This is a genomic window from Caldimonas mangrovi, assembly GCF_023721835.1.
Classification (GTDB): Bacteria; Pseudomonadota; Gammaproteobacteria; order Burkholderiales; family Burkholderiaceae_C; genus Caldimonas; species Caldimonas mangrovi.
This window is the reverse complement of sequence record NZ_JAMKFE010000008.1, coordinates 167,368-222,668: the sequence shown is the minus strand read 5'-3', so window position 1 is coordinate 222,668 and position 55,301 is coordinate 167,368. Positions and strand designations below refer to the sequence as shown.

At 67.6% G+C, this 55,301-nt stretch carries 54 protein-coding genes (2 of these 54 only partly in view); 20 read left to right on the top strand and 34 right to left on the bottom strand.

The window, feature by feature from the left end; translation table 11 throughout:
* The 18 genes from era to M8A51_RS15085 all read right to left on the bottom strand — a co-directional run.
* A protein-coding gene (era, locus tag M8A51_RS15170; protein WP_251779307.1) for a GTPase Era crosses the window boundary here: on the bottom strand, positions 1 to 759 show its 5' portion. The gene continues 186 nt to the left of window position 1, outside the view; only the first 759 of its 945 coding nucleotides appear in the window; the start codon lies at positions 757 to 759; the stop codon falls past the left edge of the window.
* A gap of 35 nt (positions 760 to 794) precedes the next feature.
* Positions 795 to 1,478 (bottom strand): ribonuclease III, encoded by a 684-nt coding sequence (gene rnc / locus M8A51_RS15165; protein WP_251779306.1) that lies wholly within the window; start codon positions 1,476 to 1,478, stop codon positions 795 to 797.
* A 44-nt stretch (positions 1,479 to 1,522) separates the two neighbouring features.
* Positions 1,523 to 1,888, bottom strand: coding sequence for a DUF4845 domain-containing protein (locus M8A51_RS15160; RefSeq protein WP_251779305.1), 366 nt, complete (start codon positions 1,886 to 1,888; stop codon positions 1,523 to 1,525).
* Positions 1,889 to 1,933: 45 nt separating this feature from the next.
* Positions 1,934 to 2,899 (bottom strand): signal peptidase I, encoded by a 966-nt coding sequence (gene lepB, locus M8A51_RS15155; protein ID WP_251779304.1) that lies wholly within the window; start codon positions 2,897 to 2,899, stop codon positions 1,934 to 1,936.
* Between the two features lie 21 nt (positions 2,900 to 2,920).
* Positions 2,921 to 4,729, bottom strand: a complete 1,809-nt coding sequence (lepA, locus tag M8A51_RS15150; protein ID WP_251779303.1) for a translation elongation factor 4 — start codon at positions 4,727 to 4,729, stop codon at positions 2,921 to 2,923.
* A gap of 565 nt (positions 4,730 to 5,294) precedes the next feature.
* Positions 5,295 to 6,722, bottom strand: coding sequence for a DegQ family serine endoprotease (locus M8A51_RS15145; protein WP_251779342.1), 1,428 nt, complete (start codon positions 6,720 to 6,722; stop codon positions 5,295 to 5,297).
* 101 nt (positions 6,723 to 6,823) lie between these two features.
* On the bottom strand, positions 6,824 to 7,855 hold the full coding sequence (locus tag M8A51_RS15140; protein ID WP_251779302.1) for a MucB/RseB C-terminal domain-containing protein: 1,032 nt from the start codon (positions 7,853 to 7,855) through the stop codon (positions 6,824 to 6,826).
* Between the two features lie 4 nt (positions 7,856 to 7,859).
* Positions 7,860 to 8,549 carry a sigma-E factor negative regulatory protein gene (locus tag M8A51_RS15135; protein WP_251779301.1) on the bottom strand — a complete coding sequence of 230 codons (690 nt, stop codon included), beginning with the start codon at positions 8,547 to 8,549 and terminating at the stop codon, positions 7,860 to 7,862.
* 14 nt (positions 8,550 to 8,563) lie between these two features.
* Entirely contained in the window at positions 8,564 to 9,169 is a 606-nt protein-coding gene (rpoE, locus tag M8A51_RS15130) for an RNA polymerase sigma factor RpoE (RefSeq protein ID WP_251779300.1), read from the bottom strand.
* Positions 9,166 to 9,645 carry a hypothetical protein gene (locus M8A51_RS15125; RefSeq protein ID WP_251779299.1) on the bottom strand — a complete coding sequence of 160 codons (480 nt, stop codon included), beginning with the start codon at positions 9,643 to 9,645 and terminating at the stop codon, positions 9,166 to 9,168. Before M8A51_RS15125 ends, rpoE begins: the two co-directional genes overlap by 4 nt.
* A gap of 17 nt (positions 9,646 to 9,662) precedes the next feature.
* Positions 9,663 to 10,907 carry a beta-ketoacyl-ACP synthase II gene (gene fabF, locus M8A51_RS15120; protein WP_251779298.1) on the bottom strand — a complete coding sequence of 415 codons (1,245 nt, stop codon included), beginning with the start codon at positions 10,905 to 10,907 and terminating at the stop codon, positions 9,663 to 9,665.
* Positions 10,908 to 10,948: 41 nt separating this feature from the next.
* Positions 10,949 to 11,188: an acyl carrier protein gene (gene acpP, locus M8A51_RS15115; RefSeq protein WP_104299861.1), complete on the bottom strand. Its 240-nt coding sequence runs from the start codon at positions 11,186 to 11,188 to the stop codon at positions 10,949 to 10,951.
* A 128-nt stretch (positions 11,189 to 11,316) separates the two neighbouring features.
* Positions 11,317 to 12,066 (bottom strand): 3-oxoacyl-ACP reductase FabG, encoded by a 750-nt coding sequence (fabG, locus tag M8A51_RS15110; protein ID WP_251779297.1) that lies wholly within the window; start codon positions 12,064 to 12,066, stop codon positions 11,317 to 11,319.
* Entirely contained in the window at positions 12,063 to 13,001 is a 939-nt protein-coding gene (gene fabD, locus M8A51_RS15105) for an ACP S-malonyltransferase (protein ID WP_251779296.1), read from the bottom strand. Before fabD ends, fabG begins: the two co-directional genes overlap by 4 nt.
* A gap of 57 nt (positions 13,002 to 13,058) precedes the next feature.
* Positions 13,059 to 14,048 (bottom strand): beta-ketoacyl-ACP synthase III, encoded by a 990-nt coding sequence (locus M8A51_RS15100; RefSeq protein WP_251779295.1) that lies wholly within the window; start codon positions 14,046 to 14,048, stop codon positions 13,059 to 13,061.
* Positions 14,045 to 15,166 carry a phosphate acyltransferase PlsX gene (plsX, locus tag M8A51_RS15095; RefSeq protein WP_251779294.1) on the bottom strand — a complete coding sequence of 374 codons (1,122 nt, stop codon included), beginning with the start codon at positions 15,164 to 15,166 and terminating at the stop codon, positions 14,045 to 14,047. The genes M8A51_RS15100 and plsX overlap by 4 nt, the downstream gene beginning before the upstream one ends.
* 163 nt (positions 15,167 to 15,329) lie before the next feature.
* The gene (rpmF, locus tag M8A51_RS15090; RefSeq protein WP_251779293.1) at positions 15,330 to 15,512 is read right to left on the bottom strand and encodes a 50S ribosomal protein L32; all 183 of its coding nucleotides are present in this window, start codon (positions 15,510 to 15,512) and stop codon (positions 15,330 to 15,332) included.
* Between the two features lie 126 nt (positions 15,513 to 15,638).
* Positions 15,639 to 16,196 carry a YceD family protein gene (locus M8A51_RS15085; RefSeq protein ID WP_251779292.1) on the bottom strand — a complete coding sequence of 186 codons (558 nt, stop codon included), beginning with the start codon at positions 16,194 to 16,196 and terminating at the stop codon, positions 15,639 to 15,641.
* A 56-nt stretch (positions 16,197 to 16,252) separates the two neighbouring features.
* On the opposite strand from M8A51_RS15085, the gene M8A51_RS15080 reads away from it, so the two are divergent.
* Complete coding sequence (locus tag M8A51_RS15080) at positions 16,253 to 16,879, top strand: Maf family nucleotide pyrophosphatase (protein WP_251779291.1); 627 nt, start codon at positions 16,253 to 16,255, stop codon at positions 16,877 to 16,879.
* Positions 16,876 to 17,652 (top strand): SAM-dependent methyltransferase, encoded by a 777-nt coding sequence (locus M8A51_RS15075; RefSeq protein ID WP_251779290.1) that lies wholly within the window; start codon positions 16,876 to 16,878, stop codon positions 17,650 to 17,652. Before M8A51_RS15080 ends, M8A51_RS15075 begins: the two co-directional genes overlap by 4 nt.
* A gap of 12 nt (positions 17,653 to 17,664) precedes the next feature.
* Here M8A51_RS15075 and M8A51_RS15070 read toward each other — a convergent pair whose 3' ends face one another.
* From M8A51_RS15070 to M8A51_RS15030, 9 genes are all read right to left on the bottom strand, one after another.
* Positions 17,665 to 19,116 carry a DEAD/DEAH box helicase gene (locus M8A51_RS15070; RefSeq protein ID WP_251779289.1) on the bottom strand — a complete coding sequence of 484 codons (1,452 nt, stop codon included), beginning with the start codon at positions 19,114 to 19,116 and terminating at the stop codon, positions 17,665 to 17,667.
* 64 nt (positions 19,117 to 19,180) lie between these two features.
* Complete coding sequence (locus M8A51_RS15065) at positions 19,181 to 21,037, bottom strand: polysaccharide biosynthesis protein (protein ID WP_251779288.1); 1,857 nt, start codon at positions 21,035 to 21,037, stop codon at positions 19,181 to 19,183.
* 4 nt (positions 21,038 to 21,041) lie between these two features.
* Positions 21,042 to 21,638: a sugar transferase gene (locus M8A51_RS15060; RefSeq protein ID WP_251779287.1), complete on the bottom strand. Its 597-nt coding sequence runs from the start codon at positions 21,636 to 21,638 to the stop codon at positions 21,042 to 21,044.
* 6 nt (positions 21,639 to 21,644) lie between these two features.
* Positions 21,645 to 22,811: a DegT/DnrJ/EryC1/StrS family aminotransferase gene (locus tag M8A51_RS15055; RefSeq protein ID WP_251779286.1), complete on the bottom strand. Its 1,167-nt coding sequence runs from the start codon at positions 22,809 to 22,811 to the stop codon at positions 21,645 to 21,647.
* Positions 22,808 to 23,527, bottom strand: coding sequence for a class I SAM-dependent methyltransferase (locus M8A51_RS15050; RefSeq protein ID WP_251779285.1), 720 nt, complete (start codon positions 23,525 to 23,527; stop codon positions 22,808 to 22,810). Before M8A51_RS15050 ends, M8A51_RS15055 begins: the two co-directional genes overlap by 4 nt.
* Before the next feature lie 16 nt (positions 23,528 to 23,543).
* Complete coding sequence (locus M8A51_RS15045) at positions 23,544 to 24,563, bottom strand: glycosyltransferase family 2 protein (RefSeq protein ID WP_251779284.1); 1,020 nt, start codon at positions 24,561 to 24,563, stop codon at positions 23,544 to 23,546.
* Positions 24,560 to 25,630 carry a glycosyltransferase gene (locus M8A51_RS15040; protein ID WP_251779283.1) on the bottom strand — a complete coding sequence of 357 codons (1,071 nt, stop codon included), beginning with the start codon at positions 25,628 to 25,630 and terminating at the stop codon, positions 24,560 to 24,562. Before M8A51_RS15040 ends, M8A51_RS15045 begins: the two co-directional genes overlap by 4 nt.
* The gene (locus tag M8A51_RS15035; RefSeq protein ID WP_251779282.1) at positions 25,627 to 26,205 is read right to left on the bottom strand and encodes an acyltransferase; all 579 of its coding nucleotides are present in this window, start codon (positions 26,203 to 26,205) and stop codon (positions 25,627 to 25,629) included. The genes M8A51_RS15040 and M8A51_RS15035 overlap by 4 nt, the downstream gene beginning before the upstream one ends.
* A gap of 24 nt (positions 26,206 to 26,229) precedes the next feature.
* Entirely contained in the window at positions 26,230 to 27,516 is a 1,287-nt protein-coding gene (locus M8A51_RS15030) for a lipopolysaccharide biosynthesis protein (RefSeq protein ID WP_251779281.1), read from the bottom strand.
* A gap of 130 nt (positions 27,517 to 27,646) precedes the next feature.
* Between M8A51_RS15030 and lysS the strand changes: the two genes are divergently transcribed.
* Together lysS and M8A51_RS15020 are read left to right on the top strand one after the other, a co-directional pair.
* Positions 27,647 to 29,170, top strand: coding sequence for a lysine--tRNA ligase (gene lysS, locus M8A51_RS15025; protein ID WP_251779280.1), 1,524 nt, complete (start codon positions 27,647 to 27,649; stop codon positions 29,168 to 29,170).
* Positions 29,167 to 29,721: a pyridoxamine 5'-phosphate oxidase gene (locus M8A51_RS15020; RefSeq protein ID WP_251779279.1), complete on the top strand. Its 555-nt coding sequence runs from the start codon at positions 29,167 to 29,169 to the stop codon at positions 29,719 to 29,721. The genes lysS and M8A51_RS15020 overlap by 4 nt, the downstream gene beginning before the upstream one ends.
* Positions 29,722 to 29,730: 9 nt before the next feature.
* Here the strand turns inward: M8A51_RS15020 and M8A51_RS15015 are convergent, their stop codons facing one another.
* Positions 29,731 to 30,519 (bottom strand): enoyl-CoA hydratase, encoded by a 789-nt coding sequence (locus M8A51_RS15015; protein WP_251779278.1) that lies wholly within the window; start codon positions 30,517 to 30,519, stop codon positions 29,731 to 29,733.
* A 163-nt stretch (positions 30,520 to 30,682) separates the two neighbouring features.
* On the opposite strand from M8A51_RS15015, the gene M8A51_RS15010 reads away from it, so the two are divergent.
* Positions 30,683 to 31,162, top strand: a complete 480-nt coding sequence (locus tag M8A51_RS15010) for a hypothetical protein (RefSeq protein WP_251779277.1) — start codon at positions 30,683 to 30,685, stop codon at positions 31,160 to 31,162.
* On the opposite strand, the gene M8A51_RS15005 is transcribed toward M8A51_RS15010, so the two are convergent.
* Both M8A51_RS15005 and M8A51_RS15000 read right to left on the bottom strand, forming a co-directional pair.
* A complete protein-coding gene (locus M8A51_RS15005; protein ID WP_251779276.1) occupies positions 31,140 to 32,285 on the bottom strand; it encodes a DUF3108 domain-containing protein in 1,146 nt (381 codons plus the stop codon). The two genes, M8A51_RS15010 and M8A51_RS15005, sit on opposite strands and share 23 nt — an antisense overlap.
* Positions 32,267 to 34,009, bottom strand: coding sequence for a M61 family metallopeptidase (locus M8A51_RS15000; RefSeq protein WP_251779275.1), 1,743 nt, complete (start codon positions 34,007 to 34,009; stop codon positions 32,267 to 32,269). The genes M8A51_RS15005 and M8A51_RS15000 overlap by 19 nt, the downstream gene beginning before the upstream one ends.
* A 450-nt stretch (positions 34,010 to 34,459) precedes the next feature.
* On the opposite strand from M8A51_RS15000, the gene M8A51_RS14995 reads away from it, so the two are divergent.
* Complete coding sequence (locus tag M8A51_RS14995; RefSeq protein WP_251779274.1) at positions 34,460 to 34,834, top strand: DUF4148 domain-containing protein; 375 nt, start codon at positions 34,460 to 34,462, stop codon at positions 34,832 to 34,834.
* Positions 34,835 to 34,902: 68 nt separating this feature from the next.
* Here the strand turns inward: M8A51_RS14995 and M8A51_RS14990 are convergent, their stop codons facing one another.
* The gene (locus tag M8A51_RS14990; RefSeq protein ID WP_251779273.1) at positions 34,903 to 35,619 is read right to left on the bottom strand and encodes a DsbC family protein; all 717 of its coding nucleotides are present in this window, start codon (positions 35,617 to 35,619) and stop codon (positions 34,903 to 34,905) included.
* A gap of 20 nt (positions 35,620 to 35,639) precedes the next feature.
* Positions 35,640 to 36,761: an FAD-dependent monooxygenase gene (locus M8A51_RS14985; RefSeq protein ID WP_251779272.1), complete on the bottom strand. Its 1,122-nt coding sequence runs from the start codon at positions 36,759 to 36,761 to the stop codon at positions 35,640 to 35,642.
* Between the two features lie 56 nt (positions 36,762 to 36,817).
* On the opposite strand from M8A51_RS14985, the gene M8A51_RS14980 reads away from it, so the two are divergent.
* The 8 genes from M8A51_RS14980 (at position 36,818) to M8A51_RS14945 (ending at position 47,510) form a co-directional block, all read left to right on the top strand.
* A complete protein-coding gene (locus tag M8A51_RS14980) occupies positions 36,818 to 39,244 on the top strand; it encodes an AsmA family protein (protein WP_251779271.1) in 2,427 nt (808 codons plus the stop codon).
* Positions 39,245 to 39,311: 67 nt separating this feature from the next.
* Positions 39,312 to 40,175 (top strand): MOSC domain-containing protein, encoded by an 864-nt coding sequence (locus M8A51_RS14975; protein WP_251779270.1) that lies wholly within the window; start codon positions 39,312 to 39,314, stop codon positions 40,173 to 40,175.
* Positions 40,175 to 41,194: a glycerophosphodiester phosphodiesterase family protein gene (locus tag M8A51_RS14970; RefSeq protein ID WP_251779269.1), complete on the top strand. Its 1,020-nt coding sequence runs from the start codon at positions 40,175 to 40,177 to the stop codon at positions 41,192 to 41,194. Before M8A51_RS14975 ends, M8A51_RS14970 begins: the two co-directional genes overlap by 1 nt.
* A gap of 36 nt (positions 41,195 to 41,230) precedes the next feature.
* Entirely contained in the window at positions 41,231 to 42,325 is a 1,095-nt protein-coding gene (gene ychF / locus M8A51_RS14965; protein ID WP_251779268.1) for a redox-regulated ATPase YchF, read from the top strand.
* On the top strand, positions 42,325 to 43,230 hold the full coding sequence (locus M8A51_RS14960; RefSeq protein WP_251779267.1) for an aldo/keto reductase: 906 nt from the start codon (positions 42,325 to 42,327) through the stop codon (positions 43,228 to 43,230). The genes ychF and M8A51_RS14960 overlap by 1 nt, the downstream gene beginning before the upstream one ends.
* Before the next feature lie 196 nt (positions 43,231 to 43,426).
* On the top strand, positions 43,427 to 43,717 hold the full coding sequence (gene groES, locus M8A51_RS14955) for a co-chaperone GroES (protein ID WP_047196392.1): 291 nt from the start codon (positions 43,427 to 43,429) through the stop codon (positions 43,715 to 43,717).
* Positions 43,718 to 43,774: 57 nt separating this feature from the next.
* Complete coding sequence (gene groL / locus M8A51_RS14950; RefSeq protein WP_251779266.1) at positions 43,775 to 45,415, top strand: chaperonin GroEL; 1,641 nt, start codon at positions 43,775 to 43,777, stop codon at positions 45,413 to 45,415.
* 94 nt (positions 45,416 to 45,509) lie between these two features.
* A complete protein-coding gene (locus M8A51_RS14945; protein WP_251779265.1) occupies positions 45,510 to 47,510 on the top strand; it encodes a DUF1631 family protein in 2,001 nt (666 codons plus the stop codon).
* Positions 47,511 to 47,516: 6 nt separating this feature from the next.
* On the opposite strand, the gene M8A51_RS14940 is transcribed toward M8A51_RS14945, so the two are convergent.
* A complete protein-coding gene (locus tag M8A51_RS14940; RefSeq protein WP_251779264.1) occupies positions 47,517 to 48,407 on the bottom strand; it encodes an alpha/beta fold hydrolase in 891 nt (296 codons plus the stop codon).
* 234 nt (positions 48,408 to 48,641) lie between these two features.
* On the opposite strand from M8A51_RS14940, the gene M8A51_RS14935 reads away from it, so the two are divergent.
* Positions 48,642 to 49,181, top strand: a complete 540-nt coding sequence (locus tag M8A51_RS14935) for a hypothetical protein (RefSeq protein ID WP_251779263.1) — start codon at positions 48,642 to 48,644, stop codon at positions 49,179 to 49,181.
* 8 nt (positions 49,182 to 49,189) lie between these two features.
* On the opposite strand, the gene yihA is transcribed toward M8A51_RS14935, so the two are convergent.
* Positions 49,190 to 49,912, bottom strand: a complete 723-nt coding sequence (gene yihA / locus M8A51_RS14930) for a ribosome biogenesis GTP-binding protein YihA/YsxC (protein ID WP_251779262.1) — start codon at positions 49,910 to 49,912, stop codon at positions 49,190 to 49,192.
* A 61-nt stretch (positions 49,913 to 49,973) separates the two neighbouring features.
* On the opposite strand from yihA, the gene M8A51_RS14925 reads away from it, so the two are divergent.
* The 5 genes from M8A51_RS14925 to msrP form a co-directional block, all read left to right on the top strand.
* Complete coding sequence (locus M8A51_RS14925) at positions 49,974 to 50,591, top strand: c-type cytochrome (protein ID WP_251779261.1); 618 nt, start codon at positions 49,974 to 49,976, stop codon at positions 50,589 to 50,591.
* 105 nt (positions 50,592 to 50,696) lie between these two features.
* A complete protein-coding gene (locus tag M8A51_RS14920) occupies positions 50,697 to 52,823 on the top strand; it encodes a cytochrome c biogenesis protein ResB (protein ID WP_251779260.1) in 2,127 nt (708 codons plus the stop codon).
* On the top strand, positions 52,820 to 54,160 hold the full coding sequence (gene ccsB, locus M8A51_RS14915; RefSeq protein ID WP_251779259.1) for a c-type cytochrome biogenesis protein CcsB: 1,341 nt from the start codon (positions 52,820 to 52,822) through the stop codon (positions 54,158 to 54,160). Before M8A51_RS14920 ends, ccsB begins: the two co-directional genes overlap by 4 nt.
* A gap of 57 nt (positions 54,161 to 54,217) precedes the next feature.
* Positions 54,218 to 54,643, top strand: coding sequence for a hypothetical protein (locus M8A51_RS14910; RefSeq protein ID WP_251779258.1), 426 nt, complete (start codon positions 54,218 to 54,220; stop codon positions 54,641 to 54,643).
* 165 nt (positions 54,644 to 54,808) lie between these two features.
* On the top strand, positions 54,809 to 55,301 hold the beginning of the coding sequence (msrP, locus tag M8A51_RS14905) for a protein-methionine-sulfoxide reductase catalytic subunit MsrP (protein WP_251779257.1). It continues 500 nt past the right edge of the window; only the first 493 of its 993 coding nucleotides appear in the window; its start codon is at positions 54,809 to 54,811; its stop codon lies beyond the right edge, outside the window.

Below are 55,301 nucleotides of genomic sequence, written 5' to 3'. Positions count from 1 at the left end.
GACCACGATGGTCGCCGCGATCCGGCGCAGGTTGCCCTCCTCCTCGAACTTGTCGATCACGACGGTCGAGGTGTAGGGCAACTCGTCGCCTGTCAGGCGGAACAGCTTCTCGCGCACGATCTCGCTGGCCAGGAAACGCTCGCTGCGGTCGGTCAGCGCCTCTTCGTCGTGCCACCACGCCTGTTCGGGCAGGTAAGGCCGCACGATTTCCAGCAGGCGCTTGACGTCGTCGGGGCGCTTGGCGGTCAGCGGCACGAACTCGGCGAACGGGTGACGTTCCTGCATGCTCTTCAGCCAGGGCGCCAGCTCGGCCCGCCGCACCACCTTGTCGAGCTTGTTGGCCACCAGCACCGCGGGTTTGCCTTCGGGGATCAGCGACAGCACCTTGGCATCGTCGAGCCCGAAGCGGCCGGCTTCGACGACGAACAGCACCACGTCGACATCACTCACCGAAGACAACACCGTGCGGTTCAGCGTGCGATTGAGCGGGTTGCTGTGCCGGGTCTGGAAGCCCGGCGTGTCGACAAAGACGTATTGCGCGTCACCCAGCGTGCGGATGCCGGTGATGCGGTGGCGCGTCGTCTGTGCCTTGCGCGACGTGATGCTGACCTTCTGTCCGACGAGGGCGTTCAGCAGCGTCGACTTGCCGACATTGGGCCGCCCGACGATGGCGATCAGCCCGCAACGCTGCCCGCCGGCGGGCAGCGAGGGATCGCCGTCTGCCGGCGAAGGGTTGGAGTCCACGTTCACGTTTTCCATCGCAGCTGAAGCTGCACAAGCAAAATTGACCGCTTTCAGCGGCCCGTTGCCTTGAGTTTAGCGAGCACGGCCTGCGCCGCCACCTGTTCGGCCGCCCGGCGCGAGGGCCCCTCGCCGTTCTGCACGACCGCCAGCGCCGGCACGCTGCAGCTGACGACAAACTGCTGCTGGTGCGCATGCCCGCGCGTCGCGACGATGGCATAGGCCGGCACCGCGATCTTGCGCGCCTGCAGCCATTCCTGCAGCTCGGTCTTGGCGTCCTTGGCGCTGCTGCGCAGGTCGGGTTCGGTCAGCACCGCGCTGAACAGGCGGTGAACCAGCGTCCGGGCTGCGTCGAAGCCACCGTCCAGATAGACCGCACCGAATACCGCTTCCAGCGCATCGGCCAGGATCGAGGGGCGCTGCGCGCCGCCGCTGCGCGCCTCGCCCTCGCCGAGCCGCAGGCAGCCGGGAAGTTCGAGCGTCAGCGCGATGCGATGCAGCGAATCCTGCTTCACGAGGTTGGCTCGCACGCGAGAGAGGTCGCCTTCGTCGGAGCCGGAAAAGCGCTCGTACAGCAAGCCGGAGATCGCCAGCCCCAACACCGAGTCGCCGAGAAACTCGAGCCGTTCGTTGTGGTCGGCCCCAAAGCTGCGGTGCGTCAAGGCCCGCGCGAGCAGCGCCGGGTTGCGAAAGCGGTACTGGAGCCGTTGCTCCAGCGCTTGAACAGCGTCGCTCACACCCGCCGCCTTTCAACGGCCGTCGCAGCGCGCGCGGCGACAGCTCATGGCTTGGAGCGGCCCGAGTACCTGATCAGCAGATAGACCGGCTCGATCAGGACGATCTCCTTGTCGTAGGCGAAGCTGATCACGATGCGATCGTTTTCCTTCGTGACCTCGAGATCCTTGCCGGAGATGGACTCGATCGAGTATTCGATCTGCTTCTGGCGCTCGAACGACGCACGGATCTCGGGCACCGTGGTGCCACCTTCCTGCGCGACCTTGTTCACGGTCCTCTGGATCGTCCAGTATTCGTTCAGTGTCGGAAAGACCTTCATCCCGATCAAGGCCACGGCGCCGATCAGCACGGCCCAGAACAGCAGGCCGATCAAGGTGACGCCGCGCTGTTCGCGCCGGGAAACAAGGGTCATCGTTAGCTCCTGGGGCTTGGAAAGGTCGTGGACAGCAAAGCCGTGTTACTGAAACGAACCGATACGGCCGAGATTACCCAAATTCATCCAGATCAAAAAGGCCTTGCCGACGATGTTCTCGTCCGGCACGAAGCCCCAAAAGCGCGAATCCTGCGAATCGTCGCGGTTGTCGCCCATCGTGAAGTAGTGACCGGCCGGCACCTTGCAGGTCACGCCTTCAGCGCTGTAGCGGCAGTTGTCGCTGTGCGGAAAGTCGTCGGCTGCGATCACGAAGGGTGGTGCATCCTTGTAGTTCAGGATGCGATGCTCCATGGTGCCGAGCTTCTCGGAGAACAGCTGCGCATAGCGACGCCGGTCCTCGTTGTAGAACTCACCGAGCGGCTGCGTCGGCACCGGCTGGCCGTTGATGGTCAGGCGCTTGTTGAGGTAGGCCACCTCGTCGCCCGGCACGCCGACAACCCGCTTGATGTAGTCGACGCGGGTGTCCTTCGGGTAGCGGAACACCATCACGTCGCCGCGCTGCGGCACGTGGTTGTCGATGATCTTCTTGTTGATCACCGGCAGGCGCACGCCGTAGTGGTATTTGTTCACGAGAATCAGGTCACCGACCAGCAAGGTCGGCACCATGGAGCCCGACGGGATCTTGAACGGCTCGAACAGGAAAGACCGCAGCAGGAAGACGATGCAGATGACCGGAAACAGCCCGGCCGTCCAATCCAGCCACCAGGGCTGCATCAGCAGTTTCTCGCGCGCCTCCTGCACATTGCCGTCGACCCGCTCGATGCCCTGGCGCGCGAGTTCCGCACGGCGCTCGGCGTCCTGCGCTTGCAGCGCCTCGGCAGCGCGGCGGCGCGCCGGCAGGAAGTACAGCCGTTCGGCGAGCCAGAACGCGAGGGTGACCACGGTGAGCAGGAACAGCAGCAACGAGAAGTTGCCATGCCATGCATCAAGATACCAGCCTCCCAGATAAACGATCAGGCAGGCGTACAAGGCTCCAGTGAGCAGTCCCATCCAGGCTCCAGAGAAGAGGGATCAGTCGTCGACTTGAAGGATGGCCAGGAAAGCTTCCTGCGGCACTTCGACCGTGCCGATCTGCTTCATCCGTTTCTTGCCGGCTTTTTGTTTTTCCAGCAACTTGCGCTTGCGGCTGATGTCACCGCCGTAGCATTTTGCCAGCACGTTCTTGCGCAGCGCCTTGATCGTCTCGCGCGCGATGATGTTCGCTCCGATCGCGGCCTGGATCGCCACGTCGTACATCTGGCGCGGGATCTGCTCGCGCATCTTGGCGGCCACGGCGCGGCCGCGGTACTGGCTCTGGCTGCGATGCACGATGATCGACAAGGCGTCGACCCGGTCCCCGTTGATCAGGATGTCGACCTTGACGACGTCGGCTGCCCGGTACTCCTTGAACTCGTAGTCCATCGACGCATAGCCGCGCGAAACCGACTTCAGCTTGTCGAAAAAGTCGAGCACGATCTCGGCCAGCGGCAGCTCGTAGGTCAGCATGACCTGGCGACCGTGATAGGCCATGTTGAGCTGCACCCCGCGCTTCTGGTTGGCCAGTGTCATCACCGGCCCGACGTAGTCCTGGGGCATGTACAGATGCACCGTGACGATCGGCTCGCGGATCTCGCGGATGCGGCCGAGATCGGGCATCTTCGACGGATTCTCGACCGGAATCACCTCGCCGCTGTTCAGCTCCACCTCGTAGATGACGCTCGGAGCCGTGGTGATCAGATCCTGGTCGAACTCCCGTTCCAGCCGCTCCTGGACGATCTCCATGTGCAGCAAGCCCAGGAAACCGCATCGGAAGCCGAATCCGAGCGCCTGCGACACCTCGGGTTCATAGCGCAGCGACGAGTCGTTGAGCTTGAGCTTCTCCAGCGCGTCGCGCAGCTGGTCGTACTCGCTCGCTTCGGTGGGATACAGCCCGGCGAACACCTGCGGCTGGATTTCCTTGAAACCCGGCAGCGGCTCGTTCGCCGGACCGTGGTTGTTCGGCAGCTTCTTCTCGAGCGTGATGGTGTCGCCGACCTTTGCGGCCTGCAACTCCTTGATGCCGGCGATGATGAAGCCCACTTCGCCGGCGCTCAGCTCGTCGCGTGACACCGACTTCGGCGTGAAGACGCCCAACTGCTCGGCGTTGTAGACGGCATGGGTCGCCATCATCTTGATGCGCTCGCCCTTTTTCAGCTTGCCGTCCACCACGCGCACCAACATCACGACACCGACGTAGTTGTCGAACCAGGAGTCGATGATGACCGCGCGCAACGGCGCGTCGGACTTGCCTCGCGGCGCCGGCATGCGGGCAATGACGGCCTCGAGAATCTCGTCGATGCCCTCGCCGGTCTTGGCCGAGCAGGGAATTGCATCGGTGGCGTCGATGCCGATCACGTCCTCGATCTCGGCCTTCGCGCGGTCGGGATCGGCCTGCGGCAGATCCATCTTGTTGAGCACCGGCACCACCTCGACGCCCAGCTCGATCGCGGTGTAGCAGTTGGCGACCGTTTGCGCCTCGACACCCTGGCTCGCGTCGACCACCAGCAAGGCGCCTTCGCAGGCCGACAGCGAGCGGCTGACTTCATAGCTGAAGTCGACGTGCCCCGGCGTGTCGATCAGGTTGAGGTTGTAGATCTTGCCGTCGCGCGCGGTGTACTGCAGCGCCGCGGTCTGGGCCTTGATCGTGATGCCGCGTTCGCGCTCGATGTCCATCGAGTCGAGCACCTGCGCTTCCATCTCGCGGTCGCTCAAGCCCCCACAACGATGAATGATGCGATCGGCAAGCGTCGACTTGCCGTGGTCGATGTGGGCAATGATGGAAAAGTTGCGGATGTGGTTCATGAAAGCGAATCGAGTGCGTCACTCGCCACAGGAACGTCCTTGCGTCCTCGAGGCCAGCGTCGCGCGCAGGCTGCACGGACCTCAACGCTGCGTGTCGCCCATGCAGGCGGAGGCCTAAAAAAAAGGCGCGTCGAATCGGCGACGCGCCTTCCAACAAAAAGGTATGGCAACTGCTTTGTTGGACCTTCATTGTAGCGAAATACCCCCCGCTGGAAACCGCACCAGCACTTGCTCTTGCCCCGTTGCAGAGTGCCAACAGGAGTTTTGATCCACAACTTATCCACAAATGCATGTGGACTGTTTGGGGATAGTTTCAAAGCAGGGGGACTACCGCCGCGGTCCAACGATAAAGGGCTGCGCGACCCGTCGATTTTATCGAAATGTACCGAGAATCCTTCGTTTATTCTGATGGTTTGTTAGTGCTCACCAACAAATTTCAGCGTACTTATCAACATGTGACCAGCGATGATTTTTCCTGCTCCTTCCGCGACATGAAAAAACCCGACAACCTAGTTGGTTGCCGGGTTCTCGCCGGATCACGCTCGGTGCAAGCAGGCGCGCGCGGCTAGCGGCCCGGTCGGATCACGGCGTATTGAGCCCACTCGCCACGCCGGAACAGCACGTTGAACGGCTTGCTCTTGTCGAGCTTGCGCAGCACGGCCTCGAACTGCTTGACATCGCGGACCTCGGTGTTCGCCACCGCAAGAATCACATCGTCCTCGCGCAATCCCGCTCGTGCCGCCGGACCGTCGACCGAGGCCACACGTACGCCGCTCTTGAGGCCCAGTTCTCGCTGCTCGGCGGCGCTCAGGTCGGCCACCACCAGACCGAGCCCCTGCGCTGCGCTGGAAGACGCGCCGCCCTGCGGCGGCTCGACGCTGCCGGTGCGCACCGGGCGCTCCGGTTCGAACTCGCCGACGGTGACGGTCAGGTCACGGTAGTTGCCGCGTCGGAAGACCTGCAGGCTCAGCTTGTTGCCGGGCTTGCTGTTGCCAACGATGCGCGGCAGATCCGAGGCGCGCTCGATCGGCTTGCCGTCGAAGCGCGTGATGATGTCGCCGGCTTCGAGGCCGGCCTTCTGTGCCGGGCCGCCGTCCTCGACGCTGCGAACCAGTGCCCCGATCGGCTTGCCGAGCCCGATCGACTCGGCCACCTCCTTGGTCACCTGATCGATCTGCACGCCGATGCGCCCCCGGATCACGCGGCCTGTCGCGCGCAGTTGCTCGGCCACGCGCATCGCCTCGTCGATGGGGATCGCGAACGATATCCCCATGAACCCGCCGGAGCGACTGTAGATCTGCGAGTTGATGCCGACCACTTCGCCGCGCAGGTTCAGCAGCGGGCCGCCGGAATTGCCCGGGTTGATCGCGACGTCGGTCTGGATGAAGGGCAGGTAGTCGCCGGTTTCGCGCCCCTTGGCACTGACGATGCCGGCGGTCACGGTGTTGTCGAGGCCGAAGGGTGAGCCGATCGCCATCACCCACTCGCCGACCTTCAGCCTGCTGACGTCACCGATCTTCACGGCGGGCAGGGCGCTCGCCTCGATCTTCACCACGGCGACGTCGGTGCGCTTGTCGGTGCCGATGATCTTGGCCTTGAACTCGCGCTTGTCGGTCAGCGTGACGTAGACCTCGTCGGCCCCTTCGACCACGTGCGCATTGGTCATCACGTAGCCGTCGGGCGTGATCATGAAGCCGGAGCCGACGCCGCGTGGTTGCTCTTCCTCTTGCCCCGGTCGCTGTGGGCGGCGCGGGTCGGGACGGGGGCCGGGCATCGGCACGCCGAAGAAGCGCCGGAAGAACTCCTGCATCTCTTCGTCCATTTGCGGGCCGCCGGGCAACTGACCTGCGCGCACTCGCTCGGTGGTGCGGATGTTGACCACAGAAGGCCCCACCTGCTCGACCAGCGTCGTGAAGTCCGGCAACTCACGTGCCGGAACCTGGGCAGGCGCAGGCGCCGCGAGCACGAGGCAAGCGCCGGCGACGAACGCCATCACCACGTGACGAAACCGTCCAGTTATATGGATTCTTGCAGTCATCGATCACCTCAATGGAAAGGTGCCGCAGGGGACTGCGGCGCCGGGACAAGAAAGCGCTAGAGCTTGCGCTCCAGGCCCTGCACGAACAGGCGCAAAGTGGCCGGCGGCACTTCGCCGACCGCCGTGATCCACCAGTCCTTGTAGCGACGTACCAAGGTGTGCGTCGCGCCCATGCTCATCAGCATTTCCCTGCGATGCCGGGAAGGGTCGAAGGGTTCCACGAAGATCGAAACATGCGCCAGGCCGTCGGAAAAGATCGTCTGCAGGATCTCGCGCCCGGCATCGCCCTCCGACTCGTGCGAGCTCGATTTCCCCAGCGAGCGCTTGACGCAGTTGACGTGCCGGAAGCCAGGCACCTGCTGCTTGTAGACCCAGCCTTCCTGCTCGTAATGCGTCTTGCTCAGCGCCGGCCGGTCGACGCGGTAGCCACTCAGCTTCTTCATCGGCTTGACCACCGATTCCGGCTGCGACTTCACGCCGATCGAAACTTCGGAGAAAGCCGAGGATTCCAGCACGTCCTCGTCCTCGTTGAGCACTTCGGCGCGCAACAGGAGGCCGCTGTCCTTGTCGGCCCACAAACGGTAGCCGTAACGGTAGGGGTCGCGTGCACTGACCATCAACACGTCGGCCTCGTGCCCGGCAACACGGTCTGCACCCAGCTTGCGCACCTCATAGTGCTCGGAGAGGCGCTCGCCGTCGTTGTGCAGCAATCCAGGAAAGGTGCCCAGTGTTTCCCGATGCTCGAGCACCGCGACGCGTGAAGCAGGCCACAGAGTGGCAACCAGGTCGTTGTGCCGGAACACCCGGCGCATCTGCCCGTCGAGCGACTCGATGCGCTCGAACTGGCTGCCCGCTTCACAGTAGTGCGCGATGCGTGAACTGGCGACCTGTCCGCCGGCACTGACGACGAAGGTGCCCTGGAAGTTGCGCTTCTGCGCTGCATCGTGAATGCGCAGCAGCCAAGCCCGCACCTCCGTCTTCTCCAACGGCACCGGCTCCTGCGGCTGGGCCATCACGCCGCAGCTTGCGAAGGCCAGCATTCCCCACCCCAGCCACGGGGCCACCCAGCGCCATTGCATGCGATTCATCCGATCAACGAGTCGGGCCTTCGTAGGTGGCGCCGCGCAGGAAGCCGGACGGCACCCCCAGGGCCGAACTGCCACCGAACTGCTTGTGAGCCGCGAGGTACTGTTCCAGGCGAGCGTCCCGCAACAGCGGGCCGTTGGCCGTGACGACGATCTGCTCGGCGCCGGCCGGACGCGGCGCCGGCACGGCAGAGGCCGCCGCCACAGTCGCCGCCGCGGGGGCCTGAACCAATGTTGCGCCCGCGCCCGGCAGCACAGAAGGATCGGACAGTCGCGTGACAACCAGCACGCCGGCCACGGCCATCACGCCTGCAGCCGTCGCGACAGGAGCCGTCCACGAGCGGCGGCGCGCCCGGGTTGCCGCCCCGCCGTTGCCGACCAGCACCGCAGGCCCGGCGGCCTCGCCGGGCGTCGCTGACGGTGCCATCACGACCGGTTCCTCGGTCAACCGTTCCCGCAGGCGGCTCAGAAACTCACCGTCGCGCCCTCGGCCCGCCAGATCGTCCGAGCGCATCACGTCACCGATCAGCTGGTAGGCATGCCACACCTCGCAAGTGGCCATGCGCTCGGAAGGATCACGCCAGGCGGCGAGCACGCTGTGCAGATCGTCGGCTTCGACTTCACCGTCGCACAAGGCGGACAGCCTTTGCCTGGCCTGCACGCTGAAACCGGAATCACTCCACCGTTCGGTAGACATCACACACTCCTCAATCACCAACGCTTGCCGTCCGGCGTGTCCAACAACGGGCGCAGCCGCTCGGCGATGGCCTCGCGGGCACGAAAAATGCGCGAACGGACGGTGCCGATCGGGCAATTCATCACATCCGCGATTTCTTCGTAACTCAAACCTTCGATCTCGCGCAAGGTGATGGCCTGCCGGAGGTCGTCCGACAGGGCTTCGATCGCCGCATTGACGGTGGCCGCAATCTCCTTGCTGGCCAGCACCGCCTCCGGCGTTTCACCATCGCTTAGTTCGTTCTCCACCCGGGAAGTTTCGTCTTCGTCGTCCGCAGAGAAACGTGCGGATTCCGTCACGAGCGGGTCGCGCTTGAGTTCGACCAGGGTTTTCTTGGCCGTGTTGACCGCGATCCGGTACAGCCACGTGTAGAAAGCGCTCTCGCCGCGGAATTGCGGCAGCGCGCGGTAGGCACGGATGAACGTCTCCTGGGCGATGTCCTGGATCAGGTCGGTGTCGCGCACCATGCGCGCGATCAGGCGCTCGATCTTGCGCTGGTACTTGATGACCAGCAGTTCGAAGGCTTTCTGGTCACCGCGCTTGACGCGCTCAATCAACAGGGCATCGGCGTCAGCGCTCATGCGTGGGGGAGTTCATCGCGACCGGGGGATCGGTCGCCAAGCGTGGGCGAATATACCGCACAGCGCAGCGCATGCCAGCTTCGTTCGAGGCCTGCGGCCTGCACCGGCAGCCAGCTCGCCCGTGCCCCGGCGCCGGGGCACGGCTGCAGGCGCAGCAGCATCCAGCGGCCGAGGTCCAATGCCACCTCGACCTTGCCGGTGCAGCGGCGGTCGTCCGGCATCTGAGCTGCGCCCCAGTGCCAGAGCTGCCCGTCCCAGTGCAGCACATGGGGCGCTCGACGCCGCTCGGCCCGCCACAACACCACGGACAGCAAGACGCAGAACAGGCACAGCGCCGCACCGGGCAGCCGCGGCACCGAGGAGGTCTGCCACCAAGCTGCGGTGGCGGTCGGCGCAGCGATGGCCGCGCAGGCAAGAGCCGCGCGCCACCGGTCGAACCGGTTGACAGTGACCTGCAGGGCGGGAGCCGTGCGCATGCGGCGCCGGAACCCGGTCAGACCCGCTTGAAGACCAGCGAACCGTTGGTGCCGCCGAAGCCGAAATTGTTCTTCAGCGCGACATCGATGCGCATCTCGCGCGCGGTGTTCGCACAGTAGTCCAGGTCGCACTCGGGGTCCTGGTTGAAGATATTGATCGTCGGCGGGGAAATCTGGTGGTGCACCGCAAGCACGGTGAAGGCCGATTCAATGCCGCCGGCGCCGCCGAGCAAGTGACCAGTCATCGACTTGGTCGAGTTGACCGTCAGCTGACGCGCATGCTCGCCGAATGCGAGCTTGATGGCGTTGGTTTCGTTCGTGTCGCCCAGCGGCGTCGAGGTGCCGTGCGCATTGAGGTATTGCACTTGGTCGGCATTCACGCCGGCGTTGCGCAACGCCGCCTGCATCGAACGACGCGGGCCGTCGACGTTGGGCGCGGTCATGTGGAAGGCATCTGCGCTCATGCCGAAGCCGATCAGCTCGGCGTAGATCTTCGCGCCGCGCTTCTTCGCGTGTTCGTATTCCTCGAGCACCAGCACGCCGGCACCTTCGCCGAGCACGAAGCCATCGCGGTCCTTGTCCCAGGGACGGGAGGCGGTCTTCGGGTCGTCGTTGCGCGTGGACAGCGCACGCGCGGCGGCAAAGCCGCCCACGCCGAGCGGGGAGACCGTCGATTCGGCCCCGCCGGCGATCATCACGTCGGCGTCGCCGTACTCGATCAGACGCCCGGCTTCACCGATCGAATGCAGACCGGTCGTGCACGCAGTGACGATCGCAAGGTTCGGGCCCTTGAAGCCGTACTTGATCGACACGTGGCCGGAGATCATGTTGATGATCGAGGCCGGCACGAAGAACGGCGAGATGCGGCGCGGACCCCGCTGCGTCAGCTCGGCATGGGTGTCCTCGATCAGCGGCAGGCCGCCGATGCCGGAGCCGACAAGACAGCCGATGCGCTCGGCCATCTCCTCGCTGAGCGCATCACCCGTCGGCAGGCCGGCATCCTGTACCGCCTGGATGGACGCCGCCAATCCGTAATGGATGAAGGTGTCCATGTGGCGGGCTTCCTTGCCCGGAATGTAGTCCTCGATGTTGAAGCCCTTGACCTCGCCCGCGAAGCGGCAGGCCAGGTTCGAAGCATCGAACTTGGTGATGTGGTCGATGCCGGACTGGCCGGCAAGGAGGTTCGACCAGGACTCGGTCACCGTGTTGCCCACGGGAGAGACGAGTCCCAGGCCGGTCACGACGACACGACGACGGCTCATGCGCAGATGATGTGTTGGGCGACAGACTCAGAAAGGCCCGGTCAGGCCTTCTGGTGCTTCAGGGCGTAATCGATGGCGAGCTGGACCGTGGTGATCTTCTCGGCCTCTTCATCGGGGATCTCGATGCCGAATTCGTCTTCCAGTGCCATCACCAGTTCGACGGTGTCGAGCGAGTCCGCGCCAAGATCGGCCACGAAAGCCTTCTCGTTGGTGACTTCGGCTTCGGCCACGCCGAGTTGCTCGGCAATGATCTTCTTGACGCGTGCTTCGATATCGCTCATGACTCCTCCAGGAGGGTTTCCAAAACAGCCCGTGATTTTACGGCCGATGGGGTGACAACTCTAAGTCCCCAGTCTGCCGCGATCCCGGACGGGCTCGAACCGGTTCAGCGCCGCTGCTTCGCAGCGCCTCAATTCATGTACATGCCGCCGTTGACGTGCAACTCCACGCCCGTCACGTAGCCGGCTTGCGGCGACGCCACGAAAGCCACCGCATGGGCGATGTCTTCGGCGCGTCCGAGGCGTCCCAGCGGAATCTGTCCCATCAACGCTTCGGTCTGCTGCTCCGACAAGGCCTTCGTCATGTCGGTCTCGATGAACCCCGGAGCGATGCAATTGACCGTGATGCCGCGGCTGCCCAGCTCACGCGCCAGCGAGCGCGTCATGCCGGCGACGCCAGCCTTGGCCGCCGCGTAGTTTGCCTGGCCCGCATTGCCGCTCGCGCCCACCACCGAAGTGATACTGACGATGCGGCCGTAGCGCTGCTTCATCATCGGGCGGATCACCGCGCGGCTGAGGCGGAACACAGCCTTCAAGTTGGTGTCGAGCACCGCATCCCAGTCATCGTCCTTCATGCGCATGGACAGCGTGTCGCGCGTGATGCCGGCGTTGTTGACGAGCACGTGCAGGGCACCGTGCTCCTTGACGATGGCGTCGATCACCGCGTCGACGCCGGCGGCATCGTTGACGTTCAGGCAGACCCCCTTCGACCCTGCATGGGCGGACAAGGCCTCGGTGATGCTCTGGGCACCGGCCTCGGTGGTGGCCGTGCCGATCACTTTGAGCCCCTTGCGCGCCAGCTCCAGCGCAATCGCGCGGCCGATACCTCGGGTGGCGCCCGTCACCAGCGCGATCTGGCCTTCGAAATGCACTTCATTCATGTCAGCAGCCCCTTGACCTCTGCCAGCGACGCCGGGTCGAACACGTTCGCGCTCGCGAGTTCCGCATCGATACGCTTGACCATGCCGGCGAGCACCTTGCCCGGGCCACACTCGACCACCAGCGCGACCCCGCGGGCCTTCAACGCATGCACCGTCTCGACCCAGCGCACCGGGCCGAAGGCCTGACGGTAGAGCGCGTCGCGGATGGCCGCCGGATCGCTCTCGACCTTCACGTCGATATTGTTGACCACCGCGATGCGCGGTGCTTCGAACGCGGTGGCGGCCAGGCGCTCACGCAGCCGCTCGGCCGCCGGCTTCATCAGGCTCGAATGGAACGGCGCAGACACGGGCAGAGGCAGGGCGCGCTTGGCGCCACGTGCCTTGAGGATCTCGCACGCTTGCTCGACCGCCGCCTTCGTGCCGGCGATCACCGTCTGCTTGGGATCATTGAAGTTGACGGCCTCGACCGCCTCTCCGGCCGCCGTGGCGGCTTCTGCGCAGCCGGCCCGCACCTCGGCCGCGTCGAGACCGAGGATGGCAGCCATGCCGCCCGCGCCCACCGGCACGGCTTCCTGCATCGCCTGCGCACGAAAGCGCACCAGCGGCAACGCTGCCGACAGGCTCAGGGCGCCGGCAGCGACCAACGCGGTGTACTCGCCCAGCGAATGGCCGGCCACGACGGCCGGCTCGCGACCGGTTTCCGCGATCCAGGCGCGGTAGCAGGCCACGCCGGCGGCCAGCATCACCGGCTGGGTGTTGGTGGTGAGGTCCAGTGCTTCCTTCGGCCCTGCGGCGATCAGCCGGGCCACGTCTTCGCCGAGCGCCTGCGAGGCTTCCTGCAAAGTCTGACGCACTGCCGGGTGGTCGCCCCAAGCATCGAGCATGCCCACCGATTGGGAGCCCTGCCCAGGAAAAACGAACGCGAATTGACTCATCTCGTTGCTTCGGATCGAAGAATGGGATGGGGAAAACTCAAGAAGGGCGGCCGCGGCTCAGAAATCGAGCAGCACCGCGCCCCAGGTGAAGCCGCCGCCGACGCCTTCGAGCATCAGCGTATCGCCGCGCCGCACCCGGCCGGTGCGCACGGCGTGGTCGAGCGCCAGTGGGATCGACGCCGCCGACGTGTTGCCGTGCTCGTCGACCGTGACGATCAGTTTCTCGAACGGCAGCTGCAGCTTCTTGGCGGTTCCCTGCATGATGCGGATGTTGGCTTGATGAGGGATCAGCCAATCGATCTCGGCATCGCTGCGGCCTGCCTTCGCAAGCACAGAGCGCGCGGCCTCTTCGAGCACCCTGACGGCGAGCTTGAACACTGCCTGGCCGTCCATCTTCAGCAGGGGGTCGCCGAGCACCTGCCCCGCCGACACCGAGCCTGGCGTGCAGAGGATGCCGACATGCCGCCCATCGGCATGCAGGTCGGTCGCCAGCACACCAGGTGTGTCGCTGGCCTCGAGCACCACCGCGCCGGCGCCGTCTCCGAACAGCACGCAGGTGGTGCGGTCATTGAAGTCGAGGATGCGGGAGAAGACTTCCGAGCCGACGACAAGCGCCTTGCTGGCAGCGCCGGTCTTGATCATGCAATCGGCCACCGTCAGCGCGTAGACGAAGCCGGAGCAGACCGCCTGCACGTCGAAGGCTGCGCAACCATGCACGCCGAGCTTCTGCTGCAGCAGACACGCGGTCGACGGAAACACCATGTCGGGCGTCGAGGTCGCGACGATGATCAGGTCGATCTCGCTCGCACTACGGCCTGCCGCCTCAAGTGCGTGACGCGATGCCTGCAGCGCCAGATCGCTCGACGCCACGTGCGGGTCCGCGAAGTGACGCGCACGAATGCCGGTCCGCTCGACGATCCAGGCGTCGGACGTTTCGATCCCGCGTTGCGCCAACTCCGCCGCGAACTCGGCGTTGGTCACGCGCTTCGGCGGCAGGTAGCTGCCGGTCCCGGTGATGCGGGAGTATCTGGAAGAAGGAGCGGTCATGCAGTCTTGGCGACCGGGATCTGCGGCCCGCCGGGCGCGGCCGTGGGCAGCGCCTGCAAGGTTTCCACGATCCGGTCATGGACCCGGTCGAGCAACCGGTTTCGGGCCGCATCATACGCCCGATTCAGGGCCTGCTCGAAGGCGAAGGCATCGGCGGAGCCATGGCTCTTGAACACCAGCCCGCGCAGGCCGAGCAGCGCCGCACCGTTGTAGCGACGATGATCAACGCGGTTTTTGAAGTGATTAAGCACCGGAAGTGCGACGATGGCCGCAGCTTTGGTGAAGATGTTGCGAGTGAATTCTTGCTTGATGAAGCTCGAGAGCATCGAGGCCAGCCCCTCTGCGGTCTTGAGGGCGACGTTCCCGACGAAACCGTCGCAGACGATGATGTCGGCCCGGCCGGTGAAGATGTCGTTGCCTTCGACGTTGCCGCAGAAGTTCAAGTGACCGCCGTTGGCAACCGAACGCAGCAGTTCACCGGCTTTTTTGATGGTTTCGCTGCCCTTGATCGCCTCTTCGCCGATATTTAGCAGACCGACGCTGGGGTTGTGCTTGCCTTCGACCGCCGAGACCAGCGCGCTGCCCATCAGCGCGAACTGCAGCAAGTGCTCGGGCTCGCAGTCGACGTTCGCCCCCAGGTCCAGCACGGTGGTGTAGCCGTCCTTCTGGTTGGGCATGACGGTGGCGATCGCAGGACGGTCGATGCCGTCCAGCGTCTTCAGCACGTAGCGCGACACCGCCATCAGGGCGCCGGTGTTGCCGGCCGACACACAGGCATCGGCGGCAACGACGCCGTCCTCGCGGGGCTTGACCTGGCTGATCGCGACACGCATGGACGAGTCCTTCTTGCGCCGCAAGGCAACCTCGACGGAGTCGTCCATCTCGACGATCTCGCTCGCCGCGACGACGGCACACCGTTGCCAGCCCTGCGCAGCGGCCAACGCATCGGGGCGCCCGACCAGCAGCAATTCGGCTTGGGGATGCGCCGCCAGGAAGGCCTGGCAGGCGGGCAAGGTCACAGATGGCCCGTGGTCGCCTCCCATGCAGTCGACGGCAATGCGCACGATGCCGGACGCGCTGGACAGGACCTGCGGGGAAACTTCAGCAGAGGGATTCATCGCTGGTGACGGAGCGTCGACGCCGATGCCGGCGCTGCCGCGACCCGGGCTCAAAGCCTGCGGGCGCGCCTGAGCAACGACACCGGAAACGGCCACGGCAAAACAGGCGCCTCGCCTGGCGAGCGCCTGCACAGCCTGCCGCCGGTCGCCACGATCGGACGACTCAGGCGTCGGCCTTGGTCTTCAGGACCTTGCGGCCGCGATAGAAGCCGGTGGGGCTGATGTGGTGACGCAGATGGGTTTCGCCGGTTGTCGGCTCAATCGCGGTCGACGGGCTGCCGAGGTGCTGGTGGGCACGATGCATCCCGCGCTTCGACGGCGACTTCTTGTTCTGTTGAACGGCCATGGCTCGCTCCTTGGGAAAACCCGCGATTCTAGCATCGGGCCAAACGCGAAGGCCAGCCCCGGGGTTTTGGCCCACTGGCGCCGCGCGGACGAAAGTCACAAGGCACCCGCGCGGCGGGCGCCCGGGTCAGGACGGACGCCCCTTCTTCAGCTGGGCCAGCACGGCGAACGGGTTGGACTGCTTTTCGGCCCCGGCCGCCGGCGCTTCCGGTGCCGAGGCGGCCGGCAGCGACACCGGACAGCGGTCGTGCCGCGGCACCAGCGGCAAGGCCAGGATCAACTCGTCCTCGATCAGTTCACGCAGGTCGAGCGTGCGCGTCATCGCGAGCACGTCTTCCTCGCTGTCGGCATCCAGGGCCTCGGCTTGGGTTTCGCCCGTCACGAAGCGGAAGCTGCGCTCGGCCTCGATCCGTTCCTCGATCGGCCGCAGGCAGCGCTGGCATTCGAGCGCAACCGCGGTGCGGGCTTCGAGGTGCAGCCAGGTCTGCGCTTCTGCCCCGGTGCGCTCGACGCGCTCGCCGGTCGCAGACCATACGACCTCGCGACCCTGTACCGCCGCGTCCTCGTGCTGCGACGCCGCCAGCCGCGGCATCGACGTCAGCACCCATTGCCCCTGCAGCGAAGCAGCGGCGCGCGCGAACTCCTGCACGTCCAGGCGCAGGGGATCGAATTCTCTTGCCTTCATGCGTGGCAGTGTAGCGGCGCGCCCCGCCCCGCCCGGCGTGGAGGAAAATCGCGCGCATGGTTTTCACGCCCTCCACCGCTACGCCCCGCCGGCGACTGATCCTCGGCTCGACCTCGCGCTATCGACGCGAACTGCTCGAGCGTCTGCACCTGCCGTTCGACGTCGTCTCGCCGAACGTCGACGAGACGCCGCAGGCCGGCGAACTTCCCGCAGCGCTGGCGCGGCGCCTGGCGCTCGCGAAGGCATGGGCCGTGGCTGCGGCCTCCCCCGATGCCATCGTGATCGGGTCGGACCAGGTGGCCGATCTGGCCGGCCGCCCGATCGGCAAACCGGGTACGCACGACAATGCCGTCGCGCAGCTGCGCGAGATGAGCGGTCGCGCCGTGGTGTTCCAGACTGCCGTCGCGGTGGTCTGCCGGAGCAGCGGCTTCGAAGCGGTGCACCTCGTGCCTGTCACCGTGCGCTTTCGGACGCTCGATGACGCCGAGATCGAGCGCTACCTGCAGATCGAACGGCCCTATGACTGCGCCGGCAGCGCCAAGTCCGAAGGGCTGGGGATTGCCTTGCTCGAGGCGATCGAATCGGACGACCCGACCGCGCTGGTCGGCCTGCCGTTGATTCGCACCTGCGCGATGCTGCGCGCCGCCGGGCTCGACGCACTCGGACTTCCGGACGCGTCATGAGCGCGACCGGCAAGCTCTACTTGATGCCGACGCCGCTCGACTTCGGCACCCTGGCAGCCGACGCGGCGCCGCCCGATCTGCAGCAGGTGCTGCCGCTCGACGTGCTGCAAGTCGCCGCGCGCCTGCCGGTCTGGATCGCCGAGAACGCGAAGACGGCCCGCGCTTTCCTGAAGCGTGTCCATGGGGTGGTGCCGCTGCAGCAACCGCTGCAGGCCCTGCTGATCCAGGAATTGCCGCGTCCTGCAAAGGGCGGGCACAAGCCGGTTGCCGCTGTGCCTCTCGATCCGCTGCTCGCGGCAGCGCAAAAGGGGCAGGACACCGGCCTGGTGTCGGAAGCCGGCATGCCGGCCGTGGCCGACCCGGGCGCCCAGGTCGTCCGTCGCGCGCATGAACTGGGCATCGAGGTCGTGCCGCTGGTCGGGCCGTCGTCGCTGCTGCTGGCGCTGGCCGCCAGCGGCATGAATGGGCAGAGCTTTGCGTTCGTCGGCTATTTGCCGGTGGAGGAGGCGGCGCGCGGTGCGCGCATACGCGAGCTGGAGGCCTGTGCCCGGCGCAGCGGCCAGACGCAGATGATGATCGAGACGCCTTACCGCAACACCGCGCTGATGCAGGCACTGCTGACCCACCTGCAGCCCGCGACGCGGCTGTCGGTGGCCTGCGGGCTGACGCTCGCCGGCGGCTGGAACCGCTCGCTCAGCGTGCAGGACTGGAAACGGGGATCACGCGCTCTGCCCTCGGACGTACCGGCCGTCTTCGCGATCCATGGCGGCTGATGGCCGCGTCGGTCAGTTCTTCTTGCTGCCACCGAGCAACGCGGCCACCTTGCGCCGGGGCTTGATGTAGGGCGACAAGGCACGCGGCGCCGATGGCGCGGGCGCAGACGCCGGTGCAGGTGCCGGCGCATGCGACTCCCAGCTGGGATCGGCGTTGGGATCGGCCTCGTACGGCCGGTTGAAGAAGGGATCGTTCGAGGTGGCGGTCGCCAGGTTCACAGGGCTGCGCGGGCGGCGGGATTCGATGCGCTCGCCGTCTTCGTCCTGCCGACGCGGCGGGCGGCGCGGGCGCTCGTCGTCCAGCTCCAGTGGCTCGATCTCGATCTTTTTCTTGATCAGCTTCTCGATCTCGGAGACCAGCCGCTGGTCGCTGCGCGAGACAAAGGAGATCGCCAGCCCCGACGCGCCTGCCCGGCCGGTACGGCCGATGCGGTGGACGTAGTCCTCAGCGCTGAACGGGATGTCGAAGTTGAACACCGCCGGCAGGTCGGCGATGTCGAGGCCGCGTGCAGCCACGTCGGTGGCGACCAGCAGCTCGACCTCGTTGCGCTTGAACGCGGCCAGTGCCTTCAGCCGCTCGTCCTGAGACTTGTCGCCGTGCAGGGCGGCCGTCTTGAGTCCGTCTCGTTCCAGCGAACGCGCCAGGCGGGCCGCGCCGAGCTTGGAGTTGACGAATACGATGGCCTGGGTGAGCGAGCGCTCGCGCAGCAGGTGCCGTACCGCCCGGCGCTTGTCGTCGTCCTCGACGCTGTAGAAGCGCTGCTCGACCGTGGCGGCCGTGGCGTTCGGACGCGCCACCTCGACCAGCACCGGGTCTTGCAGGTAGCTCTGTGCCAGCTTCTTGATCTCGGTCGAGAACGTGGCCGAGAACAGCAGGGTCTGGCGTTGCTTGGGCAGGTAGCTCAGGATGCGCTGCAGGTCGGGCAGGAAGCCGATGTCGAGCATGCGGTCGGCTTCGTCGAGCACGACGTACTCGACCTGGCTGAGCGTGCAGTTCTTGGCCTGGATATGGTCCAGCAGCCGGCCCGGGGTGGCGATCAGCACTTCGACGCCGCGGCGCAGTTCGGCGGTCTGCGGTGCCATGTCGATGCCGCCGAACACGCAGGCCACGCGCAACTGCGTATGGCGGGCATAGGCTTTGACGTTGACGGCCACCTGGTCTGCGAGTTCACGCGTCGGCGCCAGCACCAGCGCGCGCACCGGGTGCCGCGCCGGTGAAGCGCTCGAGTTCTCGTGCTTCAGCATCTTGTGCAGCAGCGGCAGCGAGAACGCGGCTGTCTTGCCGGTGCCGGTCTGGGCGGCGCCCATCACGTCGCGCCCCTCCAGGACGATGGGAATCGCCTTGGCCTGAATGGGCGTCATCGAGGTGTAGCCCTGGTCGGCAATCGCGCGTTGCAGCGTGTCGCCGAGGGGAAGAAGGGAGAACTCGCCGCCCGAGACGGGGGCCTGGGAAGCTTCGGTCATAAGCCGTCGATTATCGTCTACCCGCTTGACAGCGCCGCGAAATCGTCAGATTCGGCCCTTTTCGTCATGTGGAAGCGTGGTATTCCGGCACGATCCGCCGCAGCCACTGCCGGACTTCGTGGTCCGACACCAGGCTGCAGGCAAGCTGCAGCTGCGCCGGCAGGTCAGCATCCAGCTGCAGATGATTGAGTCGCGCGACGCGCAAGCGTGCGATCGGCGTGGCGATGCTGGTGTCCGCGTCGGCCAGCAGTTCCTCGTAGAGCTTTTCGCCCGGGCGCAGCCCGGTGAAGACGATCGGGATCTCGTCGAGCGTGCGGCCGGACAGCCGGATCAGGTCCTGTGCCAGGTCGGCGATGCGCACCGGCTCGCCCATGTCGAGCACGAACACCTGGCCGCCCTCGCCCATCGCGGCGGCCTGGATCACCAGCCGCGCCGCCTCGGGGATGGTCATGAAGTAGCGGGTGATCTGCGGGTGCGTCACGGTCACCGGGCCGCCGCGCGCGATCTGCTCCTTGAACTTCGGAATCACGCTGCCGCTGGAGCCGAGCACATTGCCGAAGCGCACCGCCATGAAGCGCGTCGCATGGCCTTGCGCCGCCATGTGCGAAACCACCATCTCGGCCGCACGTTTGGTCGCGCCCATCACATTGGTCGGGTTGACGGCCTTGTCGGTCGAGATCAGCACGAAACGCTCGACGCCAGCCTCGGCCGCGGCCATCGCCGCACGCCAGGTGCCGAGCGTGTTGTTCTGCAACGCTGCCCAGGTGTTGTCTTCTTCCATCAGCGGCACATGCTTGTAGGCCGCCGCGTGGAACACCACCTGCGGTCGCCATGCGGCGAAGGTGCGGCGCAGGTGTTCGGGGTTCTTCACATCACCGATCAGACGCACCAGGGTCAGGTGCGGGAAATGGATGGTGAGCTCCTGTTCGATCGAATAGAGCGCGAACTCGCTCAGCTCATACAGCACCAGCCGGCTCGGGCCGTAATGCGCCACCTGGCGGCACAGCTCGGAGCCGATGCTGCCGCCGGCGCCGGTGACCAGCACCGTCTTGCCGTTCAGGCATTCGGAGATGCCGCCTTCGTCGAGCTGCACCGGCTCGCGGCCCAGCAGGTCTTCGGGCTCGATCTCGCGCACGCGGCTGACCTGCGAGCCTTCGCGCAGCTCCTCGGCCGACGGCACCGTCAGGACCGGCAAGCCGGTCTGCGCGGCCTGCTCGATCAGCCGGCGCCGGTCGGGCAGGCGCAGCGACGGCATCGCGACGATGAGATGGGTGATGCCCTGCTGCTCGACGTGCCGGGCCAGTCGGTTCAAGGGCCCCAGCACCGGCACGCCCCCGATGCGCGCATGTTGCTTGGCCGGATCGTCGTCGAGCAGGCCGACGATCAGGTAGCCCTGGTGCTGCAAGCCGGCCAGCAGCAGGCGAGCCGCCTCGCCGGCACCGAGCACCAGCGCCCGGCGTGACTCGACGTCACCACCGGCCATGCGTGAGCGCATGTGCTCGTAGAGCATCCGGTAGCCGATGCGCACGGTGCACAGGCCCATCAGCGCAACGACAGGGTGCAGCGCCAGCACAGCGCGCGGCACCTTCGTCAGCTGCGCCATCAGCACGATCACGGCGCCGACCAGCCCCGCCGCGAAACAGCCGGCCGCCAGCCGCTTGGCTTCGCCAAACCCCGAGAAGCGCCACATGCCCCGCGGCACGCCGAGCCCCCAGAAGATCAGCAGGTACAGCGCCACCAGCCCCAGCATCACCAGCGGGTCGTAGGCGGGGCGGGCGCTGAGCCAGCGGTCGAAGCCGAGCCGGAACAGGTAGGTGATGTTCCAGCACAGCGCGATCACCAGGCCGTCGATCAACAGAGCGAGCGGCTGCCGGCGGGGGCGCATGAGCGTCAGGAAGGCGTCGAGCCGTTGCCACACCATCGCGTCACCGGCTCAGCAGGACCTGCAGCGTGCGCGCGAGCAGCCGCAGGTCGGTCCACAAGGTCGCATGCTCGACATATTGCTGCGCGTAGTGCAGCTTGCGCGGCAACACTTCTTGCACATAGGTGCGCTCGGGGTCGGCGGAGCGTGCGAGCAGTTCGCTCTCGCGCCGGTACTCTATCGATGCGAGGTCGGTGATGCCCGGCCGCACCGACAGCACCTTGTCGCGCACCGGCGCGGGGTACTGCTGCACGTAGCGCGGCACTTCGGGGCGCGGGCCGACCAGGCTCATCGTGCCTTGCAGCACGTCGATCAGCTGCGCCAGCTCGTCGAGCTTGGTCCGGCGCAACACCGCGCCGACCCGCGTGATGCGCGGATCGTTGCCCACCGTGATCTCGCGGCCCCGCAAGGCCGGATCGTCGACCATGGTGCGGAACTTGTGGATGCGGAACGGCACGCCGAAACGCCCCACCCGCTCCTGGCGAAAGAACACCGGGCCGCGCGAGTCCAGCCGGATCGCGAGCGCGATCAGGGCGAACAGCGGCCACAGCAGCAGCAAGGCGGCGGTGGACACGACCAGGTCGAACCAGCGTTTGCCCATCGCGCCTCAACCCAGGATGCGTCGCAGCGCATCGACCACGCGCTGCACGTCGGCGTCTGACATGCGCGTGTACAGCGGCAGGCTGAGCATGCGTTCGTAGGCTTGCTGGCTGTGCGGAAACTGCCGCGGGGCAAGACCGTAGCGGTCGCGCCAATACGGATGCAGGTGCAGCGGGATGTAGTGCACACTGCAGCCGATGCCGGCGTCGAACAGCTGCTCGATCACGGCATCTCGATCCACGCGCGCGTCGTCGGCGAGCCGGACCGCGTACAAGTGCCAGGCGTGACGGTCACCCGCCGGTGCGTCGGGCGGCGCCACGAGGGGCAGGCCCCGCAGACCTTCGGTGTACTGCCGCGCGATCTGCTCGCGCCGCTGCTGGAAGGCGTCGGCGCGGCGCAACTGGTGCAGGCCCAGCGCGGCGGCGATGTCGGTCAGGTTGTACTTGAAGCCGGGCGCGACGATCTCGTAGTACCAGCTCGGCACCTTGGCGGTGAAGCGGTCGAAGGCGTCGCGGTTCATGCCGTGCAGGCGCATCACCTTCGCACGCTTCGCCAGCTCGGCGTCGCGGGTGACGAGCATGCCGCCTTCGCCGGTGGTGATCGTCTTGTTGGCATAGAAGCTGAACACGGTCGCGTCGGAGGCGAGCGTGCCGACCAGCGAGCCGCCCACCGTCGTCGGCAGCGCGTGCGCTGCATCCTCGACCACCTTCAGCCCATGCTTCGCAGCAATCGCGAGCAACGCCGGCATGTCGGCCGCGAGGCCGGCGAAATGCACCGGAACGATCGCCTTGGTGCGCGGCGTGATGGCCGCTTCGACGGCGGCCGGGGCAATGCACAGCGTCGCCGGATCGATGTCGACCAGCACGACGTCCGCCCCGAGGTAGCGCACCACCTCGGCAGTGGCCGTGAAGGTGTGCGTCGTCGTGATCACCTCGTCGCCGGAACCGATGCCCAGCGCCTCGAGCGCGAGGTGCAGGCCGGCGGTGGCTGAATTCACCGCGATCGCTTTGAGTCCGGTACCGGCCCCGCCGAGGTAGTCGACGAAGGCCTGTTCGAAGCGCTTGGCCTTGGGGCCGGTCGTGATCCAGCCCGAGCGCAACGTGTCGACGACCTCGGCGATCTCGTCTTCACCGATCTCGGGCAGCGCGAAAGGCAGGAAGTCGGCAGCAGTCATTGCGGTTTCTGGATCCAGGCCAGCACGTGGGTGCGCAGCGGCCAGCGGTTGAACAGGGTGTACAGCGCCGGGTGCATGCGCACCACGGCTCGAGCGAGCGGCGGCGCCAGGGTCAGGCGTTCGGCGCGCAATTGCCCGTGGGGGAACAGTGCGCCTACCCGCGACAACGGCACCCCGCGGACGTCGGGGTTGCGTGGATTGTCCACCGTGAAGTCGTACCACAGCACGCCGCCGCCCGGCCGCACCCAGTGCCACATCGTGTCGGCCAGGCGCTGCTGGAAGGCATCGTCGAGCAGCGACGAGAACACGGTCGACTGGTAGACGATGTCCTGGCTGGCCTCGGGCAGCAGGCGGGGCGCTTGCACGGCATCGGCGCAGTGCACCGCGACGGCTGGCGGCAGCAGGTGGCGCGCCTCGCGGGCACGCTCGGGCAGCAGCTCGATGCCGGACAGATGCTGGGGCGCGAAGCCCATGCGCAGCAGCTCCAGCAGGTTGCCGCCGGTGCCGCAGCCGACCTCGGCCAACCGCAGCGGCGCCGGATCGCACCAGCCCTGCGCGACCAGCACCCGGGCGATCGCACGCTGCCGCTCCTGCGTGGCCAACAGCGCCGCCGGGTTGAGCAGGCTGTAGCGCCACTCACCGCTCGCGCGGCGCGCATAGCGGGTCTGCACGGCGGTGGCTTCGTCGTGAGGAACGGACGTCGGGTCGTGCGGCATGGCGTTTGCAGGCCGTTCAGCGGGTCAGCCGCGCGAAGCGCTCGCGCCCGGCCGCCGCGCCGCGCCATACGTCGAACCAGCCGCACAGCGAGCCGATGCCGTAGCCGAAGTGGTAAGCCGCGATCACCGCCGGCAGGCGCCACCACAGGCCCCAGCCGGTGCGCGACGCGGCGGCGGTGCTCGCCGCCAGCACGGCCCCGGCATAGACGCCGGCGAGCGCTGCAGGCACGCCCGCCGGCATCCCGAACGGCAGCAAGGCCGCCGAGATGCCGAGCGCGAGCACGAACACCGCCGGCACGAGGTGCCGCAAAGCCGCCGGCTGGCCGTGCTTGCGCATCACGAAGGGCTTCCAGTAGCCGTACTGCAGGTACTGGCGGAACAGCGCGCCCAGCGAGCCGCGCGGACGATAGCAGCTGCGGACCGTCGACGACTGCCAGACGCGGCCGCCGCCCTTAACGATGCGCAGGTTGTGCTCGTCGTCCTGATTGCGCACCAGCGTCTCGTCGAAACCACCGAAGCGCTCGAACGTGGCGCGCGGCCAGCAGCCGAGGTAGACCGTGTCGACCGGCCCGTCGTAGCCGAGCTGGCGCGAGCGTGCCCCGCCGGCCAGCCAGCGCGATTGGAACGCCGCAGCGATGGCTCGCTGCATCGGGGTATCGCCTTCGGCACGCCACGGCCCGCCGACGTTGTCGGCCCCGCTCGTCGCCAGGGCATGCAGGCATTGGGCGATGTAGTCGGGCGCGTAGGTGGTGTGCACGTCCATGCGCACGATGACTTGCCCGTGCGCGCATTCCAGCGCGCGGTTGAGGCCGGCCGAGACGATGCCCGCTGGGTTGTCGATCATGCGCATGCGCGCGTCCTGCGCGGCCAGCCGCCGCAAGGTCTGGGCGGTGCCGTCGTCGCTGCAGCCGTCGGCGACCACCACCTCCAGCGACCAGCCATCCGGCAACGCCTGTTGCGCGACGCTGGCACAGAAGGCCTCGATGTACGGGCGCTCGTTGCGACACGGCACGATCACGGAGACGATCCGGCTCATCTGCGCCCCCCGTCGAGCAGGCCCCGATAGAGCGTGTCCACGCGGTCCATCTGGGTTCGCCGTGCGGCATGCGGGTCGACGCGGGCACGGTTGTGACGCCCCATCGCCAAGGCACGGGCGGGGTCGTGCAGCAGCTCGCGCAAGGCCAGCGCCAGCGCGTGCGGGTCGCGCGGCGCCAGCAGCCAGCCGCCCTGCGCGTCGACCCACTGCCGGTTCGCGGGCAGGTCGGATACCACCACCGGCAGCCCCGACGCCATCGACTCGAGCAGCGCGACCGAGGTGGCGTCGCTGTCCGGGATGGACACGCTGACGTGCGAGCGGTTGACGAGCTGCGCGAGCCGGTCCTCGTCGACACGGCCGTGGAAGTGCACCACGTCGTCGAGGCCCAGCGCCTGGGCCGTCGAGCGCAGCCGTGCCTCGAGCGGCCCGCCGCCGAGCAGGTGCAGCTCGATCGCCGCGCCAGGCTCGGCCGCACGCAATCTCGCGGTCGCGTCGAGGATCACGTCGATGTTGTAGTTCGGCTCCCACGCGCGCAGGCTGGCGATGCGGAACACCGGGTCGGTGCTCGGGTAGGGACGGAACTTCTCGGTGTCGGCACCCCAGTAGATCTGGTGCAACGGCGCGCGCGGACGGTAGCGTGCCATCGCGTTGAGCATGTCCTGGCTGTCGGCGGTGATCAGGTCGGCGCGGCGCAGCGTCCAGCCGGTCACCGCGTGCACCAACCGGCTGCGGTGGGGGGACACGAGGATGTCGGAGCCCCAGCCGGTCAGCACCAGCGGCCGCCGCCCGCTCGCCGCGGCCCACAGGCCGTAGGAGGTGACGTAGTGTCCATGCACGATGTCGGGGGCGAGTTCGGCCGCGAGCCGGCGCACGCGCGGGACGGCCGCGAACCAGGGCCAGTTGCCGTCGGGCGTGTCGAGCGGGTGCACGTCAGCACCGGCGATACGCTGGAAGTGCCGCGACAGCACCGAGCAGCGCCAGCCGCGTTCTGCCATCGCGCCGACCCAGCGCTGCGTGTGCACGCTGCACGCATCGGCGCAGAACAGGATGTGGCCGTGGCCGCTCATCGTGGTGCCTGCGGCCAGCCGATGCCGCAGTAGTGCGCAGCGATCTCGGGGTGGCGCTGCAGCCAGGCTGCGTCCATCTCGCGCACGTCACCGACCACCTGTGCCGGCTGGCCGCCGACGATAGCGAAGTCGGGGAATTCGCCGTCGACGTAGCTGTGCGCACGCACCAGCACGCCGCGTCCCAGGCATGCGCCGGGCGCGATGACCGCGCCGGGGCCGATGAAGCAGTATGGGCCGATCACGGTAGCGGCCCGGGTCAGGCCCGCGGGCTCCGGGTGCCCCCAGTAGCGGCGTCCCATCAGCCGCACCGCCACATGGCTGGAATGGCTGAGCACCGACACGTGGTTGGTGATCTGGGTGCCTTCGCCGATGCTCAACCCGCCCGAAGCGTCGATGAAATTGAAGTGGCCGATGAAGACGTGATCCTCGATCTGCAGTTGCTGCGGGCTCTGCAGTTCGGCCGCCGTGCTGACACGCGTGTGCAATAGCCTCGCGCCGTCGTGGCGACGATAGCCATAGGCCATGCGGGGGCCGATCAGGCGGCGCAGCAGCGAATGAGCGAAGAGCTTGAACATCGGTGTCGGGTTGCGGCCAGCAGTCTACCGGGCAGCCCGCTGCAGCGGCGAGACGAGATCGCGCCGCAGGCGCTGCAGGTCGGGCCGCAGTACCTCGCGCCAACTCAAGCCGGCATGCCGGCGGAACAATGCCAGTCCCCAGCCGATCGCCAGCAGGTAAGACGCCGACGTGGCGATCGCCGCGCCGGCGGCGCCCACCCGCGGCACCAGCAGGAAGCAGACCACCACGTTGACCGCCAACGAGGTCGACGCCACCGCCGCCGACAACTGCGGCCGCCCCAGATAGTTGGTATAGAAGGCCGACAGCGTCGACGCGCTGGCGTAGGCCCAGACGCCAGGGAGCAGCCATGCCAGCAGCGGCAACGACGCGGCGTAGGCGGGGCCCAGTACGGCCGGCAGCCCCCACCACGCGAGCGCGACGAGCGCCGGCGAGACGAGCACCAGTACGGCCAGGTTCAGGTGCACGACGCGCACCGTCAAGGCGGCGGCCCGCGCCCGGTCGGGCTGCCCGATACGGGCATAAGCCGCCACGCTGACCGACGAAGAGACGAACCACAGCAGCTCGGCCACCGTCACCGCCACGGAATAGACACCCGCCTGCGCCAGACCCGCGATCCGCTCGACGATGAACAGGTCGACACGGTAGTTCAACCAGCTGATGAGGTTGGTGACGCCGACCACCGCGCAAAACCCCGCCAGCGGCGCCCAATCCGACCAGGCGATGCGGCGCAGCCCGAAGCTTGCGCTTGCATGGACCGCCGCCGCGACGCCGACAACGGCGCGCGCGACGACCCACGTCGTCGCCATCGCCATCGCATCGAAGGCCCCCTTGGCGACCAGCGGCAGCAGGGCCAGCGTCAACAGCGGCGGCCCGACCGTCAGCAGGTTGATCGGGCCCATGCGCCCGCGGCCGAGATGCAGCCCGGACACCGTGGGCGTCAGCAACAGAAAAGGCGCCGCAGCGGCCAGCAGCGGCAGGTAGCGGTAGGCCGGGTCGCCGCCCGACAGATGCGCTGCGCCGGCAAACACACCCGCACCCACCAGGCCGGCCAGCAGGCAAAGCAACAAGGCACTCGTCAGCCACACCCCGGCTTCGTCACCATGGTGCGACACGCGGCGTGCCACCGCGAGACCGATGCCGGAGAACAGCGCCGCATACACCGCCTCGGTGGCGACCAGCAGCGAGAACATGCCCTGCTCCAGCGGCCCCTGGCGCGCGACGATCGCGATGATCGTCATGCCCAGCGCCACGGCCAGGGACTTCGCGACGAAGTGGCTGATCGCGCCGCGGGAGATCGAGGAAGAAGACATGCAGGGGACGCGAAGAGGGGCCGCGCGAAGGTGGCGCGATGATACGTCGGCCCCGCACCTGCCCGCGGCAGCAGGCGCTCGCGACAGCCCCGCCCGGTAAAATCGCCCCTTTTCCACGCCCGAGCCCGTCATGACCGAACGCGCGACGCCTGCCGCCCCCGCGGAGCCGCAAGCCACCGACACCAACCAGCTGATCGCCGAACGCCGCGAGAAGCTCTGTGCCCTGCGCCAGCAGGGCGTCGCCTTCCCGAACAACTTCAAGCCGCACCATCACGCCGACAAGCTGCATGGCCTCTACGGCGAACGCCCGAACGAGGAACTCGAGCCGCTGCGCATCAACGTCTCGGTCGCCGGCCGCATGATGCTCAAGCGCGTGATGGGCAAGGCCAGCTTCTGCACGCTGCAGGACGGCTCGGGCCGCATCCAGCTGTACATCACGCGCGACCAGGTGGGCGAAGAGGTGTACGCGGCGTTCAAGCACTGGGATCTGGGCGACATCCTGGGCGCCGAAGGCGTGCTGTTCAAGACCAAGAGCGGCGAGCTGTCGGTGCAGGTCACGGTGCTGCGCCTGCTGACCAAGAGCCTGCGGCCGCTGCCGGACAAGTTCCACGGCATGACCGACCAGGAGCAGAAGTACCGCCAGCGTTACGTCGACCTGATCACCGACGACGACGCCCGCCAGCGCTTCGCCGCCCGCAGCAAGGCGCTGTCGTCGATGCGCAGCTTCATGATGCAGCACGACTTCCTGGAAGTCGAGACGCCGATGCTGCACCCCATCCCGGGGGGCGCCAACGCCAAGCCGTTCAAGACGCACCACAACGCGCTGGACCAGGAGATGTTCCTGCGCATCGCCCCCGAGCTGTACCTGAAGCGGCTGGTCGTCGGCGGCTTCGAGCGGGTGTTCGAGATCAATCGCAACTTCCGCAACGAGGGGATCTCGGTCCGCCACAACCCCGAGTTCACGATGATGGAGTTCTATGCGGCGTACTGGAACTACCACGACCTGATGGACTTCACCGAAGCCATCCTGCGCCAGGCCGCCAAGGATGCCAGCGGCTCCGCCACCCTCACCTACCAGGGCAAGGTGGTCGACCTCGAGCAGCCGTTCGCGCGGCTGAGCATCCGCGACGCGCTGCTGCGCCACGCGCCGCGCATCGACGACGCGCAGATCGACGACCCGGCCTACCTGCGCGACGAACTGAAGATTCTCGGCAAGGACGCGCCCGCGCACTGGGGCCTGTCGCAGCTGCAGTTCGCCGCCTTCGAGGAGCTGGTCGAGGAAAAGCTGTGGGAGCCGACCTTCATCGTCGACCACCCGGTCGAGGTGTCGCCGCTGGCGCGCGCCTCGGACACCGACCCGGCCATCACCGAGCGCTTCGAGCTCTACATCACCGGCCGCGAGATCGCCAACGGCTTCTCGGAGCTCAATGACCCGGAAGACCAGGCCGCGCGCTTCCAGTCGCAGGTGGCCGCCAAGGACGCCGGCGACGAAGAGGCGATGTACTTCGACGCCGACTACATCCGCGCGCTCGAATACGGCATGCCGCCGGCCGGCGGCTGCGGCATCGGCGTCGACCGCCTGATCATGCTGCTGACCGATTCGCCCAACATCCGCGACGTGATCCTGTTCCCGGCGCTGCGCAAGGAGCAATGACCGGCAACGCACGACTGCTGGACCTGGCAGAGGCCGAACGCGCGCTCTGGCAGGAACTGCAGCGTGCCGCGCAGGCCCGTGGCCATGCGTGGCGCACGCCGGTGCTCGCCACGCGCGACGGCGACGCGGCCGACGCACGCGTGGTGGTGTTGCGCGACGCCCGCCGCGAGGCGCGCGAACTCTTGTTCTACTCCGATGCGCGAGCCGGCAAGCTGGTGCAAATGGCCACCGCACCGGTCGGCACCCTGGTGATGTGGTCGGCCGAGCTGGGCTGGCAGTTGCGCTGCCGCGTCCGGCTCGAGGCCGAGACCAGCGGGCTGGAAGCATCGTCGCGTTGGGCGACGCTGAAGCTGTCGCCGGCTGCACAGGACTATCTGGCGCCGCGGCCGCCCGGCATGCCGCTCGGCACGCCGGCCCCGCCGCGCGAAGAGCGCGGCTACTTCGCGGTGGTCACCGCGCGCATGCTCTCGATGGACTGGCTGGAGCTGCACCCCGACGGGCACCGGCGCGCCCGCTTCGATACCGAAGGGGCGCGCTGGCTGCAGCCTTGAGGCGGGTCCCTACTGCTGCTTGAAGGCCGGCTTGCGCTTGGCGACGAAGGCGTCCATGCCTTCCTTCTGGTCTTCGGTGGCGAACAGCGCATGGAAAGCACGCCGCTCGAACAGCATGCCCTCGTTGAGCGGTGCCTCGAACGCCCGGTTCACGCATTCCTTGGCGGCGAGCAGGCTGGGCAGCGAGTAGCCGCAGATCGACTCGGCCGCCGCATACGCCTCGTCGAGCAGCTTGTCGGCCGGCACCACGCGCGACACCAGGCCGGCGCGCTCGGCTTCGGCGGCGTCCATCATGCGGGCGGTCAGCACCAGGTCCATCGCCTTGGCCTTGGACACGGCGCGCGGCAGCCGTTGTGTGCCGCCGGCCCCGGGGATGATGCCCAGCTTGATCTCGGGCTGGCCGAATTTCGCGTTGTCGGCGGCGATGATGAAGTCGCACATCATCGCCAGCTCGCAGCCACCGCCCAGCGCGTAGCCCGCCACCGCGGCGATCACCGGCTTGCGCACGCTCTTGAGCGTTTCCCAGTTGCGGGTGATGTAGTCGGACTTGTAGACGTCCATGTAGCTCCACGACGCCATCGCCGCAATGTCGGCGCCGGCCGCAAAAGCCTTTTCGCTGCCGGTGATCACGACGCAGCCGATGCCGTCGTCGGCATCGAAACTCTTCAGCGCAGCGCCCAGCTCGTCCATCAGCGCGTCGTTCAGCGCGTTGAGCTGCTTGGGCCGGTTCAGCGTGATCACACCGGCCTTGAGGGGCCCGTCACCTCGCACATCTGTCAGGATCAGTTCATAGCTCACGGGGAAACTCCTTGGGTGGTGCGCAACTATACGAAGCTTCGTAGCCGGGCCGTTATCGGGTCGGAACCGGTAAGACGGCACACAGGCAGGTGCTAGTCTGGATGGCATGTCGGCCCGGCTGACGTTAAGCTGCGCGCCATAACGACCGAAAGCAGCCATAGAGATGGGAACGGTATACCGCAAGACGGAGAAGGGACAGACCGAGATCGCGACCCGCCAGAACCATCTGACGCTCAAGTTGCGCTCCGCGTTGATCATGGTGGACGGCAAGCGCACCGACGAGGAACTGATGCGGATGATCGCCCCGCCGGCCGAAGAGGCGCTGCAAACCTTGCTCGCCGACGGCTACATCGAGGTGATCGGCGTCACCGCGGGGCGTGCGGCATCTGCCCGTCCGGCGGCCGAGGAAGGGCCCAGCACCCTGCCGCCGGCGCCGCACAAGCCGGTCGAGGCGCTGCGTCAGCAGGCCGTGCGCTTCATGAGCGAGCAACTGGGCCCGCTGGGCGACAACCTGGCGGTGAAGATGGAAAAAGCCAAGAGCTGGGAAGAACTGCACCCGCTGCTGGTGATGGCGCACCGCTACATCGCCGACAACCGCGGCGCGGCCACCGCCGACGCCTTCAGGGCGGCGTTCCTGGAGTAGCGCCGGAGGCCGCCGGGGCGGCCACTTCGGGCAGTTTCGAGATCGTCAGGTCGACGTAGTTCTGTTCGTCCTGGCGGATGACGATGCGCACCGGCAGGTACAGCAGCGTCGGCGCGAACCACACGTCGGCCATCAGCTCGTCACGGCGCTTCGTCTCGCGCCGGGGCCGCAGGTGGAAGGCCTGCACCTCGCCGAACGGGGTCGCTAGGTTGTCGGCACCCACGACGTCGTAGTACCAGCGATCCTGTCGCCGCGGCAGCGCGAGCGGAAACTCGATGGCCCGCCCCGGCGTCAGCAGCTCGGGCTGCAGCATCAGGCGGTAGGTCAGCTGCACGAACTGGCTGGCCGTGTCCTGCACGCCCAGCGGTGCCGGCACCTCGCGCCCGTTGTTCAGCGTGATCCATTCCGGGCCGAACCGCACGGCCGCCCGCCGCGTGCGAAAGGCAACCCGCGTTTCCTCCTCGTAGACCTCGGGTGCCAGGCCGTGCGGCGTGATGCGGCCGTCGCTGCTCATGCGGCGTGCCATCAGCGGGGCGAAGCCGGGACCGACGAGGACATCGATGTGCACCTGGTAGCGGTCACCGGCGCGGATCCACTCGACCTGAGCGCTGCCGTGCACCTCGCCGCGGTAGTAACCGTAGAGCGTGTAGCTCATGCGCGTCGACGGCGGCCACTCGAAGGGCATGCCTTGCGCAGCAGGCGGCCCGGCATCGGCCGGCGCGTCGACGAGCCGTGGTTCCTCGGGTTGCGGCAGCGGCTCGGCGGCGGACTCGTCGGTCGGCGGCGCCAAGCCCGCTTCGGGTGCGACCGCATCCTCTGCCACGACGGCTTCCGGCTCGCTCGCTGCCGCCTGGGGCGGTGCGACACGGCGCTGCGGACGCGGTGCCGCCGCGGGCGCCGGCGGCGCCACGACGGGGGGAGCGGCCGGTTGCAGCATGCGTGCGTAGACCGCTTCCAGCCGCTCGACCATCGGTGCAGCGTCGATCTCCGCGAGCATGGTCGCCATCTCTTCGCTGACCCACAGGTGGGCCGCCAGGACCGCCAGCAGCAGGCCCACGAAGGCCGCACCGCGGCGCCCGCGCCGCGGCACCGGGGCCAAGGCGCTCAGCGCCGGCCTATCCATGCCTGCCGCCGCTCTGCAGCCGCTCCAGGCGCCGAAGCGGCCACAGACAAGGCGACGTTCGCCGAGGACACGTCGGCCCCCGGCAGTGCGCCGCGCAAGCGCAGCACGCGCTGGTCGCGGCTGACGAGCAACTCGACCGCCTCGCCTTCGCGGCCATGCAGTGCCATGTCATCGAGCTTGCGCAGGCGCCAGTCGTTGACGGCGAGCACCTCGTCGCCGGCCGCGAGGCCGACGCGCTCGGCCCACTGCCCGCGCATCACCGCCTTGATCTGCACGCCGCCGACACCATCAGCGGTGCGCGCGCCGACGCGCAGCGGCCACGGTGCCGGCTGCGTCTTCCACTGCACGCCAGCCTCGCGCAGCAAGGGCTCGAGCGGCAGCTCCTGCGTGCCGTGCACCCAGCGTGACAGCTCGCGCGAGAACGAGCGGCCGGCAACGTCTTTCAAGGCCGCCGCAATGTCGTTCTCGCCGATCGGACCGCCACCGCTGCGGGTCCACAACAGCCGCATCACGTCGTCCAGCGTGCCGCGCCCTTCGCTGCGCAGGCTCAGGTCCAGCGCCAAGGCCACCAGCGACCCCTTGGTGTAGTAGCTGACGGTGGCATTGACGGTGTTCTCGTCCTGCCGGTAGTACTTCACCCAGGCGTCGAAGCTGGCCTGCGCGACGCTTTGCACCTCGCGGCCCGGCGTTGCCAGCACGCCACTCACCGTCTTGGACAGCAGCTTCAGGTAGCGGGCCTCGTCGATCAGCCCGGCACGCACCAGGAACAGGTCGTCGTAGTAGGACGTGAACCCCTCGAAGAACCACAGCAGCTCGGTGTAGTTCTCGCGGGTGTAGTCATAGCGCGCGAATTCGCGCGGGCGCAGGCGCTTGACGTTCCAGGTATGGAAGTATTCGTGGCTGACGAGGCCGAGCAGGGTCACGTAGCCCTCGCTCTGGCCGTCTTCCCCCGCGCGCGGCAGGTCGCGCCGCGAGCAGATCAGCGCCGTGCTGGCGCGGTGCTCGAGCCCGCCGTAGCCGTCGTCGACCGCGTTCAGCAGGAAGACGTAGCGACCGAACGGCGGCTTGCGGCGCTCGTGCCAGAAGCGGATCTGCGCCTCGCAGATCCGCTTGGCGTCAGCCAGCAGCCGCTCGCCGTTGAAGCCGGGCAGCGCCCCGGCAACAACGAACTCGTGCGCCACGCCGCCGGCCCGGAACTCGCCGCGCCAGAAGTCGCCCATCTCGACCGGGTGGTCGACCAGCTCGTCGTAGCCGGGAGCCTCATAACGCCCTTGCCCGCGTGCATCGGTCTGCACGGCAGGCAACGCCGTCGCGATCTTCCAGCCACGCGGCAATGCACGAATCTCGACCCCGTGCGCTTCGTGCTCGCGCCCTTCGACGCGCAGGAACACGCTGGTGCCGTTGAAGAAGCCGCGCGAGGCGTCGAGCCAGGCCGTGCGCACCGAGTTGTCGAAGGCATACACCTCGTAGCTGACCTCCAGCGCCGTACGGCCGTCGCAGCGCACGTGCCAGCTCGCCTTGTCGAGCTGCTCGACCGGCAGCTCGCGCCGGCCCTGGCGCGCGCTCACGCGCTGCAGATGCCGTGCGAATTCGCGCACCAGGTAGCTGCCGGGGATCCACGCCGGCAGCGACAGCTGCTGCTCCGCGGCCGGCTCGGGAATGCGCAGGCTGACCTTGAACAGGTGGGCGTGGAGATCCAGGGGTTCGATGCGATAGGAAATCATGAAGCGATCACGTTGAGTGAGGCGGCCGGCGTGTCAGACACCACGGCGGCCTGGAAATAACAAGCAGGCGCTGAACGCGGCCGCCACCCGGCAGCGCAGCCCGCGGGCGGGACGTCGAGCCCCCGCCCGACTCAGCGGCCCCCGGGGCAGCCAGGCCGGTTCCCGGGGTCGAAGCGAGGCGCGTCATCACAGGCAGGCGGGCGGGCTGAACGAAAGCGGAGATTGTCGCTTCCAGGGAAGCGCCGACCGATGCGTCCCGTCCGGCAGGGGGCGATTGTTCCACCCCATGCAACGGTGCGTTGAGCAAGATCGTCTTTTTCGGAACCCGGATAAACCCTAATCTTCAGCCATCGGACCAACGAACCCGTCAACGCAACGGCCCCAGCGGCCGGACCGGGCAGGTCGAACAGTCCGAACCCTCATCAACGGTACGAACTGAAAGGATTTGCCATGAACAAGCTTCTTGCCACCGCCATCGTCTCCACCGCCGCCCTGGTGTCCTTCGGCGCCGCCGCTCAGGAAGTCACGCCGACGCCCGAACTGAACGGTCCGTCCACCCTGTCGCGCGCCGAAGTCCGCGCCGAACTGGCCCGTGCCAAGTCGGCCGGCGAACTGAAGGTGTTCTCGTCGACCTACGTGCCGACCGTCGCCACGACCCGCAGCCGCGCCGAAGTGACCGCTGAACTGCGCCAGGCCAAGGCCGACGGCGAGTACGCACTGCTGAACGGCGAAGCGGTCGACCCGGTCGCGGCCCAGCAATTCGCCGCGAAGAAGCAGAACGCCACCCGCGTGGCCACCAACCCGCAATCGGCCACCGTCCGCTGAAGTGCTGGTCGCCCGCAAAAAAGCCGCGCTGTGCAAGCAGCGCGGCTTTTTCTCGTGTGCAGTGCGGGTCAGCGTGGCGAGACTTCTGCCAGTTGTGCTTCGATCTGCTCGGTATTGAGTGCACCGGGGACGCGTGTGCCGTCCTCGAACACCAGCGCCGGCGTGCCATTGACGCGGTGCTTGCGGCCCAGCTCGGTGTTGCGCGCCACCGGCGTTTCGCAGTTTGCGGGCGCCGCGGCCGGCGTCACGCCGCGCAGCATCCAGTCCTGCCAGGCCTTGGTACGGTCCTTCGCACACCAGATCGCGTTCGACTTGGTGGTCGAGTCCGGCGCCAGGATCGGAAACAGGAAGGTGTAGACCGTGACGTCCTTCACCGCCTGCAAGTCGCGCTCGAAGCGCTTGCAGTAGCCGCAGTTCGGGTCGGCGAAGACGGCGATCTTGCGCTTGCCGCTGCCGTTCTTCCAGACGATGGCGTCCTTCAGCGGCAAGCTGGCGAAATCGATCGCGGTGAGCTTGTTGACACGCTCCTCCGTCAGGTTCTTGCGTGACCGGGTGTCGATGATCTGGCCCTGGATCAGGTAGTTGCCCTCCGCGTCGGTGTAGAGCACGTCGTTGCCGACGCGCACCTCGTAGAGGCCCGGCACCTGCGTCTTGGTGATCTCGTCGATCGCCGGCAGGTTGGGCAGGCGCTCGGCCAGGTTCTTGCGAATTGCTGCATCCTGGGCCCAGGCCCCGGCGGCTGCGGCCATCAGTACGGCCGCCATGGCCACCTTGCGCATCGTCATGTGTCGTCCTTGGAAGTGTTTCAGGAATCGAGTGCCCGGCGCGTCAGCCAGCGCTTCACGGGGCTCAGTTGGTTGACTAGACCCAGGCCGCTATTGCGGAGTTCCCGCAACGGGGCGGCCGGCGCTGCAAACAAATGCAGCAAACCGTCGGTGACGCGGCCCATCGCCCAGGTCGGCGCCGCCCGCTCGCGTTCGTAGCGCCGCAACAGCTTCTCGTCGCCGACCGGCCGCCACGGCTCGCGCTCGCGCAGCACCCGTGCCAACGCGTCCACGTCGGCCAGGCCGAGGTTCAAGCCTTGCCCGGCCAACGGGTGCACCACATGGGCGGCATCGCCGAGCAGCACCCAGCCGGGGCCGCTCCAGCGGCTGGCCTGGGCCAGCGACAGCGGCCAGGCAACGCGCGCAGAGCGCAGCGACAAGGCACCGGCCGCGCCGCCGCTCGCTTCCTGCAGCGCCTGCATGAAACCCGCTTCGTCCAGCCCCATCAGCTCGGCGGCGCGTGCCTCGGGCACCGACCAGACCAGGCCGTAGGACCCGCCCGCCTCGGGGCGATCGAACGGCAGCAGCGCCAGCACGTCGGGCGAGCGGAACCACTGCCGCGCAATGCCACGGTGCGGCCGGTCGCTCGCCAGCCGAGCGGCGATCGCCGTCTGCCCATAGGCATGCCGCTGCCACTCGACGCCCAGCGCCTCCCGGGCCGCCGATTCCTTGCCCTCGCAGATGGCGGTCAGTGCGGCCGGCATCGCGGCCTCCACTTCGGTGACGTGGGGCTGGAAGCGCACCAGTTGCGACAGCGCGTCTTCGAGCGCTGCCGCGTCGACGATCCACGCCAGCTCGCCGACTTGCTGCTCCCAGGCGGAAAACTGCAGCACGCCGGGCAGCGTCGTCCCTGCGGCGGCATCGCCCTCGATGCGCATGTCGTAGACCGGCGTCGCGGCATCCGGCGGCAAGGCGTCCCAGGCCTTCACCGAGCGCAGCAGCGCGACCGATCGGGCGCTCAAGGCATAGGTGCGCACGTCTTCAGCTGCCGCCCTGGCCGGCGTGCGGCCCAGCGCTACACCGAGGCCGGCTTTCGCGAGCGCGAGCGCGAGCGCCTTGCCGACGATGCCGCTACCGCGGATGAAGACGTCATAGCGATTCATCCGCGGCATTGTAGGAGCGGGCAGGCGTCACCCGGACTCGGCACAATAGCCCGACCATGAGCCCACACGTCAAACGCTGGATCCGCACCGCTGCCATCGCCTTCGGCGCCGTCTTGCTGCTGCTTGCCGCGGCGGCCGCCTATCTGGTCGCCACCTTCGATGCCAACCGTTACAAGGGCACGCTGATCGAATGGACGCGTGAGCACAAGCAGCGCACGCTCGCGATCGACGGCCCGGTCTCGCTCAGCGTGTTCCCACGGCTGGAGGTGACCCTGCGCCAGGTGTCGCTCAGCGAGCATCGGCGCGCCGATGAATTTCTGCGGCTCGACCAGGCCGCGCTCGCGGTGGAGGTGCTGCCGCTGCTGCGCAAGCAGCTCGTCGTCGACCGTGTGCAGGCCAGCGGCCTGCGGCTGCGCTACACGCGCGACGCGCAGGGGCGTCGCAACATCGACGACCTGCTGCAGTCCGACAAGCAGCCCGACAACAGCGGGAACGACGGCTCCGGTCGCAGCCTGCAATTCGACGTCAACGGCATCGAGCTGCGCAACGTGCGCGTCTCGATGCACGACGTGCCGGCCAAGCTGCAAGGCGAGGTGCACCTGCGTTCGCTCACCACCGGGCGACTCGCCGACGGCGTGGAGTCCCCGGTCGCACTCGACGCAGGCTTCGATCTCGTGCAGCCGTCGGTGCGCGGCGACTTGAAAGGCGACACGCGGCTGCGCCTGGCCCTCGACAGCGGCTCGCTGGCATTGACCGACATGAAGCTCGCCTACGCCGGCAGCGCGCTCGGCATGGAGGCGCTCGACACGCGCGCAAGCGGCAATCTCGCCTATGACGGCAGCCAGGGCGCGCTGCGCGCCGAAGGGCTACGACTGGAAAGCAGCGCCATGCTGGGCGCGCTGAAGCTGGAACCGTCGACCGTGTCCTTGCAGCGCTTCTCGTACGAACCGCAACGCCGCGCGCTCGCCGTCGAGCAACTGGCGGTCGAACTGAAGGCCGTGCGCGACAAGCAGCCGATCGAGGCCCGTCTGCAATGGCCGCAACTGCAGGTCGAAGGCTCGTCGCTGAAGGGCAGCGCGCTGCAGGGCCGCGTGGCGCTCGGCGGTGCACAAGGCTGGAGCGCCGACTTCCGCTCTGCGGCGCCGAGCGGCAGCTTCGACGAAGTGCGTCTGCCCGGCTTCGAGGCGACGCTCGCCGGCAGCGGCGAACGCAAGTTGTCCGGCTCGCTGCGCACCGACCTGCTGCTGCAGATCGCCAAAACCGCCGTCGCGCTCGACAAGCTCGAGTTGCAGGCGCAACTGCAGGACCCGTCGCTGAAACCGCTGCAGATCGCCGTCAAGGGCCGCGCACAAGCCTCGGCCCAGGCCGCCCAGTGGCAGCTTGCCGGCGCACTGAACAACAACGCGTTCGACACGCAGGGCACTGCCGCCTTTGCAGGGACGGTGCCGACGGTGCATGCCAAGGGGCAGTTCGCAAAACTCGACTTGAACACGCTGCTGGCCGAGCCCTCGGCGGCGACCGCCGGCAAACCGGCGGCAACCGGCGGCGCCGACAGCCCGATCGATCTCTCGCCGCTGCGCTCGCTGCAAGGCAGTCTGTCCTTGAAGGCGGGTTCACTGATCTACCGCCCCTACCAACTCGACGACGCCCGCATCGAGGCCACGCTCGATGGCGGCATGCTGCGCGTCGGCACCCTGGCCGGCCGCATCTGGAGCGGCAGCATCGACGCCGATGCGTTTGCCGACGCGCGTGCGCAACGCGTGATGTTCAAGGGGGCGGCGACCAACATCGATATCAACGCCGCGCTGCAGGACGTCGCGCAGAAGGACGTGCTGGAAGGCCGCGGACGCGTCAGCTTCGACCTCGAGTCGGCGGGCAAGACCGTCGGCGAAATGAAGTCCCGCCTCGACGGGCAGGCCGCGCTGCAACTGCGCGACGGCGCGATCAAGGGCATCAACCTCGCGCGCACGCTGCGCGAGGCCAAGGCTGCGCTGACGCTGCAGAAGGACGCGGTGCAGCAGGCGCGCCAGACCGAAAAGACCGACTTCTCGGAGCTGAGTGCCAGCTTCCAGATCGCCGACGGCGTGGCGCGCAACCGGGACCTCGACGTCAAGAGCCCGTTCCTGCGCCTGGGCGGCGAAGGTGCGATCGACATCGGCCGCAGCCGCATCGACTACACCGCGCGCGCCGTGGTCGCCGGCACCTCCAAGGGTCAGGGCGGCGCCGAGCTGGCGGCACTGCGCGGGCTGACCGTGCCGGTGCGGCTGACCGGCCCGCTCGATGCGATCGACTGGCGCGTTCAGTGGTCCGCCGTCGCAGTCGGTGCCGCCGAGAACACCTTGAAGAACAAGCTCGCGGACAAGCTGAAGAAGGAGCTGGGCGTCCCGTCCGCAGAACCGGCCGCGCCCGCCGCTTCCGCTCCCGCGAAACCGACCAAGCCGCGCGACGCGCTCAAGGACAAGCTGAAGGATCTGTTGAAATGACCCGCTCCGCGGCGCCGGCGGCACCGCTCGGCGGCTACGGTGTGCGGCCGCATGGGGAGCCATTGAAGTGAGCGATGTGAGTTTTCTGGTCTCGGGCCTGTACGTGTACCCGGTCAAGTCTTGCGCCGGCGTGCCGCTCGACGAGTCGTTGCTGGTCGAGACGGGGTTGGAGTTCGATCGTGCCTGGATGGTGGTCGACGAGCAGGGCCACTTCGTCACCCAGCGGGAGCTGCCGCGCATGGCGTTGATCCGCCCGCAGTTGCGCCACGCCGACATGGTGCTGCGCGCCCCGGGCATGCTGGCGCTGCACGTGGCCTACGACACCGTCGAGGCGCCGACCACCGTGCAGGTCTGGAACGACAGCGTCAAGGCCTACGACATGGGCGATCTCGCCGCGCACTGGTTCAGCGACTTCCTCGGCCAGCGTGTGCGGCTGGTGCGCTTCGACCCCGAGCAGAAGCGGCTGTCGAGTCTGCGGTGGACCGAGGGCGTCGAGGCCGAGAACCAGTTCAGCGACGGCTACCCGGTGCTGGTGATCTCGCAGCCTTCGCTTGACGGGCTGAACGAGAAGCTGTCCGCACGCGGCGTGGTGCCGGTCGGCATCGAGCGTTTCCGGCCCAACCTGGTGATCGACGGCATCGATGGCTCGCTCGACCCTCACGGCGAGGACTATCTCGACGAGCTGTGGATCGACACCGAGCAGGGCCGCGTCCACCTCAAGCTCGTCAAGCCCTGCCCGCGCTGCCCCATTCCCAATGTCGACCCGGCCACCGGGGAGCGCGGCCACGAGCCGGGCGACACGCTCGCGACCTACCGGGCCGACCCGCGGCTCGACGGCGCGCTCACCTTCGGCATGAATGCCATCATCCTCGGCGGCATCGAACACCTGCTGCGGCGCGGCGCCACCGGCGCCGCCAGCTTCAAGTTCTGATGTCGCGCGCCGGCGGCAAAAGACTGCGTCTGGCGCTCTTCGTCGCCGCGGCGGCAGGTGCGGCCCTGTGGCTGGGCAACCAGTCCGTCTGGGTCGATCCGCCTTCTGCCGGCGCGTGGCTGCTGGCGCACCGCGGCGTGCACCAGACCTTCCCGCTCGACGGGGTCGGCAACGACACCTGCACCGCGACCCGGATCGTGCCGCCGCTGCACGACTACATCGAGAACACGCTGCCGTCGATGGCCGCCGCGATCGCCGCCGGCGCCGAGGTGGTCGAGTTCGACGTCCAGCCGACGGCCGACGGCGATGTCGCGGTGTTCCACGACTGGACGCTGGAGTGCCGCACCGACGGACAGGGCGTGACGCGCGAGGCAACACTGGCGCAATTGAAGGCGCTCGACGTCGGCCACGGCTACAGCGCCGACGGTGGACGCAGCTTCCCGCTGCGCGGCCGAGGCGTGGGCCTGATGCCGTCGCTCGATGAGGTGTTGCGGCGATTCCCGCAGCAGCGTTTCCTGGTGCACGTCAAGAGCCGTGACCCGGCGGAAGGCGCCCTGCTCGCGCGCAAGCTCGCCCATCTACCTGCGGCACAGCTGGCCCGGCTGGTGGTCTACGGCAGCGCCGAGCCGCTGGATGCGCTGCAGGCCGCACTGCCCGCCGCGCGGGTGGCGTCGAGGCGTTCGTTGATGCAGTGCCTGACCCGCTACGCTGCGCTCGGCTGGAGCGGCCATGTCCCGCAGGCCTGCCGCAACTCGCTGATGCTGGTGCCGAGCAACCTGGCGCCGTGGCTATGGGGCTGGCCGCACCGGCTGGTGCGGCGGCTGCGTGCGGCCGGCAGCGATGTGGTCGTGCTCGGGCCCTATACCGGCGGCGATTTCAGCCGCGGCATCGACGACGCCGAGGCGCTTGCGCGGCTGCCGGCCGACTATGCAGGGGGCATCTGGACCAACCGGATCGAGCGGATCGGCCCGCTGCTGCGCCGTCCCGGCGCCGCGGCGGGCTCTTCCTCCGCCCCGTAAAATCCCCCGTTTCCCTTCCTCTCCGGAAAGCCCGCCATGAGCCTCAAATGCGGCATCGTGGGCCTGCCCAACGTCGGCAAGTCCACGCTCTTCAATGCCCTCACGAAAGCCGGCATCGCCGCCGAGAACTATCCGTTCTGCACGATCGAGCCCAACGTCGGCATCGTCGAGCTGCCCGATCCCCGGCTGCAGGCCCTGTCCGACATCGTGAAACCGGAACGGGTGGTACCGGCGATCGTCGAGTTCGTCGACATTGCCGGCCTGGTGGCCGGAGCCTCCAAGGGTGAAGGGCTGGGCAACCAGTTCCTGGCGCACATCCGCGAGACCGACGCCATCGTCAACGTCGTGCGCTGCTTCGAGGACGAGAACGTCATCCACGTGGCCGGCAAGGTCGATCCCATTTCCGACATCGAGGTGATCCAGACCGAACTGTGCCTGGCAGACCTGGCCACTGTCGACAAGAGCCTGCAGCGCTACATCAAGGTGGCCAAGGCCGGGGGCGACAAGGAGGCGCAGCGCCTGGTCGACGTGCTGAACAAGTGCCAGGCCGCGTTGAACGAAGGCAAGCCGGTGCGCACGATCGACTTCAGCAAGGAAGAGCAGCTCGTGCTCAAGCCGCTGTGCCTGATCACCGCCAAGCCGGCGATGTTCGTCGGCAACGTGGCCGAGGACGGTTTCGAGAACAACCCCTATCTCGACCGGCTGAAGGAATATGCCGCCCAACAGGGCGCGCCGGTGGTTGCCATCTGCGCCAAGACAGAAGCCGAGCTGGCCGACATGGGCGACGACGACCGCCTGATGTTCCTGCAGGAGATGGGGCAGGACGAGCCCGGCCTGAACCGCCTGATCCGTGCAGCGTTCAAGCTGCTGGGCCTGCAAACCTACTTCACCGCCGGCGTCAAGGAAGTGCGCGCCTGGACAGTGCCCATCGGCGCCACCGCACCGCAGGCGGCCGGCGTGATCCACACCGATTTCGAGCGCGGCTTCATCCGTGCGCAGACCATTGCCTATGACGACTTCATCGCCTACAAGGGCGAACAGGGCGCCAAGGATGCCGGCAGGATGCGCGCTGAAGGCAAGGAGTACATCGTGAAGGATGGCGACGTGCTGCATTTTCTCTTCAACGTCTGATGTCGGTCGCCGCTCCGGTCGAGCTTTCCCCCGGCGGCCCTCGCCTGTCGCGCATCGTTGCCGGCGCCTGGCGCATGGACAGCTGGGGCTGGACGCCCCGGCAGCGGCTGAACTGGATCGAGCAGTGCCTGGAGCTGGGTGTCACCAGCTTCGACCACGCAGACATCTACGGCGGCTACACCGTCGAAGGCCTGTTCGGCGAGGCGCTGAGGCTTGCCCCGCAGTTGCGGGAACGCCTGCAGCTGGTCAGCAAGTGCGGCATCCAGCTGGTGGCCGGCGCGCGACCGCAGCACCGGCTCAAGGCCTACGACACCTCGTACGGCCACATCGTCGCCTCGGTCGAGAACTCGCTGCGCGAGCTGCGCACCGACCGGCTCGATCTGCTGCTGATCCACCGCCCCGATCCGCTGATGGACGCCGACGAGGTCGCGCGGGCTTTCGACGACCTGCGCCGCGCCGGCAAGGTGCTGCACTTCGGCGTCTCCAACTTCACGCCGGCGCAGTTCGCGCTGCTGGCCAGCCGCACCCTGCTGGTCACCCACCAGGTCGAGCTGTCGCCGCTGCAGATGGCTGCGCTGCACGACGGCACGCTGGACCAGGCGCAGCAACTGCGTTGCAAGCCGATGCTGTGGTCGCCGTTGGCCGGCGGCCGCTTGTTCACCGGGCAGGATGCGCAGGCGGTGCGCGTGCGAGCCTGCCTGGAAGCCATCGCCGCCCGCTGGCATGCGCCGGTCGCGACGGTCGTCTATGCCTGGTTGCTGCGGCACCCGTCGCAGCCGCTGCCCATCGTCGGTTCCAGCCGCGCCGATGCGGTACGCCAGGCCGTCGACGCGCTCGACCGCCCGATGGACGCGCCCACCTGGCACGAAGTCTGGTCGGCTGCGGCCGGCCGCGAAGTGCCCTGAACCCGCCGCCCTGAAGTTTTCGACAGCTCTTGAAACGCGTCCGGCCGTCCTTATAATTCGGGCTGTTAGCACTCTCCATCGGTGAGTGCTAGTGATCCGGGCGACGGCGATTACGTCAGACGCCCAATAATGTAAATGAGCGCTCACATGCGCTCATTCCTGTTCCAGCAGTGCCTTCCTATTCAAAGGAGATGCAATGAAACTTCGTCCGTTGCACGATCGCGTGATCGTCAAGCGCCTCGAGAATGAAACCAAGACCGCTTCGGGCATCGTGATCCCCGACAACGCCGCCGAGAAGCCCGACCAGGGTGAAGTGCTCGCGGTGGGCCCGGGCAAGCGCAACGACAAGGGCGACTTCGTGGCCCTCAATGTCAAGGTGGGTGACCGCGTCCTGTTCGGCAAGTACAGCGGCCAGACCGTCAAGGTCGACGGCGACGAGCTGCTGGTGATGCGCGAGGAAGACCTCTTCGCCGTCATCGAGAAGTAATCCAGGCCTGCCCGGACTTCCACCCCAACAAGTTTCAAGCATACGGAGAATTCAAACATGGCAGCAAAAGACGTGGTCTTCGGCGGCGACGCCCGTGCCCGCATGGTCGAGGGTGTCAACATCCTCGCCAACGCCGTCAAGGTGACCCTGGGCCCGAAGGGCCGCAATGTGGTGCTCGAGCGTTCGTTCGGCGCCCCCACCGTGACCAAGGACGGTGTGTCGGTCGCCAAGGAAATCGAGCTGAAGGACAAGCTCCAGAACATGGGCGCCCAGATGGTCAAGGAAGTCGCTTCCAAGACCTCGGACAACGCCGGTGACGGCACCACCACCGCCACCGTGCTGGCCCAGGCCATCGTGCGCGAAGGCATGAAGTACGTGGCCGCCGGCATGAACCCGATGGACCTGAAGCGCGGCATCGACAAGGCCGTGACGGCCCTGGTCGAGCAGTTGCGCAAGGCCACCAAGCCGACCACCACCTCCAAGGAAATCGCCCAGGTCGGCTCGATCTCCGCCAACTCCGACGAGTCGATCGGCAAGATCATCGCCGACGCAATGGACAAGGTCGGCAAGGAAGGCGTGATCACCGTCGAGGACGGCAAGTCGCTCGACAACGAGCTGGACGTCGTCGAAGGCATGCAGTTCGACCGCGGCTACCTGTCGCCCTACTTCATCAACAACCCGGACAAGCAGTCGGCGATCCTCGAGAACCCGTTCGTGCTGCTGTACGACAAGAAGATCAGCAACATCCGCGACCTGCTGCCCACGCTGGAGCAGGTGGCCAAGGCCGGCCGTCCGCTGCTGATCGTCGCTGAGGAAGTCGAAGGCGAAGCGCTGGCGACCCTGGTGGTCAACACCATCCGCGGCATCCTGAAGGTCGTGGCCGTCAAGGCCCCCGGCTTCGGCGACCGCCGCAAGGCCATGCTGGAAGACATCGCCATCCTGACCGGCGGCAAGGTCATCGCCGAAGAAGTCGGCCTGACGCTCGAGAAGGTCACGCTGGCCGACCTGGGCCAGGCCAAGCGTGTCGAAGTGGGCAAGGAAAACACCACGCTGATCGATGGCGCCGGTGCCGCGGCCGACATCGAAGCCCGTGTCAAGCAGATCCGCATCCAGATCGAGGAAGCGACTTCCGACTACGACCGCGAGAAGCTGCAAGAGCGCGTGGCGAAGCTGGCTGGCGGCGTGGCGGTCATCAAGGTCGGCGCTGCCACCGAAGTCGAGATGAAGGAGAAGAAGGCCCGTGTCGAAGACGCGCTGCACGCCACCCGTGCTGCCGTCGAGGAAGGCATCGTGGCCGGCGGTGGCGTGGCGCTGCTGCGTGCCCGCCAAGCGGCTGGCGAAATCAAGGGCGACAACCCCGACCAGGACGCTGGCGTGAAGCTGGTGCTGAAGGCGATCGAAGCCCCGCTGCGCGAGATCGTGGCCAACGCCGGTGGCGAGCCGAGCGTGGTGGTCAACGCCGTGTTGGGCGGCAAGGGCAACTACGGCTTCAACGCTGCCAACGACACCTACGGCGACATGATCGAGATGGGCATCCTGGACCCGACCAAGGTGACCCGCACCGCGCTGCAGAACGCTGCTTCCGTGGCCTCGCTGATGCTGACGACCGAAGCCATGGTCGCCGAAGCGCCGAAGGACGACGCGCCTGCTGCCGGTGGCATGCCCGGCGGCATGGGCGGCATGGGCATGGACATGTAAGTCCTGCCCGGACCCTGTCCCTGCGCAAAAGGGCCGCCGAAAGGCGGCCCTTTTCTTTTGCCCGTTTCGGCTGGGCCGCTCGATAATGCGGCGCATGCCGACCTCCTCCCTGTTCCAGGCTCACGTCGATCAGGCAGTTGCCGATGCCGGCCCGCTGTCCGCACAGATCGTCAACCGGACGACCGAGCAATTGCGCAGCTCCGGCCTGAGCCTGGCCGTCGCACGCGACCGCCAGGAGTTCTTCAGCCTGATGGAGGCGTTGCAGCGCCAGCACGACATGCTGGTGCAGGCGCTGACCCAAGCCATGGCCGAGCGCATTCTCGAAGCAGCGCGAGAGTCCACGCCGACGCTGGTGCCGCGGCACCAGACGCTGAGCCTGGATGCGCTCACGCTGGTCGACGAACACCAAGCCGAAGAAGACATCGAGGTCTCGCGCACCATCACGCTGATCGAAGCCACCGCCGAGTGGGAGCTCTCCGAGGTGCAGGCCTACACCGCCGCACTGCGCGGCGAAGCAACCATCCGCAAAGAGGCCAACCCGGTGCGCCCCGAGGTGTACGCCCGTGCACTGAGCCAGGCGGCGCGCGCGATCGCGTTGTCTCAACCCAGCCGCATGCTGCTGCTGCGCACGGCCAGCAAACTGCTCGCCGATAGCCTCAAGACCCAGTACGCGGCGCTGTGCCGCAAGCTGTCGCAGCAAGGCATCCAGCCGTTGGCCTTCCGTGCCGTGACGACGCCGACGGCGCCTGCCGTACGGGTGGACATCACCCGCCCCGGGGCATTGCACGGGCTGCTCGACAAGGTACGCCTGGCACCGGCGGGCAGCCCGGCGCTGCCCGGTTCCGGCCAGCCGGCGGCCGCCGCACCGGCAGCGATGGAGCGGGCGCAGGTCGAAGAACTGCTGTCGCGTTTGTTCGGCCAGATCCTGGCCGATCCGCGACTGCTGACGCCGGTGAAGGACGTGCTCGGTCAGTTGCAGCCCTCGGTGCTGCGCGTGGCCCTGCGAGACCCGGCGCTGCTGCAGCAGCACGACCACCCGACCTGGCAGTTGCTCAACCGGGTGGCCTCGCACTGTGCCGGCTACAGCAACCCGTCCGACGAGCGGTTGACCGACTTTCTGCGCTTCCTGCAGGATCTCATCGCCCGCGTGACCTCCGCTCCGCATGCCGACGCGCAGCTCTACCGCGACGCGCTGCAGGAAGTGAACGACTACCTGGACGCGCGCAGCCGCGAAGCATTGGAGCGTTCGCGACAAGCCATGGAAGCCCTGCAGCGGGCGGAACACAAGGAGCGGCTGCGCAGCGTGTTGCGCCAGCAGGTGAGGCAGATGCAAGGCCGACCGCTGAGCGAGCCGTTGCGCGACTTCCTGTTCGGGCCGTGGGTCGATGCCATGACGGAATCCCTCATGCGCCATGGCGAGAACAGCCGGGAGACCGCCGAGCTGCTGCGCACCGTCGACGACCTGCTGTGGAGCGTACAGCCCATGCCCGCGCCGGCCGACCGCGAGCGGCTGCGCGCAATGCTGCCCGATCTGCTGGCACGTGTGCATGGCGGGCTCGATCTGATCGCGTGGCCGAAGCCGCAGCGCGAAGTCTTGTTCACCGAGCTGATGGCACGCCACGCCGAGTCGCTGCGTCCGCCGCCGGGGGCCGCGACTCCTGCCGAGCGTGCCGAGCACGAGCTGACCGCCGAGGAACTCGTGCAGCGCATGCGCGAGGAGTCCAGCCTGCTGCCCTTCGACACCGACGAGCCGGCCGACCGTGGCACCCTGCCCACCGTTCCGGTGGGACTGATGACCGACAGCGACACCCAGGCCGGGCGCGAAGCGCGTGAAGCGTGGATGTCACGGCTGGTGCCTGGCACCTGGTTCCACCTCTTCGTGCAGGGTGTGTGGACCAACGCGCAGTTGATGTGGGCCAGCGACAACGGCCAGTTGTTCATGTTTTCCAGCCAACATGCAGGCCAGTCGCACTCGCTGACACGCCGTGCGGTCGAGCGCCTGCTGGGCGAAGGGCTGATCACGCTGCTGGAAGACCGCTCCCTGGTGCAGCGAGCCGTCGACAGCATGATGCAGGATCTGGACGACCCCGCTTGAGCCGCCTCAGTGGCCGACGAACTCACTCAGCGCGCGGCTGACGAGCCCGGGCTGCTCGTGGACGACCCAGTGGGTGGCTCCCGGCACGCGATGCAGCCGCAACACCGGCACGAATTCCTCCAGCCCGTCGACCAGCGCCGGCGGCAACGCCGTGTCAGCCTCGCCCCACAGCACCAGTGTGGGCACTCGCACCGTCACCTGCTCGGCACTGAACTGCAGCTTCATCGCTGCGGGGTCGTCCGGTGTCGGTGGGCGCATCGGCGAGGCTCGGTAGTAGTTCAGCGGACCGGTCAATCCGGCCTGCCACACCTCGCGGTACTGCTGCTTCACCGTCTCGGTCAGCCACGCCCCGCCGTTCATGCCGGTGAAGAACGGCCACAGCCGGGCAAAGTCGTTCTCGGCCAGCAGCGCCTCGGCGTCCGGCCGGCACAGGAAATTCATGTAGGCACTGGCCGCCTGCTGCGTCGGGTTGTGCTGCAGCTCGCGCAGGAAGGTGCCGGGGTGCGGTGAATTGATGATCGCCAGCCGTTCGATCAGTTGCGGCTGCTGGACCGCGAGGTTCCAGGCGACCGCACCGCCCCAGTCGTGCGCGACCAGCGCGGCAATCGGTGCACCGAGCGTATCGATCAGCGCTGCGATGTCCTGCACCAGGTATTTGGCGCGATAGGCTTCGACCTCGGGCGGCGTCGACGACTGCCCGTAGCCCCGCAGATCGGGCGCAACGCAGCGGTAGCGGTCGGCCAGCGACCGCATGACCTCGTCCCAGACGAAGGCCGCTTCCGGGAAACCGTGCAGGAACACCAGCACGGGCGCGCCCTGAGGGCCGCAGGCGCGGCACGACAGACGGATGCCGTGGGGCAGGTCGGCGACGAAGGTCTCGATGGCGGGCAGAGTCATGGGCGCCTCCCAAGGGCTGTGACGCGAGCCAGTATCGGCCGCATGGCCGCCCCTCGCCGTCACGTGGGCGACGCACCGCACGCCCGCCCCCACCCCCTAGATTCAGCCCGCCGAGTCCCTACAACGAGGGACGGTCCGCGCCCAGAGCCGTTCCTATACTGCGCCGCACCTTGGCGCTGGCTGCAGGCCGGCTTGCGCAAGGGACACCGACTCCGTACGCAAGGAACACCCGTCATGCTTCGCATCAACATGGTCCCGCAGACGCGGGACACCTCGCTCAACAGCCTGGGCGAAAGGCGCCTCGTCACGCCCGCCAGCCTGGCCGACGGCACCTCGTGGACCGCCTTCGCCGACGAAAAACACCTCCAGGTGGTGCGCGACGCGATCGATCTGCTGGCCAGCCGGGTGCTGACCAAGCATCAGTCGTCCTGCGACGCCTTCTTCAAGCAGATGCCCGGGCGGCGCTCGTTGAGCGATATCGTCAACGGCTCGCGCAAATACTGGATACACCACGACCCGACCGGCCCGGACGCCGGCGCCACCGCCGGCATGGACGTGACGCTCGGCACCAAGGCGCTGCGGGGCGGCAAGTGGGCGGTGCTGGCCACGCTGATTCACGAGCTGGCGCACACCAACGGTGCCACCGACGAGAAAGGCGACGCCGAAGACGCGCTCAACCACTGCGGCATGAGCGATCACCACCTGAACGCCAACAACCGCAAGCCCGCAGGCAAGCCGGCCGCCCGCAAGTCCGTGGCCCAGACCCGGCGCTGACGCGCGCCTCAGGCGGCGCCGTCCGACGTGGCCTGCGGGTGCGACCAGTCGTACAGCGTGGTGGCGACGTCCTCGAGGCCGGTCTTCTTCAGCGCCGAGAACAGCGTGACGCCGATGTCGGACTCGTCGGTGACGAATTCCGCCAGCGCCGCCTGCGCCTCGCGCAGCGCCTCGTTGCCTTCCTTGCGGTTGAGCTTGTCGGCCTTGGTCAGCACCACCAGCAGCTTGACCTGCCCGGTGGTCACGCGCGGCGCCACGAACTGCAGCAGCTGCCGGTCGAGATCCTTCAGCCCGTGGCGGGGGTCGACCAGCAGCACCACGCCGCTCAGGCTGCGGCGCACTGCCAGGTACTCGGCCATCACCTCCTGCCAGCGCAGCTTGGCGGCGCGCTCGACCGCAGCGTAGCCGTAGCCCGGCAGGTCGGCGAACACCGTATCGGCGGCACTTTTAGGCCCGAGCTCGAACAGGTTGATGTGCTGGGTGCGTCCCGGCGTCTTCGATGCGAACGCCAGTTGGCGCTGCTGCGTCAGCGTGTTGATGGCGGTCGATTTGCCGGCGTTGGAGCGGCCGACGAAGGCGATCTCGGGTAACTCGTGCGGGGGCAGCTGGTCCAGCCGGCTCGCGGTGGTCAGGAAGCGGGCCGTGTGGGCCCACGCGAGTGCTGTCTTGCCGGCGGAAGCCGCCGGCGAAACGGGCGTCGGCGGCGCGCCGGAGCGTTGGGTATCGGACATGTTGGAGGCCATTGTAAAATCCCGCGGTTTTGCACCCTGCCCACAAAATCCTTCCCACGACATGAAATCGATCGCTACCCTGCTGCTCGCTGCGTTTGCGTTGGCTCCTGCCCTGGCGGCCGATGCGCCCGCGGCAGCCAAGCCCGATCTGGCCAAGGGCCAGGCCATCGCTTCTCAGGTCTGCGCCGCCTGCCACGCCGTGGACGGCTCGCGCGGCAGCCCCGCGAACCCGATCCTGCAGGGCCAGCACCCCGACTACCTCGTCAAGCAGTTGACGGAGTTCAAGAGCGGCAAGCGCAAGAACCCGGTCATGCAGGGCTTTGCCTCGGCGCTGAGCGAAGCCGACATGAAAAACGTGGCGGCGTTTTATGCCACCAAGCAGGCCAAGCCCGGTTTCGCGAAGAACAAGGATCTGGTGCAACTGGGCGAGCAGATCTACCGCGGCGGCATCGCCGGCAAGCAGGTCGCCGCGTGTGCCGGCTGCCACAGCCCCAGCGGTGCCGGCATTCCGGCCCAGTACCCGCGCCTGGGCGGCCAGCACAGCGACTACACCGAAGCGCAGCTGAACGCCTTCCGCAGCGGCGCGCGCAACAACAGCGCCCAGATGACGGCCATCGCCGCAAGAATGTCGGATCGCGAGATCCAGGCGGTTTCCGACTACATTGCCGGTCTGCGCTGAACCGCACGCTGAACCAAAAGCACAAAGGCGGGTCCCTGGCAGGGGTACCCGCCTTTTCTCTTTTGCGGCTGCCGCGTTCCGCGGCGCAAACCGATAATCCCGCCCATGTCCTCCTCGTCCACCACCGGTCTTGAAGTTCGATCCGGCTCGCGTCCGCTGCGCGATGCGGTGGAACTGGTCTCGTCGATGCGCTTCTCGATCTCGCTGCTGACGGTGATCTGCATCGCCTCGGTCATCGGCACGATCATCAAGCAGCACGAGCCGTTCGTGAACTACGTCAACCAGTTCGGCCCCTACTGGGCCGAGGTGTTCGGCGCGGTGCGGCTGTATTCGGTCTACAGCGCCTGGTGGTTCCTGCTGATCCTGGCCTTCCTGGTGCTTTCGACCAGCCTGTGCATCGTGCGCAACACCCCCAAGGTGCTCCACGACCTGAAGACCTACAAGGAATACGTGCGCGAGCGCAGCCTGCAGGCCTTCCACCACAAGGCCAGCGGCGTGCTCGCCGAAAGCCGCGACGAAGCGCTGTCCCGCATCACCCGCCTGCTGCAGCGCAACGGCTGGAGGGCCAAGGCACAGGTGCGCGAGCACGGCGTGATGGTCGCGGCCAAGAAAGGCGGCGCCAACCGCATCGGCTACCTGGCGGCACATTCGGCAATCGTGCTGATCTGCCTGGGCGGCCTGTTCGACGGCGACCTGGTGGTGCGGGCGCAGATGTGGCTGGCCGGCAAGCAGCCGTACGCCGGCGCAGGCCTGATTTCCGAAGTTGCAGACCAGCACCGGCTGAGCCTCTCGAACCCCACGTTCCGCGGCAACCTGCTGGTGCCGGAGGGCGCGCGCTCGGACACGGTGATCCTGAACCAGTCCGATGGCGTGCTGCTGCAGCCACTGCCCTTCGACATCGAACTGAAGAAGTTCATCGTCGACTACTACGAAACCGGCATGCCCAAGCTCTTCGCGAGCCAGATCGTGATCCATGACCACGAGACCGGAGAGGCCATCCCGGCCACCGTCAAGGTCAACGAGCCGGCCTTCCACCGCGGCGTCGCGATCTACCAGTCGAGCTTCGATGACGGCGGCTCGAAGCTGAAGCTGCGCGCCCACCCGATGAACAGCCATGGCGACAGCTTCGAGGTGTCCGGCGTGGTCGGCGATTCCACGACGCTGACCAACCGCGAGCAGAAGCTGACGCTCGAATTCACCGGCCTGCGCGTCATCAACGTCGAGAACCTCGGCACTGTCCCGGACAGCGCGACCGACGTGCGCAAGGTCGACCTGGTGCAGAGCCTGCAGCAACATCTCGGTTCGGGTGCCAAGGCGCCGGGCGACAAGTCGATGCGCAACGTCGGCCCGTCGGTGAGCTACAAGCTGCGCGACGCCAGTGGCCAGGCGCGCGAGTTCCACAACTACATGCTGCCGGTCGAGCTGGACGGTCAGCGCGTGTTTCTCGCCGGCGTGCGCGACAACCCGGCCGACGGCTTCCGCTACCTGCGCATTCCTGCCGACGACACCGACAGCCTCGACACCTGGCTGCGCCTGCACGCCGCGCTGCAGGACCCGGCATTGCGCGAGCGGGCCATTGCCCGCTACGTCAGCAAGGCGATCGACGGCAGCAAGCCGGAACTCGCGCAGCAGCTCACCGTTTCGGCACGCCGCGGGCTGAACCTGTTCGCCGGCGTCGAGCCGGTCGAACCCGGCGGGCCGGTGACCGGCGGGTTGCAGGCCCTGGCTGACTTCATGCAGGTCAACGTGCCTGAAGCCGAGCGCGCACGCACGTCCGAAGTGCTGATCCGCATCCTCAATGGCGTGCTGTTCGAGCTGGCCCAGATGACGCGCGAAGCCGCGGGTCTGCCCCCGCTGCCCGGCGACGAAAAGACCCAGGCCTTCATGACGCAGGCCGTGCTGTCGCTGTCGGACGCCGGCTTCTATCCGGCCCCCATGCTGCTGCAGCTGCAGGATTTCGAGCAGGTGCAAGCCAGCGTCTTCCAGCTCGCACGTGCGCCGGGCAAGAAACTGGTCTATCTGGGCTGCCTGTTGCTGGTGATCGGCGTTTTCGCGATGCTCTACGTGCGCGAACGCCGCCTGTGGATCTGGCTTCAATCGGCCGATGGCAGCACCACGCAGCTGACCACCGCGCTGTCGTCAACGCGCAAGACGCTCGACGCCGACCACGAATTCGAGTCCCTGAAAGCCGCCCTGCTGCCGGCGGCCGATCCCTCCAAGGAGGCACGATGAACACCACCACCCTCTCCCTCAACGCCCCCGGCTACTTCGCGCGGCGCAACTGGTTCGATTGGCTGTTCGCGGCGCTGGTCGTCGTCGGTGCGGTCGTCGCCTTCAGCCGCTATGCCGGCTCGATGGACGGGTACGAGAAAGCCATCCTGGTCGGCACGGTTCCGGCGGCGGTCTGGCTCGGCTGGTTCTGGAAGCCGCTGCGCACCCTGATGGTCGGGGTCTCGGCAGCGGCGCTGCTGGCGATCGCGCTGTACTCGCGCACGCAGGACGGCTTCGGCGCCGACCTCGCGCAAGGCGAGAACGTGTTCCTGCTGAAGTACTTCCTGTCCAGCCAGAGCGCGATCCTCTGGATGAGCGTGCTGTTCTTCATGAGCACGGCGTTCTACTGGATCGGCTTCTTCGCGCGCGGCAGCGCCGGCACCGCCGAGCGCCTCGGTTCGCGTCTGGCGTGGACGGCCGTGGCCATGGCGCTGATCGGCACGCTGGTGCGCTGGTTCGAAAGCCACCAGATCGGCCCGGACATCGGCCACATCCCGGTCAGCAACCTGTACGAGGTGTTCGTGCTGTTCTGCTGGCTGACGACCACCTTTTACCTTTACTACGAAGACCAGTACAAGACACGCGCACTGGGCGCGTTTGCGATGCTGGTGGTCAGCGCGGCGGTCGGCTTCCTGCTGTGGTACACGCTGGTGCGCGGTGCGCACGAGATCCAGCCGCTGGTGCCGGCGCTACAGAGCTGGTGGATGAAGCTGCACGTGCCGGCCAACTTCATCGGCTACGGCACCTTCGCTCTCGCCGCGATGGTCGCGTTCGCCTACCTGATCAAGCAGCAGGCGGGCGAGACGCGCTGGTACAAGCTGACGCCCCTGTGGGCACTCGGCGTGGTGCTCTGCTTCGAGCCGCTGGTGTTCCGCAAGTCGACCGACGGCGGCACGAGCGCCTACTGGGCCGTCTACTTCGGGCTGTCGGCCCTGATCGTCGGCGGCATCCTGTTCGCCCGGCGTCGCATCGCCGAGCGGCTGCCGAATCTCGACGTGCTGGACGACGTGATGTACAAGTCCATCGCCATCGGTTTCGCCTTCTTCACGATCGCGACCATCCTCGGGGCGCTGTGGGCGGCGGAAGCCTGGGGCGGCTACTGGAGTTGGGACCCGAAAGAGACCTGGGCGCTGATCGTCTGGCTGAATTACGCCGCCTGGCTGCACATGCGGCTGATGAAGGGCCTGCGGGGCACCGTGGCGGCCTGGTGGGCCCTGGTGGGACTGGTGGTCACCACCTTCGCCTTCCTGGGCGTGAACATGTTCCTTTCGGGCTTGCATTCCTACGGCGAGCTGTGAGCAGGGTTGCAGGCCGCGGCGTATAGTGGCCGACCAGACTGCTTACGCCGCCCAGACATGCCCTTCGTCGCCCGCAACGTCCACGGCGTCATCGTCAGCCTGCACCGCGAGCCGACGGCCGACACCCAGGAATTCCTGCCCGACGACCACCCTGACGTCGACGCCTTCGTCGGCCGTCGCCCGGTGGCTGACGACCGTTTCCGCGCGCTGGACGCGGACTTCGTGCGCGTGCTCGAGGACGTGATCGACCTGCTGATCGACCGCAACGTCATCCGCATCACCGACCTGCCGTCCGAGGCGCAGCAGAAGCTCTTCTCGCGCAAGAGCTTCCGCGACAGTCGCGGCAAGAACTCGCTGAAGCTGTTCGACCCGGTTGCGCTCGAAGCGGTGACGCATTTCGACGTGAGTGCCGGCAACCCGCCGTCCACGACGGCGGGGCTGGACGTCATCGACACCGATTTCCACGACGACCTCGGCCGTTGACACCCCGGCCGTGCCGACCTGCTTGGTCGGGGCCAGGCACGGGTCCTTACACTGGTATTCCCCCTGGCTCGAGGGAGGAACCATCCGCAGACTGCGGCGTTCGAACCGGCATCTCCCCGGAAAAACCGGGGCGCCCACGAACACGCACAGGTAAGGACCGACCCCATGCATACGCGCAAAGACCGCGGTTTCGAGCACTCGATCCCTTCGGAGATCACGCCCCGCGCCGTCTACGAGCAGCGGCGCGAGCTGCTGAAGTGGATGGCTGCCGGTGGCGCAGGCGCCGCATTGGCGGCCTGGTCCGGCCGCGAAGCGATGGCGCAGTCCGCCCGCCCGAACAAGCTTGCGGCATTGCCCGGCGCACGCAGCGCTGCGGCCGGCGCCATGACGATGGAGAAACTGACGCCCTATGACGACGTCACCAGCTACAACAACTTCTACGAATTCGGCACCGGCAAGGACGACCCGGCACGCAACGCCGGCACGCTGAAGACGCGCCCGTGGACCGTCTCGGTCGAAGGTGCCGTCGGCAAGCCCCGGGTGTACGACATCGACGATCTGCTCAAGCTCAGCCCCATGGAGGAGCGCACCTACCGTCTGCGCTGCGTCGAGGGCTGGTCGATGGTGGTGCCGTGGGTCGGCTATTCGCTGGCCGAGC

Bases quoted from the DNA above. Each gene is read 5' to 3' on its own strand.
- fabG (WP_251779297.1), bottom strand. From the start codon at position 12,066: ATGAATGAAGTGCATTTCGAAGGCCAGATCGCGCTGGTGACGGGCGCC.
- M8A51_RS14935 (WP_251779263.1), top strand. From the start codon at position 48,642: ATGCTTCGCATCAACATGGTCCCGCAGACGCGGGACACCTCGCTCAAC.
- fabD (WP_251779296.1), bottom strand. From the start codon at position 13,001: ATGAGTCAATTCGCGTTCGTTTTTCCTGGGCAGGGCTCCCAATCGGTG.
- plsX (WP_251779294.1), bottom strand. From the start codon at position 15,166: ATGAATCCCTCTGCTGAAGTTTCCCCGCAGGTCCTGTCCAGCGCGTCC.
- lysS (WP_251779280.1), top strand. From the start codon at position 27,647: ATGACCGAACGCGCGACGCCTGCCGCCCCCGCGGAGCCGCAAGCCACC.
- M8A51_RS14910 (WP_251779258.1), top strand. From the start codon at position 54,218: ATGCCCTTCGTCGCCCGCAACGTCCACGGCGTCATCGTCAGCCTGCAC.
- M8A51_RS15010 (WP_251779277.1), top strand. From the start codon at position 30,683: ATGGGAACGGTATACCGCAAGACGGAGAAGGGACAGACCGAGATCGCG.
- M8A51_RS14995 (WP_251779274.1), top strand. From the start codon at position 34,460: ATGAACAAGCTTCTTGCCACCGCCATCGTCTCCACCGCCGCCCTGGTG.
- M8A51_RS15060 (WP_251779287.1), bottom strand. From the start codon at position 21,638: ATGGGCAAACGCTGGTTCGACCTGGTCGTGTCCACCGCCGCCTTGCTG.
- M8A51_RS14990 (WP_251779273.1), bottom strand. From the start codon at position 35,619: ATGACGATGCGCAAGGTGGCCATGGCGGCCGTACTGATGGCCGCAGCC.
- M8A51_RS15145 (WP_251779342.1), bottom strand. From the start codon at position 6,722: ATGGCGTTCGTCGCCGGCGCTTGCCTCGTGCTCGCGGCGCCTGCGCCT.
- M8A51_RS15035 (WP_251779282.1), bottom strand. From the start codon at position 26,205: ATGTTCAAGCTCTTCGCTCATTCGCTGCTGCGCCGCCTGATCGGCCCC.
- ccsB (WP_251779259.1), top strand. From the start codon at position 52,820: ATGAACACCACCACCCTCTCCCTCAACGCCCCCGGCTACTTCGCGCGG.
- M8A51_RS14985 (WP_251779272.1), bottom strand. From the start codon at position 36,761: ATGAATCGCTATGACGTCTTCATCCGCGGTAGCGGCATCGTCGGCAAG.
- M8A51_RS14960 (WP_251779267.1), top strand. From the start codon at position 42,325: ATGTCGGTCGCCGCTCCGGTCGAGCTTTCCCCCGGCGGCCCTCGCCTG.
- M8A51_RS15135 (WP_251779301.1), bottom strand. From the start codon at position 8,549: ATGTCTACCGAACGGTGGAGTGATTCCGGTTTCAGCGTGCAGGCCAGG.
- M8A51_RS15040 (WP_251779283.1), bottom strand. From the start codon at position 25,630: ATGAGCGGCCACGGCCACATCCTGTTCTGCGCCGATGCGTGCAGCGTG.
- M8A51_RS15020 (WP_251779279.1), top strand. From the start codon at position 29,167: ATGACCGGCAACGCACGACTGCTGGACCTGGCAGAGGCCGAACGCGCG.
- M8A51_RS14920 (WP_251779260.1), top strand. From the start codon at position 50,697: ATGTCCTCCTCGTCCACCACCGGTCTTGAAGTTCGATCCGGCTCGCGT.
- M8A51_RS14980 (WP_251779271.1), top strand. From the start codon at position 36,818: ATGAGCCCACACGTCAAACGCTGGATCCGCACCGCTGCCATCGCCTTC.
- M8A51_RS15075 (WP_251779290.1), top strand. From the start codon at position 16,876: ATGAGCGCGACCGGCAAGCTCTACTTGATGCCGACGCCGCTCGACTTC.
- lepA (WP_251779303.1), bottom strand. From the start codon at position 4,729: ATGAACCACATCCGCAACTTTTCCATCATTGCCCACATCGACCACGGC.
- M8A51_RS15000 (WP_251779275.1), bottom strand. From the start codon at position 34,009: ATGATTTCCTATCGCATCGAACCCCTGGATCTCCACGCCCACCTGTTC.
- groES (WP_047196392.1), top strand. From the start codon at position 43,427: ATGAAACTTCGTCCGTTGCACGATCGCGTGATCGTCAAGCGCCTCGAG.
- lepB (WP_251779304.1), bottom strand. From the start codon at position 2,899: ATGGGACTGCTCACTGGAGCCTTGTACGCCTGCCTGATCGTTTATCTG.
- M8A51_RS15160 (WP_251779305.1), bottom strand. From the start codon at position 1,888: ATGACCCTTGTTTCCCGGCGCGAACAGCGCGGCGTCACCTTGATCGGC.
- M8A51_RS14970 (WP_251779269.1), top strand. From the start codon at position 40,175: ATGTCGCGCGCCGGCGGCAAAAGACTGCGTCTGGCGCTCTTCGTCGCC.
- rpmF (WP_251779293.1), bottom strand. From the start codon at position 15,512: ATGGCCGTTCAACAGAACAAGAAGTCGCCGTCGAAGCGCGGGATGCAT.
- M8A51_RS15030 (WP_251779281.1), bottom strand. From the start codon at position 27,516: ATGTCTTCTTCCTCGATCTCCCGCGGCGCGATCAGCCACTTCGTCGCG.
- M8A51_RS15125 (WP_251779299.1), bottom strand. From the start codon at position 9,645: ATGCGCACGGCTCCCGCCCTGCAGGTCACTGTCAACCGGTTCGACCGG.
- M8A51_RS15050 (WP_251779285.1), bottom strand. From the start codon at position 23,527: ATGCCGCACGACCCGACGTCCGTTCCTCACGACGAAGCCACCGCCGTG.
- groL (WP_251779266.1), top strand. From the start codon at position 43,775: ATGGCAGCAAAAGACGTGGTCTTCGGCGGCGACGCCCGTGCCCGCATG.
- M8A51_RS15100 (WP_251779295.1), bottom strand. From the start codon at position 14,048: ATGACCGCTCCTTCTTCCAGATACTCCCGCATCACCGGGACCGGCAGC.
- M8A51_RS15080 (WP_251779291.1), top strand. From the start codon at position 16,253: ATGGTTTTCACGCCCTCCACCGCTACGCCCCGCCGGCGACTGATCCTC.
- M8A51_RS15045 (WP_251779284.1), bottom strand. From the start codon at position 24,563: ATGAGCCGGATCGTCTCCGTGATCGTGCCGTGTCGCAACGAGCGCCCG.
- M8A51_RS15140 (WP_251779302.1), bottom strand. From the start codon at position 7,855: ATGAATCGCATGCAATGGCGCTGGGTGGCCCCGTGGCTGGGGTGGGGA.
- yihA (WP_251779262.1), bottom strand. From the start codon at position 49,912: ATGTCCGATACCCAACGCTCCGGCGCGCCGCCGACGCCCGTTTCGCCG.
- M8A51_RS14945 (WP_251779265.1), top strand. From the start codon at position 45,510: ATGCCGACCTCCTCCCTGTTCCAGGCTCACGTCGATCAGGCAGTTGCC.
- M8A51_RS15005 (WP_251779276.1), bottom strand. From the start codon at position 32,285: ATGGATAGGCCGGCGCTGAGCGCCTTGGCCCCGGTGCCGCGGCGCGGG.
- M8A51_RS14940 (WP_251779264.1), bottom strand. From the start codon at position 48,407: ATGACTCTGCCCGCCATCGAGACCTTCGTCGCCGACCTGCCCCACGGC.
- M8A51_RS15055 (WP_251779286.1), bottom strand. From the start codon at position 22,811: ATGACTGCTGCCGACTTCCTGCCTTTCGCGCTGCCCGAGATCGGTGAA.
- rpoE (WP_251779300.1), bottom strand. From the start codon at position 9,169: ATGAGCGCTGACGCCGATGCCCTGTTGATTGAGCGCGTCAAGCGCGGT.
- acpP (WP_104299861.1), bottom strand. From the start codon at position 11,188: ATGAGCGATATCGAAGCACGCGTCAAGAAGATCATTGCCGAGCAACTC.
- M8A51_RS14925 (WP_251779261.1), top strand. From the start codon at position 49,974: ATGAAATCGATCGCTACCCTGCTGCTCGCTGCGTTTGCGTTGGCTCCT.
- fabF (WP_251779298.1), bottom strand. From the start codon at position 10,907: ATGAGCCGTCGTCGTGTCGTCGTGACCGGCCTGGGACTCGTCTCTCCC.
- M8A51_RS15065 (WP_251779288.1), bottom strand. From the start codon at position 21,037: ATGGTGTGGCAACGGCTCGACGCCTTCCTGACGCTCATGCGCCCCCGC.
- M8A51_RS15070 (WP_251779289.1), bottom strand. From the start codon at position 19,116: ATGACCGAAGCTTCCCAGGCCCCCGTCTCGGGCGGCGAGTTCTCCCTT.
- M8A51_RS15085 (WP_251779292.1), bottom strand. From the start codon at position 16,196: ATGAAGGCAAGAGAATTCGATCCCCTGCGCCTGGACGTGCAGGAGTTC.
- ychF (WP_251779268.1), top strand. From the start codon at position 41,231: ATGAGCCTCAAATGCGGCATCGTGGGCCTGCCCAACGTCGGCAAGTCC.